The sequence below is a fragment of the Pseudomonas sp. NCHU5216 genome (genome assembly GCF_052156495.1).
In the GTDB taxonomy this organism is placed as follows: domain Bacteria; phylum Pseudomonadota; class Gammaproteobacteria; order Pseudomonadales; family Pseudomonadaceae; genus Aquipseudomonas.
Window position 1 is genome coordinate 1 of sequence record NZ_JBQLIX010000035.1, and the last position, 57671, is coordinate 57671.

Here is a 57671-nt window from a genome sequence, read left to right on the forward strand (position 1 = left end):
AATCCGATACCAGAAGCCTGGCATCGGATTTTCGTGGAAGCCCCGCGGGGGCTCAAATGCTTAAGTGAACAGCATTAGCCTCATCGAGGCGGTTTTTTTCGTTGACGGCTTACAGCCCGTTCTTGGCCTTGAACTCGCGACGACGACGATGCAGCACTGGCTCGGTGTAGCCATTGGGCTGCTTGGTGCCCTCGATCACCAGCTCCAGCGCGGCCTGGAAGGCGACGTTGTTGTCGAAGTCCGGGGCCATCGGGCGGTACAGCGGGTCATTGGCGTTCTGCCGATCCACCACCGGCGCCATGCGCTTGAGGCTCTCGACCACCTGCGCTTCGGTAACGATGCCGTGGCGCAGCCAGTTGGCCAGCAGTTGGCTGGAAATACGCAGGGTGGCACGGTCTTCCATCAGGCCGACGTCGTTGATGTCCGGCACCTTGGAGCAGCCCACACCCTGGTCGATCCAGCGCACCACGTAACCGAGGATGCCCTGAGCGTTGTTGTCCAGCTCGTTGCGGATTTCGTCCTGGCTCCAGTTGGTGTCCTTGGCCAGCGGGATGGTCAGAATGTCGTCCACCGAGGCCGGGGTGCGCTTGGCCAGTTCGGCCTGACGGGCGAACACGTCGACCTTGTGGTAGTGCAGCGCGTGCAGGGTGGCAGCAGTCGGCGACGGCACCCAGGCGGTGTTGGCACCGGACAACGGGTGGGCGATCTTCTGCTCGAGCATGGCGGCCATCAGATCCGGCATGGCCCACATGCCCTTGCCGATCTGCGCGCGGCCCTGCAGGCCGGTGGCCAGGCCGACGTCGACGTTGTTGTTCTCGTAGGCGCCAATCCAGGTCTCGCTCTTCATGGCCGCCTTGCGCACCACCGCGCCGGCTTCCATGGAGGTGTGGATCTCGTCGCCGGTGCGGTCGAGGAAGCCGGTGTTGATGAACACCACACGCTCGCTGGCAGCCTTGATGCAGGCCTTGAGGTTGACCGTGGTGCGGCGCTCCTCGTCCATGATGCCGACCTTCAGGGTGTTGCGCGGCAGGCCCAACACCTCTTCGACGCGGGTGAAGATCTCGCTGGTGAAGGCGACTTCTTCCGGGCCGTGCATCTTCGGTTTGACGATGTACACGCTGCCGGTGCGGGTGTTCTTGCGCGTGGTGTTGCCATTGAGGTTGTGAATGGCGATCAGGCTGGTGAACAGCGCGTCCTGAATGCCTTCCGGAATCTCGTTGCCAGCGGCGTCGAGAATGGCCGGGTTGGTCATCAGGTGGCCGACGTTACGCACGAACAGCAGCGAGCGGCCGTGCAGGGTCAGCTCGGAGCCGTCCGGTTTGGTGTAGACGCGATCCGGGTTCATGGTGCGGGTGAAGGTCTGGCCGCCCTTGGACACTTCCTCGGCCAGGTCGCCCTTCATCAGGCCCAACCAGTTGCGGTAGACCACCACCTTGTCATCGGCATCGACGGCGGCGACGGAGTCTTCGCAGTCCATGATGGTGGTCAGCGCAGCTTCCATCAGCACGTCTTTCACGCCGGCGGCGTCGGTGCTGCCGATGGGGCTGTTGGCGTCGATCTGGATCTCGAAGTGCAGGCCGTTGTGCTTGAGCAGCACGGCGATCGGCGCGCTGGCTTCGCCCTGGAAGCCAACCAGTTGCGCGTCGTCGCGCAGACCACTGTTGCTGCCACCCTTGAGGGAAACCACCAGCTTGCCGCCTTCGATGCGATAGCCGGTAGCGTCGGCATGGGAGCCAGCGCCCAGCGGCGCCGCCTCGTCGAGGAAGGCACGGGCGAAGGCGATAACCTTGTCGCCACGCACCTTGTTATAGCCCTTGCCCTTCTCGGCACCGCCTTCTTCGCTGATCACGTCGGTGCCGTAGAGGGCATCGTACAGCGAGCCCCAGCGGGCGTTGGAGGCGTTCAGGGCGAAGCGCGCATTCATCACCGGCACCACCAGTTGCGGGCCGGCGAGCTGGGCGATCTCTTCATCGACATTGGTGGTGCTGGCCTGGAAGTCGGCTGGCTCCGGCAGCAGGTAGCCGATTTCCTGGAGGAAGGCCTTGTAGGCAGCCGCGTCGTGGGCCTGGCCCTTGCGCGCCTGGTGCCAGGCGTCGATCTGCGCCTGCAGCTCGTCGCGTTTGTCCAGCAGAGCGCGGTTCTTCGGTGCCAGCTCGCCGATCACCGCGGCGGCACCGGCCCAGAACTTGTCGGCAGCGAGGCCGGTGCCAGGAATGGCTTCGTTGTTCACGAAGTCGTACAGGGCTTTGGCGACCTGCAGGCCACCGACTTGAACGCGTTCAGTCATCACTTGCCTCACTCTCTAGAGCTTTACGATAGCCGCATCGGAGACGGTCTGGCCGTCTTGTAGTCCTTGGCGCGGCATACTACATCAAGATTTCTGGAAAATGCACCGGAAGGGCGTCAGTCCGCGACCAAAGTTCTAATTTCAGTCACATGCAAAATCCTGAAGCCAGCAGTCCAAGGCATTGCAGCATACAAACCTGTTTTTTGTATACAGGATTACTGACTATTGAGAACAATGCCCTGAGCGCCTGCCCGCCTATACTGCAACGACCCCGTTGGAGAATGCCATGCTCGTTACCGCCGCAAGCCCATCCGACCTGAGCGACCTCGTCCCGCTGTTCGCGGCCTACCTGCGCTTCTATGAAGTGCCGCGCAGCGCTGAGGACATCCGTGCCTTCCTCGGTGCACGGCTGGCTCAGGGCGATGCGCAACTGTTGATCGCCCGCGATGAGGGTGGCCGAGCGCAAGGCTTCGTCCAGCTCTACCCCTTCCACTCATCCCTGGCGCTGCGCCCGGCTTGGTTGCTCAGCGATCTGTACGTCGAAGAGCACGCGCGCCGTGCCGGTGTTGGCGAAGCGCTGATGAATGCTGCTCGTGCCCATGCCGAAGCGCATGGCGCCTGTGGCCTGCAACTGGAAACGGCCAAGACCAACCTTGCCGGGCAGCGCCTGTACGAGCGCCTGGGTTACATTCGGGACGAGCAGTTCTTCACCTACTGGCTGGCGCTTGGCGATCAGTCCACTGGAACCCTGTGAATTAGAGAGGCTGTAGATGGATCATCTGGTATTGACAGTGATTGCCGAAGATCAACCGGGCCTGGTCGAGCGCCTGTCCGGCTGCGTCGCCGCCCACGGTGGCAACTGGCTGGAAAGTCGCATGGCGCGCATGGCCGGGCAGTTCGCCGGGATCGTGCGGGTGGAACTGCCGGCCGAGGCACATGGCGGCCTGATCAAGGATCTCGAGGCCATGAGCGCACAGGGCATCCGTGTGCAACTGGCGGCCAGCGGTAGCGAGCCGGGTGGGCGTTTCAGCTCGATCCGCCTGGAGCTGGTGGGCAATGACCGCCCCGGCATCGTGCGCGACATCACCCGCGTGCTGGCCGAACAGGGGATCAACCTGGAAAGCCTGCTCACCGAGGTCGCCCCGGCGCCGATGAGCGGCGAGTTGCTGTTCACCGCCGAAGCTCTGCTGGCGGTGCCCGAAACCTTGCCACTGGAGCAATTGCAGGCGCGCCTGGAAACCCTGGCCGACGATCTGATGGTGGAGCTGAACCTGCGCCAGGAGGAATGAAGCCAGGGCGGATGCAACGCCCAGCTATCCACGGCTTGCGTGGATCAAGCTGTGGATAAGCTGGGGAGCCTCGACGCCCTGACTAGTGCGCCGGGGCTTTCCGCTGAGCGAACAAAAAACGAGCAGGATCAATGACTTGTGCTGGCTCACAGGGGCAGGCGTAACACCGCTTGCCCGGCACGTGCCTTCCACGCACCGATTTGGTTCAGGGCACGCCTCTTGCTTGCCCACTCGGTCAACTACCCGTGGAATCCCTGCCCTGCCATGAATCTGCCTGCCACCCTGTTCACGCCGAGCTGGCCCGCCGAGCTGGAGCTGGCCTACGCGCGGCATGGCGAACGCACCACTCCAGTGCAGAGGCGCCATCTTGGCCCACTTAGAGTGCAAAAGCATCTGTATGCAGAAGGGCCAGAGGTCTGCCAGCACATCATCGTCCACCCGCCTGGCGGCATCGCCGGGGGTGACCGCCTGGATATCTCGGCCCATGCCGGCGAAGGCACCTGGGTACAGCTCACCAGTCCCGGGGCAGCCAAGTGGTATCGCGCCGCTGGCGTCGCCCATCAGGATCTACGCCTGCGCGTGGAAGCTGGCGCCACCCTGGAATGGCTGCCGCAGGAAACCATCATCTACGCCGGCGCCCAGGCCGAACTGCACACGCAGATCGACCTGCACGGCGACGCCCGCCTGCTGTACTGGGACATCATCGCCTTGGGCCGCCCGGCTGCCGACGAACGTTTCACCAGCGGCCATTTCCAGGCCGCGCTGGATATCCGCCGCGACGGCAAGCTGCTCTGGCACGAACGCCAGCGCATGGCAGGCGGCGACGGCCTGCTGGATTCACCCATCGGCCTCGACGGCCAGCCAGTATTCGCCACCCTGCTGGTAAGTGGCGAGGTGGACGCCGACCTGCTGGAGCGCTGCCGTGAACTGAAGATCGACGGCGTGCGCGGCGACCTCAGCCAGCTTTCCGGCCTGCTGGTCGCCCGTTGCCTGGCCAGCGAAGCGCTCAAGGCGCGGGCCTGGCTGATCGCCCTGTGGCGCCTGCTACGCCCGGCGCTGCTGGGGCGCGAGGCAGTGCCACCAAGAATCTGGAGCACATGACGGCGAACGTAAAAAGCGACATCCGCCCTACCACCACAGGCATTCCGGCGATGCCTGGCATACGCCCCAAGGGAGTAACACGATGGATCTGAGTCCACGCGAGAAAGACAAGCTGCTGATCTTCACCGCCGGCCTGGTGGCCGAGCGCCGCCTGGCCCGTGGGGTGAAGCTGAACTACCCGGAGGCCATGGCCTATATCTCCGCCGCCCTGCTCGAAGGCGCCCGCGACGGCCAGACCGTGGCCGAGCTGATGCACTTCGGCACCACCCTGCTGGCTCGCGATCAGGTGATGGAGGGCGTACCGGAGATGATCCCGGAAATCCAGATCGAAGCCACCTTTCCCGACGGCACCAAGTTGGTGACCGTCCACCAACCGATCGCCTGAACCATGGCCCACTCGATCACGGATGCCGGTGAAGCCGATCTGCCCGGCATCCTGGCCATCTACAACGACGCGGTGGAGTTCACCACGGCGATCTGGAACGAGACGCTGGTGGATCTCGCCAACCGCCGCACCTGGCTGGCCGAGCGCACGGCAGCGGGCTTTCCCGTGCTGGTGGCGCGCGATGCAACCGGCGAGGTGCTCGGCTATGCCAGCTATGGCGCCTGGCGCCCGCACGATGGCTACAAGCACACCGTCGAGCACTCGGTCTACGTGCGTGCCGACCAACGCGGAAAAGGCCTGGGGCCGGTGCTGATGCAGGCGCTGATCGAACGGGCCAGAGCGGCCAAGCTGCATGTCATGGTGGGGGCCATCGAATCGGAAAATACCGCCTCGATCCGCCTGCACCAGCGCCTCGGTTTCGTCACCAGCGGGCAGATGCCCCAGGTCGGCCGCAAGTTCGACCGCTGGCTGGATCTGACCTTTATGCAACTGATCCTCGGTGAGTGACCCCATGGACGTGACACTGCACATGCTCACCTCCGACGACTTCGCCGCTTACCGCCAGGGCCTGATCGCCCTGCTGCTCGATGCGGTCGAGCACGGTGCTTCGGTGGGGTTTCTCGCTGACCTCGACGCCCAGGGCGCCCATGCCTATTTCGCTCAGGTAGAGGCGGCGCTACTGGAGGGTTCGTTGCTGCTCTGGATCGCACACGAACGCGGCGAGGTATTGGGCAGCGTGCAACTCAGCCTGTGCCAGAAGCCCAATGGCCTGAACCGCGCGGAAATCCAGAAGCTGCTGGTGCTGAGCGAAGCGCGCCGACGCGGTATCGCCCGCCTGTTGATGCAGGCCGTCGAACAGGAAGCGGCGAGCCGCAAGCGCGGCCTGCTGTACCTCGATACCGAAGCGGGCAGCGACGCGGAACAGCTCTATCGCCACCTCGGCTACCAGTGCATCGGTGGCCTACCCGATTACGCCTGCGGCCCGGACGGCACCTACCGGGCCAATGCCATCTACTACAAGACGCTTGCGAGGCCTTCACCATGATTCCTGGCGAATACCAGATTGCCGACGGCGAGATCGAGCTCAATGCCGGTCGCCGCACCTTGACCCTGTCCGTGGCCAATAGCGGCGACCGACCGATCCAGGTCGGCTCGCACTACCACTTCTTCGAGACCAACGACGCCCTGCTGTTCGACCGCGCCGCCGCACGCGGCATGCGCCTGAACATCCCCGCCGGCACCGCCGTGCGCTTCGAGCCGGGGCAGAGCCGCGAGGTGGAGCTGGTCGACCTGGCCGGCGCGCGCCGCGTGTTCGGCTTCGCCGGGCGGATCATGGGCGATCTATAACCCGTAGGGTGCGCTGCGCGCACCAGACACAACACCGATAGCCGTGGTGCGCGTAGCGCACCCTACGAGGGCATTCAATGAAGATTTCCCGCCAAGCCTACGCCGATATGTTCGGCCCCACCGTCGGCGACAAGGTGCGCCTGGCCGATACCGACCTGTGGATCGAAGTCGAGAAGGATTTCACCACCTACGGCGAAGAAGTGAAGTTCGGCGGCGGCAAGGTGATCCGCGACGGCATGGGCCAGGGTCAACTCTGCGCCGCCGAGGTGGTCGACACCCTGATCACCAACGCGCTGATCATCGACCACTGGGGCATCGTCAAGGCCGACGTCGGCCTCAAGGACGGGCGCATCGCCGCCATCGGCAAGGCCGGTAACCCGGATATCCAGCCGGACGTGACCATCGCCATCGGCGCCGGCACCGAGGTGATCGCTGGCGAAGGCATGATCCTCACCGCTGGCGGCATCGACACCCATATCCACTTCATCTGCCCGCAGCAGATCGAAGAGGCGTTGATGAGCGGCGTGACCACCATGATCGGCGGCGGCACCGGCCCGGCCACCGGCACCAACGCCACCACCTGCACCTCCGGGCCGTGGCACATGGCGCGCATGCTGCAGGCCGCCGACGCCTTCCCGATGAACCTGGGCTTTACCGGCAAGGGCAATGCCTCGCTGCCCGAGCCCTTGATCGAGCAGGTCAAGGCCGGCGCCATCGGCCTCAAGCTGCACGAGGACTGGGGCACTACTCCGGCCGCCATCGACAACTGCCTGAGCGTGGCCGACCAGTACGACGTGCAGGTGGCGATCCACACCGACACGCTGAACGAATCCGGCTTCGTCGAAACCACCCTTGGCGCCTTCAAGGGCCGCACCATCCACACCTATCACACCGAGGGTGCCGGTGGCGGCCATGCGCCGGATATCATCAAGGCGTGTGGGTTCTCGAATGTGCTGCCCAGCTCGACCAACCCGACCCGGCCCTTCACCAAGAACACCATCGACGAGCATCTGGACATGCTCATGGTCTGCCACCACCTCGACCCGAGCATCGCCGAGGACGTGGCCTTCGCCGAGAGCCGTATCCGCCGCGAAACCATCGCCGCCGAAGACATCCTCCACGACCTCGGCGCCTTCTCCATGATCAGCTCCGACAGCCAGGCCATGGGCCGCGTCGGCGAGGTGATCACCCGCACCTGGCAGACCGCCGACAAGATGAAGAAGCAGCGCGGCGCACTGCCCGAAGACGCGCCGGGCAACGACAACTTCCGCGTCAAGCGCTACATCGCCAAATACAGCATCAACCCCGCCATCACCCATGGCATCAGCCATGAAGTGGGCTCCATCGAAGTGGGCAAGTGGGCCGACCTGGTGCTCTGGCGCCCGGCCTTCTTCGGCGTGAAGCCGACGCTGATCCTCAAGGGTGGGGCGATTGCTGCGAGCCTGATGGGCGACGCCAACGCCTCGATCCCGACGCCGCAACCGGTGCACTACCGACCGATGTTCGCCAGCTACGCCGGCAGCCGCCATGCCACCAGCATCACCTTCATCAGCCAGGCGGCATTCGACGCCGGCGTGCCGCAGCAGCTCGGTTTGCAGAAGCAGATCGGCGTGGTCAAAGGCTGCCGCGAGGTGCAGAAGACCGACCTGATCCACAACGGCTACCTGCCCAATATCGAGGTGGATGCGCAGAACTATCAGGTCAAGGCCGATGGCCAGTTGCTCTGGTGCGAACCGGCCGAGGTGCTGCCGATGGCGCAGCGATATTTCCTGTTCTGATCATGGCGGCTCGCCTGCACGGCAGGCGAGCCGGGGTTTGCGCAGCTTATCGGTTGGCACCGGACTGGTTAGTTTGTGTGTTGGCTCGTTGAGTGTTTTGGACGCCGCCTCGGTGTTTTCAGAGATTCCGGGGTTCGCCCCCTCGGGCGACTGAGCGAGTGGGCATTCCATAGGTTGCTCAGCGTGTTCTAGTGTCTGTGAAATCGCATATGGGTCGTCGAGTTAAACCAAAACTTTCATTCGTGCGGCTGCTCTTCGGTCAGCCCCTAGGCTGACCTTAAATTCAAGCGACAGAGTCCCAAAGAGTTACCGGAGGTTCAGGCGCGTGCAGAGCCCGCCCAGGAGGGCGAACGCAATCGCCGTGGAAGAGGTTGAGCGGCATGGATGCCGCGAAAGCCACGATGGGCCATGGATGGCCCACCGTGGCGGGCCTCTGGAGCGGCGATGGAGTGAGCGAACCCTCGCGAAGCGAGGGCCGGATGATCGGGCGGAAGGTTTTGGTTACTTTGCCCGCAAAGTGACTCGCCCGGGAGGGCGAAACCAAAAACATCAACAAAAACGCGGCAATTCGGAACAGGCGCAAGAACATCCAACACACAAATTTGTCAGTCCGCTCTCAATCCCCCCAAAAACTCACACCACCACACGCCGGCGCGAATTGATCCAGATATCCAGGCTATAGACCACCAACCCCGCCCAGATGCAGGCGAAGGCCATCAGCTTGGCGGGGTCGAAATGCTCGCCGAATAGCAGCACCGCCTGCAGCATCACCAGAGTCGGGGCGATGTACTGCAGAAAGCCCAGAGTGGTGTATGGCAGATGCCGCGCAGCGGCGTTGAAACACACCAACGGGATCAGGGTGATGGGGCCGGCCAGGGCCAGCAACAGCACCTCGCCGCTGCTCCAGAACTCGCCCTGGCTGCTCATCGCCGCCGGGTGCAGAGCCAGCCAGATCAGCGCCACCGGCAGCAACAGCCAGGTTTCCACCACCAACCCAGGCAGCGCCGCCACCGGCGCCTGCTTGCGAATCAGGCCATAGAAACCGAAGCTCAGCGCCAATGCCAGGGATACCCAGGGCAAGCTGCCCACCTGCCACACCTGCTGCAGCACGCCGAGGGCCGCCAGGCCCACGGCCAGCCACTGCAGACGGCGCAGACGCTCGCCGAGGATGAGCAAGCCAAGCAGCACGTTCACCAACGGGTTGATGTAGTAGCCCAGGCTGGCTTCGAGCATGCGGTCGTTGTTCACCGCCCACACGTAGATCAGCCAATTGCTGGCGATCAGCAGGCCACAGCCGGCCAGCACCAACAGGCGTTTGGGATGCTCACGCAATTCGCGCCACCAGCCTGGGTGCTTCCACACGGCCAGCAGCAAAGCCCCGAACAGCGCCGACCAGAGCGCGCGATGCACGATGATTTCCAGCGCCGGTACGGCCTGAAGCGCTTTGAAGTAGATGGGAAACAGGCCCCAGATGATGTATGCGGTCAGGCCCAGCAGATACCCGCGTTGCGGGTTGGCGGTGGTCATCAGGGCTCCTTGCGATGAATGACGAGCGCCGAATTCTAGTCGCCTAGCCCCCTTCTTGTCTGTCGATGACCTGCTAGCAGAGCGTTGAAAAGCTACCTGCTAGAGGTCACGCAACAGCAGCGCATACGCCAGATCGACGGCGGCTGGCAACGGCAGGAATACCCGGTGGCCGTCCCCCGGCGCCACGCTGATACGCTCGCCGTGACGGTTTTCCAGGTGCTCCAGAGTGAAGCGCAGATTGCCCTGCGGGGTCATCAGTTCGAGCGTATCGCCCAGCTCGAAGCGGTTCTTCACCTGCACCTCGGCCAGTTCGCCACGGCGTTCGCCGGTCAGTTCGCCGACGAACTGCTGGCGCTCGGCAAGGGAGTTGCCGCGCTGGTAGTTCTGGTATTCATCATGCACGTGGCGGCGCAGGAAACCTTCGGTATAGCCACGGTTGGCCAGCGCATCGAGGTCATGCATCAGAGCGATGTCGAAGGACCTACCGGCCAGCGCGTCGTCGATGGCGCGTCGGTAGGCCTGGGCCGTGCGTGCGCAGTAGAAGTGACTCTTGGTGCGGCCCTCGATCTTCAACGAGTGCACGCCCATGGCCAGCAGCCTTGGCACGTGCTGCAGTGCGCGCAGATCCTTGGAGTTCATGATGTAGGTGCCGTGCTCGTCCTCGAAGGCGGCCATCTGCTCGCCGGGGCGGCTCGCCTCCTCCAGCAGGAAGGCCTGGGTGGTCGGCGCGCCTTGGCCGAGGGTGGGTTCGACCAGCTGCACGATATCGCCGGTTTCGTTCTCTCCGGCTGGCGTGGCCTGGTACTGCCAGCGGCAAGCGTTGGTGCAGGTGCCCTGGTTGGGGTCGCGGCGGTTGATGTAGCCCGACAGCAGGCAGCGCCCGGAATAGGCCATGCACAGCGCGCCATGGACGAACACCTCCAGCTCGATGTCGGGCACCGCCTGGCGGATCTCCTCGATCTCTTCCAGCGCCAGCTCGCGGGAGAGGATCACCCGGCTCAGGCCCTGGCGCCGCCAGAACTCGACGCTGGCCCAGTTCACCGCATTGGCCTGCACGGAGAGATGGATCGGCATATGCGGGAAATGCTCGCGCACCAGCATGATCAGCCCGGGGTCGGACATGATCAGCGCATCGGGCGCCATCGCCACCACCGGTTCCAGATCCTTGAGAAAGGTCTTCAGCTTGGCGTTGTGCGGGGCGATGTTGACCACCACATAGAACTGCTTGCCCTGAGCGTGCGCCTCGGCAATGCCGATGGCCAGGTTGGCGTGGTCGAACTCGTTGTTGCGTACCCGCAGGCTGTAGCGCGGTTGCCCGGCATACACCGCGTCGGCGCCATAGGCGAAGGCATAGCGCATGTTCTTGAGGCTGCCGGCCGGCGACAGCAGTTCGGGAAAACGGGGCATGACCGCAAGCTCGGGAATCTGGGGGCTGGCGATTCTAGAGAACGGCACGACGCCGGCATTGATCTGGGTCTATCGATGCGCGGAAAAGCGCCCGAGTGAACGCCGTGGTGGTGCGCACAGCGCACCCTAAGCAATATCCGGCGTAAAAGGCACCCGTAGGGTGCGCCGTGCGCACCGATGCCGCCACGCTCAGCGCAAGGGCCCGCTAGCGACAAACCTGACGATAGAGCACCTCGTCCTTGTCGATACGCTTGAGCTGCGCCATCACGGGTTGCTGCTGGGCATCGAGCGGCAGCAGCTCGCCGGTCTGGCAGTTGAGCAGATGCGCCTGGTGCGAAACGTGATCGATGTGCTGCTTCTCGAAGCGATACAGCATGAACTCGGCCACCTGCGCATCGCCCACCTGGCGGCGCACGATGCTCTTGCTGTCGAGTACGGTGAAGGCCGTGGTAATCGGCAGGAAGTAGCTCCACGGGCGCCAGAACACATGGCCGGCCTCACTGGCCACCACTACAGACTCGGGCGGCTGCCGCTCGAGCTGGTGGTCGAACCAGGAATACTCGTAGACGATCTGGTAGCCCAGCATGCCGAGGCCGCCGAACAGCGGAACGATCCATTTCGGCAATCGATTGCCGGTGAGTTTGCGCAGCAACAGGGCTACGCCGGCAGCGCCGAGCCCCGCTACCACGATGGCGAGCAAAGTCCACAACATGGGGGATTCCTGAAATAGCACGGGCCTCCAATGGAGGCCCGCCTGTTAGACCCTGGCCACGCGATAGTGGCGTCAGGCCGGGATTATGCTCAGTGACCCAGAGCCGCGCCAGCACCTTTGGGGGTACGCACGCTTTCCACCAGATCCTGGATTTCCTGCGGCGGTGCGGCAGTGACGCGCGACACCGCGAACGCCACGGCGAAGTTGATCAGCGCACCGACGGAGCCGAAGGAAGCCGGGGAGATGCCCATGAACCACTGATCCGGGGTGTTCGGCAGGCTGTTGGTGCCCGGTATGAAGAACCAGCCCAGGTAGGTGAAGATGTACAGCAGCGTCACCACCAGGCCGACCACCATGCCGCAGATGGCGCCCTTGTCGTTCATGCGCTTGGAGAAGATCCCCATCATCAGCACCGGGAACAGGGTCGCCGCGGCTATCCCGAAGGCCAAGGCCACCACCTGTGCGGCGAAGCCCGGCGGATTGAGGCCCAGATAGGTGGCCAGCAGAATCGCGCACGCCATCGATATCCGCGCCGCGATCATCTCGTTCTTCTCACTGATCCTCGGGTTGATCAGGGTCTTGATCAGGTCATGACTGATCGCCGAGGAAATCGCCAGCAACAACCCGGCTGCGGTGGACAACGCCGCCGCGATGGCACCCGCTGCGATCAGGCCGACCACCCAACCTGGCAGGTTGGCGATCTCGGGGTTGGCCAGTACCAGGATGTCGTTGTTGACGGTCAGCTCGTTGCCGTTCCAGCCGCGCTCCTGAGCGGTGGCGGTGAAGGCCGGGGCGGCGTCGTTGTACATCTGGATGCGACCGTCGCCGTTCTTGTCTTGCCACTGGATCAGGCCGGTCTGCTCCCAGGTCTTGATCCACTGCGGACGCTCGGCATAGGTCAGCGCCGGGGCAGAAGTACCTTCCGGATAGATGGTGGTGACCAGGTTCAGACGCGCCATGGAGGCCACGGCCGGTGCGGTGAGGTACAGCAGGGCGATGAAGATCAGCGTCCAACCGGCGGACCAACGGGCATCAGCCACGCGCGGTACGGTGAAGAAGCGGATGATCACGTGCGGCAGGCCGGCGGTACCGATCATCAGCGACATGGTGAACAGCACCATGTTGAGCTTGTTGCTGACATCGGCGGTGTAGGCAGCGAAGCCCAGATCACGCACCACTTCATCGAGCTTCTGCAGCAGCGGCACGCCGGAGTCGACGTGATCACTGAACAGGCCCAGCGGCGGAATGGGGTTACCGGTCAGTTGCAGGGAGATGAAGATGGCCGGAATGGTGTAGGCGATGATCAGCACCACGTATTGCGCCACCTGGGTGTAGGTGATGCCCTTCATGCCGCCGAACACGGCATAGGCGAACACCACCGCCGCGGCGATCCAGATACCCGTGGAATTGCTCACTTCGAGGAAGCGCGAGAAGGCCACACCAGCACCGGCCATCTGCCCGATCACGTAGGTGACGGAGATGATCACCAGGCAGATCACCGCCGTCAGGCGCGCGCCACGGCTGTAGAAGCGATCACCAATGAAATCCGGCACGGTGAACTTGCCGAACTTGCGCAGGTAGGGCGCCAGCAGCATGGCCAGCAGCACGTAGCCGCCCGTCCAACCCATGAGGAAGGTGGAGTTGGCATAACCGCCGGCGGCAATCAGCCCGGCCATGGAGATGAAGGAGGCAGCGGACATCCAGTCGGCGGCGGTGGCCATGCCGTTGGTGACCGGATGCACGCCGCCACCGGCGACGTAGAACTCCTTGGTGGAACCGGCACGGGCCCAGATGGCGATACCAATGTAGAGGGCGAAGGACGCGCCCACGAACAGCATGTTGATTGCGAATTGGCTCATGACCACTACTCCTCGACGCCGAATTCTTTATCGAGTTTGTTCATTCGCCACGCGTAGTGAAAAATGAGCCCGATGAAGACGAGGATGGAGCCCTGCTGCGCGAACCAGAAGCCGAGATCGGTTCCGCCGACCACGATGCCGGTGAGCATGGGCCGCAGGATCATGGCGAATCCGTACGAAGCCAGTGCCCAGATGACCAGGCTCAGGGTGATCAGGCGGACGTTCGCCTTCCAGTACGCTGCTGCGGTTTTATCAGAAGTCATGGATGCCTCCGGTTATTGTTATTCTGATGCACCTTCAAGCTAGCAGTAGCTGAGCAAAAGCCAATAGATAGACATTGGTATTAGCTGCCCGCCCTACCCCCTCCCCCACCCCGAAAGCCTGCGCCGACGCTGAGCCAGACCGCGTTGCGACCGAGGACAACTACAATTGATAATAGTTCTCTACAACATTACTATGCGCCCCTGATTCCACCCACCCTCTCCAAGGATCTGCGAATGCGTCGCCTGGTCGTCCCGCTACTTGCTCTCCCTGCCATCACCTGTCACTCCAGTTTCGCCGCCACGGGCAGCGACGCACCGCTGGCGCTGGAAGAACTGCAGATCAATGCCGCAGGCGAGCGAGCCGACGGCCCCGTGGCCGGCTACCGCGCCACCCGCTCGGCCAGCGCGACCCGCACCGACACGCCGATCCACGACATCCCGCAGTCGATCAGCGTGGTGCCGGAGCAGGTGGTGGAAGACATTGGCGCGGTGCGCCTGGAAGATGCCCTCGACTACGCCGGTGGCGTGGAGCGCGGCAACAACTTCGGTGGCCAGGGCCTGACCGAATTCCTCATCCGCGGCTTCAACAGCCAGGAGTTCTACCGCAACGGTTTCGCCGTCAACCGCGGCTACCCCAACATGCCCGACGCCAATACCATCGAGCGCATCGAAGTGCTGCGTGGCCCGGCGGCCATGCTCTATGGTCGTAGCGACCCCGGCGGTACCTTCAACATCGTCACCAAGCAACCGCAGGCCGAGCGCCGTACCGTACTGGGCAGCCAGGTCAATACCCAGGGCCTGCGTCGTGGCACCCTGGACACCACCGGCGCGCTGGACGAGCAGGCCGCCTTCACCTATCGCCTGAACCTGGCAGCCGAAGGCGCAGACAGCTTCCGCGACGACGTCGAGAGCGAGCGCTACAGCGTCGCCCCGGTGCTGCGCTGGCAGCTCAACGATGACACCGCCATCACCCTCGAAGGTGATTACCTGCACAACCGCCACCCGCTCGACCGTGGCGTCACCCGCTACTCCAATCAGGACGGCAAACTGCCGCGTGATCGCTTCCTCGGCGAGAAAGCCGCCGGCAAGCTGACCAACGAGAACGCCACCACGCAACTGCGCATCGAGCACCTGCTCAACGATAGCTGGACGCTGCGCGGCGGCGTGCAGTACCTCGATGGCGAGATCTACGGCGGTGCCGTGGAGAACAACAGCAACGCCTATACCGGCCTGGTAGCAGGCAGCAGCACCGTCGGGCGCAACTACAACGAGCGCTGGCTGAACTGGAACGACGTCAACGTCCAGGCCAATGCCGAAGGCAACTTCGACCTCGCCGGCTTCGCCCACACCCTGCTGGCGGGCGTGGAGTACGACAAGTTCAACTACAACTCGCTGATCATCCGTTCGGCGGGCGGCGGCGCTTATCCCATCGACCTGTACAACCCGGTACACGGCCAGCCGCTACCCGGGTTAGTTTCCGATCCGACCACCCACGACGCCGAGACGCTGAAGTCCTACGCCTTCTATCTGCAAGACCAGATCGCCCTCACCGAGCGCCTCAAAGCCCAGGTAGGCGCGCGTATCGAGCGCTTCGAGCAGAGCTACGTGGACAAGCGGCCCAATGTCAACGGAGACTGGGATCAGGCACATAACTCCGTGACCCCGCGCTTTGGCCTGATCTATGACCTGACCGACGAGCTGGCGGTATTCGCCAATACCTCGCGCTCGTTCAAGCCCAATCGTGGCGCGGATCGCTCCGGTAATGCCTTCGACCCGGAAAAAGGCATCGCTCATGAAGTCGGCATCAAGTACGACATGTTCGACCGCGACTTCAGCCTCACCGCGGCCCTGTTCCATATCGTCAAGGAAAACGTGCTGACCGACGATCCGCTGGATACCACTCGCAAAATCGCCGCTGGCGAAGTGCGCAGCCGTGGCTTCGATATCAACCTGGCCGGCAACATCACCCCGCAGTGGCGGGTGATCGGCGGCTATGCCTACGTCGACGCCGAAGTCACCGAAAGCACCAGCGCCACCATGCCGGTGGGCTCGCGCCTGGGTAACGTGCCGCGGCACAGCTTCAACCTGCTCGACACCTATGAGTTCGACAGTGGCCGCCTGGCAGGCCTGGGCTTGGGTGTTGGCCTCAAGTACGTCAGTGAGCGTCAGGGCCAGACCAGCAACAACACCTTCGACATGGACGGCTACGGCCTGGTCGACCTGCTGGCCTACTACCCGCTGACCGAGAACGTGCGCATCAACCTCAACCTGAACAACGTGTTCGACAAGCACTACGAAGAGCGCGCCTGGAACGTCTGGGCCTACCCCGGCGAGCCGCGCACGCTGCAGGCGGGAATTTCGGTCAGCCTGTAATCACGAACGCCAGGTGGGCGACGCTCACCTGGCGTATGGCGTGTAGCCCGGATGCAATCCGGGATGATCTGGCGCATGGCCCCGGATTGCATCCGGGCCATGAGCCTTAGAGCGGGTCGGAGGCCAGCTCGATTGGTGACAGATAGCGTTCGTCGCCGTACTCAATACGAAACTGATCGCGGCGGGGATCATCCTCGAGCGTCTGGCATTCGCCATCGGCTGCCACCATGCGTCTGCCAGTATGAGTTCGCTTGAAAATCAGATCGCGGTATCCATCGCGGCCGACCTTGCCCGTGACGATGAGAATGCCTTTGGCCTCGCCGAATGACGCGGTGCAATCGTCGTCTCGTTCACCACCAAAGCTCTCCACCACCAGCGCCCCCATCAACGAGCGCAACCCTTTCTCTTTCAACTCGTAGAGTGTTAGCTCGGTTTCACTGAAGGGATTCATGCGCGACCAGTTGCGGCGACTGATGCGAACACCAAAGGCCAATTCATCACCACGCAGGCGATAAGGCGCGGTATCGAAGGTCATCTCATCGATGAAGATCGCATCCCAATCCAACTTATCAGGCTCGACCAGACGCGCCACGAAGCGCTTCTGGTGGTTATCGAGCACCAGCACTTCCAGATCCGTCTCCCCATAGCCATCATGCTCTGCGCGAATCAGCGGCAGCGCCACCAGCGTGAGATGCGGGCGCGCCGGCCATACCTTGCAGATGCTCCGTTCGGCATCCACCCGGTAGCGCCCACGTTCATCCTTCAGAGCCTGGCCAGCCCCATGACCCGGATGGGCCATTTCGATCCAGGTCGGCAACTGTTGCCGACAGTCATCGGCCTGCGCCAGGCTTGCCAGCAGCAGACCACCAAGGGCGAGGGTCAGTCTCTTGTTCATCCTTGAAGCACTCCCGTTCAATGTGCCGCGAGTCTACGCCGCCAACCGACCACTGCCCATGACGGGCATCGCGAAACAAACAAGCAATCCGCCGCGCCAGCAGGTGCCCGGCACGTGCCTCCTCACGCAAGCCGATATGCCCGCTCATGGCCGATACCACAACCGCATGAAGCCCAGCGCCAGCAGCAGGCCGACCTGACCCAGCGCCGCGCACAGCTCCAGGAAGGAATGCAAGGTGCTGTTGTTGGCGGCGTCGTGCAGGCCGGTCAGGCCGTTCCAGAAACCTTCCGGCAACACCGTCAGGCTCAGACTGGCCAGCGGCTTGCCGGTCAGCAGCAGGCCATCGATCAGGCTGAACCAGCCGAAGAACATCAGGCCAATCAGGATCATCACCGCCACCACCAGGCCAAGGCCCAGGCACGCGGAAAACTGCATGAGAAGTCGCATGGGATCACCTCCGGAAATGGGGCGCGGCCCTTGCCGCGCCCTTGCTCATCAAGCGCTGCGGCCAACGCCATACCAGTCCAGCCTGCGCGTCAGCACCATCACGCTGCCGAGCACACCGAACACCAGCAGCGAGCCCATCAGCAGGGCGTAGTCCTCGGCGCTGAGCAGGCCGAAGAGCATCCCGTACAGTGCTGCCAGCAGTGCGGCGAAACCGAGGCCGCGCTGCCAGCTATGCAGCACGAAGCTGACGTAGAAACCGATCAGCCCGACGCAGGCCCCCGCCGACAAGCCATAGGCCAGGGCGAACGGCAGGTGCTCGGAGAGCGACAACAGCAGCAGGTAGAACAGCGCCAGCGACAGGCCGACCAGGGCGTATTGCACCGGGTGTACGGCCAGGCGCTTGAGCACCTCGAAGAGAAAGAAGGTGGCGAAGGTCAGGGCGATGAACAGCAGCGCGTATTTGATCGCGCGATCGGTCTTCAGGTACTGATCCACCGGGTCGACAAAGCTCACCCCGAAGCTGCGGCCGAACAGGCCCTGGCACTGGTTCTCGCCAGCACAACTGCGCAACGCCTCTTCCAGATTGGTGGCGAAGAAGCTGGTCTGCCACTCGGCGGAAAAGCCCTCGGAGGTGATCTCGCGGCGGCTCGGCAGGTACTCGCCGACGAAGCTCGGGTGCGGCCAATCCGACTTCAGGCTGACGCGACTGTCACGCCCCGCCGGCACCACGTCGAGCTGCTCGGTGCCCTGCAGCTTGAGATCGAAGGCAAAGTCCAGCACTTGCCCGCCCTGGCTGTCCAGCGCCGGCAGCGGTACGTGCACGCCATCGCCGAAGCGGCTGTCATGGGTGCCTGGGGCGAAGCTCAGGGTCTGGCCATTGAGGCGCAGTTTGAGGTCATTGTTGATGCCACGGATATCGCTGATGCCCACCGCCAGGAAAGGCGTCCCGAAGCTGTAGAAGCCCAGGTCATCGCCCAGGCCGAAACGCGCTGGCAGGCGGAACTGACCACGGATCTGGCTATCACTGTGGTACAGGCGCGCCTCGTAGATGCCACGGGCGCGCAGCTCGGTACTGACCTGGCCGTCGAGCTCGAAGCGCTCCGGCAGGAAGTAGAGTTTGCCTTGCTGCTGGCGCTCCTCGGTATAGCGCTCGCCGGTCTGCTCGCGGGTCTTCCAGACATGGGTGGTCTTGACGTAAGGCAGCACCAGGATCGGCCCGGTGATCTGCTGGCGGTAGCTGGAGCTGCGGGCGATGTCCTGCAGCACCTGATGGCGCAGGCCCTGGCGCTCGTCCACCAGGCCATCGATCATCAGCAAAGGGATCAGCAATAACAGCATCAGCAGGGCGATGGCGCCCAGTTTGAAACCCAGGGTACGGCTCATGGCACGGCTCTCCGTAGCGATTTAAGGTACGGCAGAGTCTGGGCAGCGACGGTGGGAGACGTATGGGACGAGCGTGGAGATTGTGTGGAGAGTGCGTGAACGAGAAAGGGCGCCGGTTCAGGGCGCCCTTTCTAACTGCAGTGCGGCATAAGACTGCTCCCGCGTGATGGAGAACCGGATCAGCTAATGCGGCCAGCACCCACACGGTCTGCGCCATCTTCAGCTACGCGGTTCGCACCGACGCGATCGGCTCCATCTTCGGCGACACGGTTGATGCCTACACGGTCGGCGCCATCGGCAGCGACACGGTTCGGGCCAACGCGATCTGCACCGTCTTCAGCTACGCGAAAGCGCTCCAGGGTACGTTCGGCACCGCCCTCGGCGACACGATTGACACCTACACGGTCAGCGCCATCGGCAGCTACGCGGTTCGGGCCAACGCGATCAGCACCGTCTTCGGCAACACGAAAGCGCTCCAGGGTACGTTCGGCACCGCCTTCGGCGACACGATTGACACCTACGCGGTCAGCGCCATCGGCGGCTACGCGGTTCGGGCCGACGCGATCAGCACCATCTTCGGCCACGACGGGAGCGCTGGACTGCTCGACGGTGATCTGCGGCAGGGCGAAAGCACTGGCGGACAAGCTGGCAATGAAGAGGCTGGCGAGGATTTGCTTTTTCATGGTGGTTCTCCTTGAGAGGGGGTGGGTAACTGGCTACGGGGCTCATGTTCCTGCACGCCTCGAAACGGCAAAAGGGACAGAACGGGATAGTGAAAATCGACGCCATCGATAACTGGAAAAGCCCTTTCCGCTCAGCTAGATAACTACCGACGGCGAGGTTCTGGCCGCACCCGTGCCCTTCGCCCCGCGCGCATTGCAGCCGCCCAGCGGCGCTGGAATCTGTATAAAAAACCAGTAACATTCCGCCCCATGCTCGCCCTCGACGCCCCCGAACTCTATTACCTGGCCAACTTCCGCAAGGCCCTCGCCTGGCTCGACGCCCATCACCGCGACCTGATGGACGACGCCGAGCGCGCCTTCCTCGCGGATTTCCCCCAGCTCCCCCTGCCCACCCAGGCGCTGCTGGTGCGCCTGGTGATGCGCAAAGGCGTGCACTTTCGCGTCAGCAAGCTGCGCTACGCCGAGATCGGCGATATCCCGACCGCGGCAGCGCCATTGCTGGAACTGGGCTGGCTGATCGACTGCGCTGCACTGAGCTTCGACGAGCTGGGCACGCTGTTGCTCAAGGACGAGCTGGCCACGCATTTCGCCAGTGAGCTGCCAGGCGGCAACCTGAAGAAGAGCGAACTGCTCGACCACCTGCGCGAGCTGCACAGCGAACCGCGCAGCCTGGCCGACTGGTGCCCGCAACTGGACGAGTGCCTGCTGAGCCTGGCCATCGGCCCGCTGTGCGACCGCCTGCGCCTGATGTTCTTCGGCAACCTGGCGCAGGACTGGTCGGAGTTCGTGCTCGCCGACCTGGGGATATTCCGCTACGAGCAGGTGCCCATCACCCCTGGCTCGCGCGGTTTCCGCCACCGCCAGGATGTGGATGACTACCTGCACCTGCGCACCTGCCGCGAGGCCTTCGAGGCCGGCATGGCGGTCACCGAGGTGCTGCAACAGCTCGGCGATTTCAGCAGCGACAGCGCCCATATCGGCGAACGCCACCAGCGCCTGCTGCTGAAACTGGCGCAGCATCTGGAACGCGCCGGCGAGCTGGACTCGGCGCTGGCGCTGTACCGCGACACCCGCGCGGTGGGCTCACGGCAACGGCAGATCCGCGTGCTGGAGCGCCTGGGCCAGGATGCCGAAGCGCTGACCCTGGCCGAACAGGTAATCGCGGCACCGCACAATGCCGAAGAGGCGCAACTGGCCGAACGCGCATGCACCCGCTTGCGCAAACGCCTCGGCCTGCCACCTGCGGCCAAGGCGGCGAAGCTGATCGAAGATCGCCTCGACCTGCGCCTGCCGCGCGCCGCCAGCGTCGAGCTGGCTGTGGCCGCGCATCTGGCCGAGCCGGACGCACCGGTGCACTACGTGGAGAACACGCTGATCTGCGGGCTGTTCGGCCTGCTCTGCTGGGAGGCGATCTTCGCCCCGCTGCCCGGTGCCTTCTTCCACCCCTTCCACACCGGCCCGGTGGATCTGCACCGCGCCGACTTCCATACCCGCCGCGCTCCACTGTTCGCCGCCTGTCTGGCCCGTCTGGACGACGGCAGCTATATCGAGGCCATACGCCGCACCCATGCCGAGAAGTTCGGCATCCAGTCGCCATTCGTGTTCTGGGAGCTGCTAGACACCGAGCGCCTGGAACAGGCCCTGATCTGCCTGCCGCCCGCGCACCTGAGTGCCTGGTTCCGCCGCCTGCTGGCCGATATCCGCGAGAACCGCGCCGGCATGCCCGACCTGATCCAATTCTGGCCCAGCGAGGGGCGCTACCGGATGATCGAGGTGAAAGGCCCGGGCGACCGCCTGCAGGACAACCAGAAACGCTGGCTGGCCTTCTGCGCCGAGCACGGCATGCCGGTCAGCGTCTGTTACGTGGAGTGGAGCGATTGAACCTGCGCGTCGCCGTGCGCGAGCTGTGCGAGTTCACCGCCAAGGAGGGTGATCTCGACCTGCGCTTTACCCCCTCGCCCACCGCCCAGGAGGGCATGGCCGGGCACGCCACGGTGGTGGCCCGGCGCGGCCCGGATTACGTAGCCGAACTGCCGCTGATCGGCCAGTTCGAGGGGCTGACCGTCAGTGGCCGCGCCGATGGTTTCGACCCCGAGTTCCGCCTGCTGGAAGAGATCAAGACCCATCGCGGCGACATCTCGCGCATCCCTGCCAACCACCGCCTGCTGCACTGGGCGCAGGTGAAGATCTACGGCTGGCTGCTGTGCCAGGAGCTGGGCTGCGAGGAACTGGATCTGGCGGTGGTCTATTTCAACGTCATCACCCAGCAGGAGACGGTGTTCCGCGAGCGCCACAGCGCCGAATCGCTGGGCGAGTTCTTCGCCCTGCACTGCCGCCGCTATATCGACTGGGCGCGGCAGGAACAGGCGCACCAGCAGGCGCGCAACCAGGCGCTGGAGAGCTTGAGCTTCCCCTACGGCGAATTTCGCCATGGCCAACGCCAGTTGGCCGAGGCGGTGTACCGCGCCGCGCGCGACGGCCATTACCTGCTGGCGCAGGCCACCACCGGCATCGGCAAGACCCTCGGCACCCTGTTTCCGCAACTCAAGGCCATGCCCGGCCAGCAGCTCGACCGCCTGTTCTTCCTCAGCGCCAAGACGCCCGGCCGACGCCTGGCGCTGGATGCCCTGCGACGCCTGCGCGAACCGGACACACCGCTGCGCGTGCTGGAACACGTTGCCCGCGACAAGGCCTGCGAACACCCGAGCAAGGCCTGCCATGGCGACTCCTGCCCGTTGGCCAAGGGATTCTACGACCGCCTGCCGGCAGCACGCAGCGCGGCGCTGAAGGAACGCTGGTTGGATCAGCAGGCGGTGCGCAATATCGCCATCGCCCATGGCGTCTGCCCCTATTACCTGAGCCAGGAGCTGTGCCGCTGGAGCGACGTGGTGGTGTGCGACTACAACTACTACTTCGACCTCGGCGCCCTGCTGCACAGCCTCACCCTGATCAACCAGTGGCGCGTCTGCCTGCTGGTAGACGAGGCGCACAACCTGGTGGAACGCGGGCGCGGCATGTACAGCGCCGAACTGGACCAGGCGCGCTTCAAGGCCATGTGCCGCGATGCGCCGAAGCGCCTGAAAAGCGTGCTGGAACGGATCGACCGCCACTGGGATCAACTGCACCGCGAGCAAGAGGTGCCCTATCAGGTCTACCCGCTGGCGCCGGACTTGCTGCTGGCCGCCCTGGGCAAGGCGGTCAGCGCCATCACCGATCTGCTCACCGATCAACCCGAAGGCAACGCTGGCGAGCTGCTCAGCTTCTATCTCGACGCCATGCTGTTCTGCCGCCTGGCCGAAAGCTTCGGCCCGCACTCGCTGTTCGACATCAACCGCCTCGATGCCGGCAACGGGCGCAGCTATTCCACACTGTGCATCCGCAATATCCTCCCGGCGCCCTTCCTCGGCCCGCGTTTCGAGGACGCCCACAGCGCCACGCTGTTCTCCGCCACCCTCAGCCCCAGCCACTACTACCTCGACCTGCTCGGCCTGCCGGAAGAGACCCAGTGCCTGGACGTGGCCTCGCCGTTCAGCGCCGAACAACTGCACGTACAGGTGGTGCGCAACCTGTCGACCCGCTACCAGCACCGCGACGCCTCGCTGGCGCCGATCTGCCAGTTGATGGCGCGCCAATACGCCGAGCGCCCCGGCAACTACCTGGCCTTCTTCAGCAGCTATCAGTATCTGGAACAGGTGCTGCAGGAGCTACGCCGCGAGCATCCGCAGATTCCGGTGTGGACGCAATCCCGGCAGATGGACGAAGCGGCGCGCCAGGGCTTTATCGAACGCTTCCAGATCGGCGGGCGCGGCATCGGCTTCGCCGTGCTCGGTGGCGTATTCGGTGAGGGAGTCGACCTGCCCGGCGAACGCCTGATCGGCGCCTTCGTCACCACCCTCGGCCTGGCCCAGCTCAACCCGATCAACGAAGAAATCCGCCAACGCATGGACAGCCTGTTCGGCAATGGCTACGACTACACCTACCTCTACCCCGGCCTGCAGAAGGTGGTGCAGGCTGCTGGCCGGGTGATCCGCACACCGGAAGACCAAGGCGTGCTCTACCTGATCGACGACCGCTTCGCCCGCCCCGAAGTGCGCCGTCTGTTGCCGAGCTGGTGGCAGGTGGAGCTGCTGCGCTTGCCGCACAAAGCCCCCACGCCCGAGCCGCAGCCTGACCTGTAGGATCGGCTGGGCGGCACTCCGTTTTATCCGCGATCATTGCGGCCTGAAAGCCGTAGCCTGGGTAGAGCGCAGCGATATCTGAGAGGATCAAGAGCACCTGTAAGACTCGCCTGAATGAGACTTACCAGCGGTGATCCGACATGGTGTATAACCTGCCAAACACCCCACCGCTTCGCTGCAGGCCGCGAGATAGAGAAGGATTTCGAAAATGACTAGTAAGGTTATTCACCAAAACAGTCCGCAGGTTATACACCATTTGGTGTGTATTTATAGTTAGAGCATCCCACAAATGATCCCCGCCCCAGTTATTGAACATGCTGTAACGGTCACATTAAAAGACTATGACGATATGGAGATAATTTTGCTCAAAGGGCACTTGATCCTTGAGCAGATGCTGAATCAAATACTTATGGCTCACGGCCTGGACATCAAGCGCATTGAAAATATGAGGCTAATGTACGGAAAAACACTTGAGTTAGTTTCAGCGTTAAACGGCCAATACCTTAAAAGTGAATACCAACATCTAAAGAAAATCAACCAAATAAGGAATAGCATTGCCCACAAGCTATTTCCTGAAAATTACGACGTAGACTTAAAAGAATGGTCGTGCTCAGTTCTCGGGCAAACGCCAAAAACCATAAACACAAAAAGAACATATAAAAAGCACGTTATTAAAGCATTTTCATTTTTAGTGGGTAAGCTACAAGGAATGGCAGACGGCATAGAACCCGCGAAGCTCTAACAATGTTCACGCCGTTCGCTTCGCTCACTCGGGACGGGCTAAGGCCCGCCCCTTAACCAAACACCAGATGCACAAAGGGTCGAAACTATGCAGGACATAAAGTACCAGCCTTGCCCACTCTGCCACACTGACGCGAAGTTTTATTTCGTAGACTACGAAAACAGGAAGTATTTCGACTGTGAAAACTGCAAGCGTTATCAAGTATCCATTGGTGCCGAGCGCTATTTAACTACTGTAGGCAGTGAGATTCTTCTAGAGATTTCAAAATTCTCCTCACAGTCAGAAGACGATGAAGCTGCAGTAATACTGCTTTCATCAGCCGCGTCTACCGAATACCCGCAAGAGAAAATATCTATAACGCGAGCAAAGAAATCAAAACTCAAGCTCTAGCGCATCTAACAATAGGCTCAAATCGCTCGCTTCGCTCACGGGGACGGCGTGCCGCCGCCCCTTAGCTTAATCATTAGACGTAGGAGCAAGTAGCCTGGGTAGAGCGCAGCGAAACCCGGGAATTCACAGATGATGGGTTTCGCTGCGCTCTACCCATCCTACGCGACTTTTTCGTCCTCAAACGATATAAAACACCACCTCACTCAGGCGAAAGCCCGCGCCAGTACGGACACAACCATGAATGGACGCCCTCTCTCACTCGCCCTGATCCTCACCTCCACCATAGTCTTTGCCGCCGAGGAAAACGCCGATCCCTGCAATGCTCAAGGCGGAGGCGTTATGGCGGGCTATGCCTGCGTTGCCCAGCAATACAAGGTCGCTGACGACCAACTCAACGCCGAGTACAAGAAAGCCATTCAGCGCACGGAGGACGAGCAAACGGCATTGCGCAAGTACTGGCCGAATATGGAACTGGTCAGCTTGCTACGCTCCGCACAGCGGGCATGGCTGAAGTTCAGGGATGCCGAGTGTCAATTCACGGGGATGTCCTCGACACCCTCGCCTTGGCAGGGCGTCCAGATCGAGGAGTGCAAACTGCAAATGACCATCGAGCGGACGGAATACCTGAAAAATGTTCACTCAGGCTGAAGCGAAGTACCGCACGGCCGCGCCGACATGAAGATTGCCACTCAGGCTGTGGGAGGCGCTTCAGCGGCGAGTCGCGGCTAAAGGCAGCCGGTGCGCGCAGCGCACCCTACGTGGGTAGCAAGCAGCCTGGGTAATCACTCCCAACGGTGGATGAAAAAGCGTCATCCACCCTACGAGGGAATCATGGCGTAGGGTGGACAATGCGAAGCTTGTCCACCATGCCTGGATAGAGCACAGCGAAACCCGGAAACTGATAGATGATGGGTTTCGCGTTGCTCTACCCATCCTACGCAGCTCGATGCGCTTTGCGGCTGAGGCCCCACACAAAGCGCCGGTGCGCGCAGCGCACCCTACGAGGGGAGTGTCAGCCGCACTTCCGCGCCGCCGTCGACATTGCCGATATGTAGCTCGCCACCATGCAGCTCGGCCACCTCCTGTACGAAGTTCAGGCCCAGGCCGGTGCTTTTGCGGCCGCCGTTGGGGCGTGGCAGGGAGTAGAAGCGTTCGGTCAGGCGACCCAGCGCGTAGTCGGGGATGGCTTCGCCCTGGTTGAACAGGCGCAGCTCAATGCGCTCGCCCTGGCGTTCGGCGGTAATACGGATGCGCCCGCCGTGTGGGGTGAAGTCCAGGGCGTTGTCCAGCAGGTTGGCCAGGGCCTGGCGCAGCAGGAAGCGTTCGCCGCGCAGGCTGAGGCCGGGCGGTAATGCCTGTTCGATCTGCAGGTTGGCGGCGGTGATACGTGCCTGCTGCGCTTGCAGCAGTTCGTCCAGCAGTGATGCCAGGGGCACGCTCACGCGCTCTTCCAGGCCCTGGCGTTGTTCTACCTGGGCCAGGTGCAGCAGGCGTTCGATCAGGTTCTGCAGGCGCGCGCTTTCCTGCTGGATATTGGCCACGAAGCGCTGGCGTTGCTCGGCCGGCATATCGCCGTCGAGCAGTTCGGCGGCGCCGCGGATGGCGGCCAGGGGGCTTTTCAGTTCGTGGGTCAGGGTGTGCACGTAGCGCTCGACGTAGGCCTTGCCCTCCAGCTCGGTGCGCATGCGCTCGACCGCCTGGGCCAGTTGCGCGAGTTCGCCGCCGCGCACCTTCGGCGCCTCGGCGCGCTGGCCTTCGCTGACCGCCTGGGCGTAGCGGGTGAGCTTGCCCAGGGCGGCGCTGAGCCACCAGGACAGCGCCGCGCCAATCAGCAGGCCCAGGCCGATCAGCCCGGCGCCGAGCCAGCTCAGGCGGTTCTGCGAGCGCTCGATATAGGGCAGCAGGGTGCGGTTGGGCTTGGCCACCGAGACCACGCCGATGATGCGCTCGCCGTCCTTGATTGGCGCCGCTACGTACATCACCGAGGAGTCCGGGTCGTTCGGGTCTTCGCGGGTCGAGCGCGCGCCGTATTGGCCGCGCAGGGTCAGCAATACGTCATTCCAGCGCGAGTAGTCCTGGCCGACCGCCTGGCCGGTGGAGTCGAGCAGAACGATGCCCTTGTCGTCGGTGACATAGATGCGGTGGTTGACCTCGGCCTTGGTCAGGCCCCAGATGGTCGCCTGCGGCTGGCGCCGGCCATAGGCTTCCAGCGCGTCGTTCAGGCGCCCCTGCCCCAGCGTGCCGGCCTTGACCTGGTCACGCAGAATCTCGGCCAACAGGTTGGCGGTGTCGACCAGGGTTTCCTCGGTGCTCTGGCGCACGCCGGGGCGGATCTCGTCCATCACCGTGCTGAGCACGAACCAGCCGGCCAGGCCGACGAAGAGGAAGTAGACGAGGAAGATGCGTACGCCCAGCGGCATGGCTCTAGGCCTCCGGTTCGTAGCTGTAGCCCAGGCCGCGATGGGTCTGGATCGGCTCTTCGCTCGGGGCGATGGCGCGCAGCTTGGCGCGCAGGCTCTTGATATGGCTGTCGATATTGCGCTCGTAGCCGGCTTCGCTGGCCACGCCGAGGGCATCGAGCAACTGCTCGCGGGAATAGACCCGGCGCGGCTGGCCGAGCAAGGTGCGCAGCAGGCGAAATTCGTGGCGGGTCAGGCTCAGCGCCTGGCCGTGGTAGTGGATGCGAAAGGCCGCGTCGTCGATCTGGAAGGCGCTCGGCGCAGTGGCTTGCGGCGTCTCACGCGGGGCGATGCGCTTGAGGATGACCTTGACCCGTGCCGCCACCTCGCGCGGGCTGAAGGGTTTGACCACGTAGTCGTCGGCGCCGATTTCCAGGCCCACCACACGGTCGATCTCTTCACTGCGCGCAGTGAGAAAGATCACCGGTACTTCGGAGAAACGGCGCAGACGCTTGCACAGCTCGAAGCCGCTGATATCCGGCAGACCGACGTCGAGAATGGCCAGGTCGAAGGCGCCGTTTTCCAGCAGGCTCAGCGCTTCGCCGCCCAGGCTCGACCAATGGGTGAGGAAGCCTTCGGCCTGCAGGGCATAGACCAGCGTATCGGCAATCGCGGCTTCGTCTTCGACTATGAGTATCTGCGGCATCGGGCGTCCTGCACCTGGGGGTGACGGCAGGAGCCTGCCGGGGGCGGTTGCGGGCGTCAAGGTTCGGGCGTGAGGGCGCCCGCGCATAGGCCCCGGATTGCATCCGGGCTACGTCGATGGTTTGCCGTGATCGACGCCTCGGCGCCAGCCCCTACCGCGGATAAATCCGCTCCTACCGATCGTGCGCCCGGGCAGCTACTCAGTGCTCGCCGCGGATGTACTGTTCGAGCTGGCGGATCAGGTCGGCCTGTTCGGCGATGGTTTCTTTCACCAGGTCACCGATGGACAGCAGGCCGATGAGTTCGCCTTCGGCCAGCACCGGCAGGTGGCGCAGGCGGCGTTCGGTCATCAGCTCCATGCAGTGTTGCAGGCTGTCGCGCGGGCCGACGCTGATCACGTCGCGGGTCATGATTTCGCTGACCTTGGCGTTCAGCATGGAGCGTTCGGCAAGGGCCACCTTGCGCACGTAGTCACGCTCGCTGACGATGCCCACCAGGCGGCCAGCGGACATTACCACCAGGGCGCCAATGCTCTTTTCCGCCATGATGCGCAGGCCGTCGAGCAGGGAGTCGTCGGCGTCGATGCTGTAAAGAAGGCCGGTGGGCTTGGTTCTGAGGACTTCGGCGACGGTTTTCATGCTGGGGCTCCTTGTTGTGTGCTGTGTTTTTAGCAGAGTTGCCCCGCCACAGCCAGGCTGGCTGCGGCATCAATCGAGGCGAAAGCGCCCGGTGTTGCGCGTCAATTCGTCGCTGCCACGGCGCAACTGCTCGGCAGCCTGGCTGACGGTCTGGGCGCCATCGAGCAATTGCCCGGAGGCTTGATCCACTTGCTGGATATTGCCACTGACCTCATCGGCGGTGGCAGCTTGCTGTTCGGCGGCGGTGGCGATCTGCGCCAGACGGTCGCTGACGCCCTGCACCGAGGCGACGATGCGCTGCAGCTCCTCGCCCATGGCCAACACGTTGCCGATGTCGCCATCGGCCTGGCTGCTGGCCTCCTCCATCAGGCTCACCGCCTGAGCGACCACGCGTTGCAAGCCGTCGACGGTCTGCACGATTTCCTGGGTCGAATCCTGAGTGCGTTGCGACAGCGAGCGTACTTCGTCGGCTACCACGGCGAAGCCTCGGCCCGCATCGCCGGCACGTGCGGCCTCGATGGCGGCATTGAGCGCCAGCAGATTGGTCTGGTCGGCGATCCCCTGGATCACGTCCACCACGCGGTTGATCTGCTGGGTCTGCTCGCGCAGTTGCTGCAAGGCCTCGGCACTGCTGCGCAGGCGCGTGCTGAGCTGACGCATGCTGGCGCTGGTGCGCTCGCTGCGCTGGTTGCCACTGAGCGCCACTTCGCGAGTCTGCCGAGCCTCTACGGCGGCCTGCTCGCAGCTCTGCGCCACGCTCTGCGCGGTGGCGGCCATCTGCGTGGCGGCGGTGGCGATCTGGCTCATCTGCGTCTGTTGCTGCTCCACCGCGCCCAGCGCTTCATGGGCCTGGCCGCTGAGCCGCTGCACGGTGCCATCGAGCTGATGACTCTCACGGTTGACCCCCTGCAAGGACTCACGCAGTTGCTCGACCGCCGTGTTCAGCGCCTGGGCGATGGCGGCCAGCTCATCGCGCCCCGCGACCTGCATGCTCACGCGCAAGTCGCCGTCACGCAAGCCGCGCGCCGCCTCGATGATGCTGCGGGTACCCTGGCGAATCGAGGCATTCAGGCACAACAGCACGTAGAGGGCGAGCAAGGTGAGCACGCTGAAGGCACTGATCACTTCGATCATCGCGCCCAGTGCACGGTCGCGGTAATCCCCAAGGCTGGTAGCGAACTGTTGGTAGAGCGTCTGCTGCAGGTCTTGCAACAGACTTTCCAGACTCGCCACGCGCTGGATGAACTGCTCCGGCGTGAGCGTCATCGGGCTGTTGTCGAACATATCGCGGTCGATCTGCGCGAGGAAATCGTCGAAGCCCTTGAGCGACGCCTCGAACGGCCCACTCAACTGCCGCATGGCTTGTGGCGCCTCACGGGCCAGGGTGGTCTGCGCCTTGATCAGTTGCACGCGCTGTTCCTCCAGGCCGCGCCGCAGATCGCGCATCAACACCCGGCTCTGCAGGGTGAAATGCTGCGCCACCACCGCCCCATGCCCCTGTGCGGCAAAGGTGCCGAGCTGATCGAGCAGGCGCGGCATCACGTAGGTGATCTGCTCCATCATCAGGTAGGTGTCGAGGTAAGGATCGAGGATCAGGGTGCTGTCGGTGGCCACCTGCTCGCGCAGGGCGATCAGATATTGCAGGGCCTTCTGATAACGCTGCAGGGCATCGGGTAGTGCCATCCTGCCCAAAGCGTCGGCACGCAGGCCTTCGCGCTCCCCCTGCAAGGCCTGGAAATGCTGGCGCGCCTCAGCGCTGATCAGCGCACTCTGCAGGGGCTCGCCCGCCCCTTGCAGGGCTTCGTCGAGTCGCGCTTCACGTTGTTTCAGCGATTCGGCAGCGCCCTGCTCGTTGCCCTTCCAACGTGCCAGCAAGGTGCGCTGGGCGATCAGCTCCTGCTGCAACCCGGCCATGCGCTCGAGCGCCCGCGCGCCTTCGAGCTCCTTGTCGATCGAGTCGATGCCGGCCATGTAGCCCCCGGTAACGGCCCACAGGGCGTAACCAAGCGGTAACACGAAGAGCAGGAAGAGCAGTTGGAATTTCTGAGCAAAACTGAAACGCTGCAGCAGCCAGACACCCGGCCCGAGCAATCCCGACATCTTTGCACCCCTGTAATCATGGGCCGGAAGGCCTGGCAGACGATTGCATTTAGCAAAAAGCAGGCCCGCGACGCATCGACTACGGAAGCAGGATGGTGGCGGTGCACTCGCGGCGAGTGTACTGGCCAATGAGCATCAGCATTGTTTCTGAATGCGACAATTAACTCAGCATTGCGGACGCTCGCGGGTGTAACGCTCGGCGGGATTGACCGCCGCCCCCATGTCGCGCATGGCGCTGGCACCGATCAGCAGCGGATAGCTGAAGGTGCTGCGGTCGGTGAGGTTGACCTCGATGGTGCGCTTTTCCTCGCCCAGGCAGATCGGCATTTCGATCACCGGGCGTTGCGAATAGGTGGCCTCTTGAGCGTCATCGTCGCCCTCTTCGGCGCGGTTCTTGATCTCGGCAACGCGGATCAGGGGATGTTCGTAGAGGGTGTCATCGGCGCCATCGACGGCCAGACGGAAGCGCACCCAGTCCTCGCCGTCACGTTTGAAGGATTCGATGTCCTTGGCCGACAGCGATGCCGTCATGGCGCCAGTGTCCATCTTGGCTTTCAGCGTCTTGCCCAGGGCAGGCAGCTTGATCAATTCGTAGCGACCGTACAGATCCGGTTGTTCATCGGCCAGCGCCGGCAGGCTGATGGCGCTGGCCAGCAGAAGCGCAAGGTATTTCAAGGTTCGGCCCTCTCGTGGTGATTGACCGAAACTCCGACCGAGCAAGCCTGAGCAATGTTCCTGTACGAAGCGTTACAACATGCTGCTAGCAGGCCGTTGAAAAACGTAGGCGACGACTGCATGGATGCAGGAGGTAGAGCGAAGCAGGAAGCCCGAGCCGAGGCAGCCAGTGCAATACCGATGGCGGCCCCGCAAAAACAGGCGAAAAAAGCACTGGGCCCGCACTCGGGTTTACGAGTTGTAAATGAGCATTTTGATCGGACTCGCGCACGAGACTGTTTTTAACGCAGCAATGGCAACGCACGACTGCATGGATGCAGGAGGTAGAGCGACGCAGGAAGCCAAAGCCGAGGTAGTTTTTCAACAGCCTGCTAACGCCCGCGCCCATTCAGCTCCATCCCCGCCCATAGCTCGTCGAGACGCTCGAAGCCCCATTCCTCCGCCGACTCACGGCCGACGATGCGATCCTGATCGCCGATCTTGCTCAGGTCGACCACGGTCTGCGCCAACGGCAGGCGCGACTTGGCCGAGAAGAACACCTTGACCTTGGGCGCCAGCAGCGCCTTGGGATTCTGCTCCATGACCACGGCCAACCGCCCACTCTGCAGCCGCACCAGAGCACCAACCGGGTAGATGCCGACGGTCTTGACGAAGGCCTGGAAGACCACCTCGTCGAAGTGCCCCTTCCATTCGGCCATCTTGCGGATCGACTCGGCAGGATCCCAGCCGGGCTTGTAGGGCCGATTGGAGGTGATGGCATCGTACACGTCACACACCGCGCCCATTTTCGCCAACAGGCTGATCTGCTCGCTCTGCAGGCGGTGGGGATAGCCGCTGCCGTCGACCTTCTCGTGGTGATGCAGGCACACGTCCAGCACCAGGGCACTGACCTGCTTGCATTTGATGAGGATGCTGCCGCCCTCCTCCGGATGACGACGGACGATGGCGAATTCTTCGTCACTGAGCTTGCCAGGCTTGTCCAGCAGTTCAGGCGGTACGGCCATCTTGCCGATATCGTGCAGCAATCCGGCCAGGCCAGCTTCACGCACCGCCGCCGTCGGCAGGCCGAGTTGCAGCCCCAGGGCGATCATCAAGGCGCAGACCGCCACCGAGTGCATGTAGGTGTATTCGTTGACGTGCTTGAGCCTGGCCAGGCTGATGAATGCGTTGGGGTGGCGCATCACCGACTGGGAGATGTCCTCCACCAGGGTTTCGGCCTGCTCGAACTGCAGCGCCTGGCCCATGCGTGCGTCATTGAACATGTCCATCACCGCCTGCTTGGAGCGCGCGCACAGCTTCACCGCCTGCTCCAGCTCCTGATCCAGCGACACGGGTTTGACCTTGGGCGGCTCGATGGCGGCCAGCAGCCGGGCCTGGGCTTCGCATTCGGCTTCGGCCCTGCTGGCAGCCTTCACCCCAGGGGCAACGTCGCTGCCCTTGCCGACGTCGATCCACAGTTCGCTGATGGCGCTGTCACGAATACGGGCAAGGTCTTTCTCGGAGTCGAGGAGGAACTTGGATTTCCAGAAAGGGTGATCCATCCAGGATCCGCAGAACTCCTGGATATACATACCGAGGCGTAGATCAGCCACCGCAATGCGCTTCAACATCAAGATCATCCAGAGCAGATTGACAGGATTGTCCTGGCAGACACTCCATCCAGTGTCGAACAATCCAGGGCATTTTCCAGTGACCAGCATCAAGCAAGCCGCTGAAACATCGCAATTGGCCATTAGCCGTAATTTGGAGGGCCGTTGCGCATGTGCTTAGATGTCCGCTCGTGCCCGCCAAGGAGTCGATATGCGCCCACTGCTGACTGGCATTGCCACCATCCTGCTGCTGCTCGTCAACACCCTCGTTCTGATCGGCCCGTTGCTGCTGATCGCCCTCGCCAAGTTCGTTCTGCCTGGACAGAGTGCCCGCGACACCTGCTCGCGCGGGGTGATGTGGGTGGCCGAATTCTGGGCCGAGAACTGCAAGCGCATCTTCGCCCTGCTCACACCGACGCACTGGGACATTCGCGGCAACGCCGAGCTGCGCCGTGACGGCTCCTACCTGGTGATCAGCAACCACCAGTCCTGGGTCGACATTCCCGCGCTGGTACAGGCCTTCAACCGCAAGACGCCCTACTTCAAGTTCTTCCTCAAGCAGGAGCTGATCTGGGTGCCCTTTCTCGGCCTGGCCTTCTGGGCGCTCGACTACCCCTTCATGAAGCGCTATTCCAAGGCCTTTCTGGAAAAGAACCCGCACATGCAGGGCAAGGATCTGGAGATCACCCGAGCCGCCTGCGAGAAGTTCAAGCGCCTGCCGGTCACCGTGGTCAACTACCTGGAGGGCACCCGCTTCACCCCGGCCAAGCAGGCCCAGCAGCAATCGCCCTACCGCTACCTGCTCAAGCCCAAGGCGGGCGGCGTGGCCTTCGTGCTCGCGACCCTGGGTGAGCAGATCGACGCCGTGCTCGACGTCACCCTGGTCTACCCCGAGGGCAAGGCGCCGGGCTTCTGGGCATTGCTCAGTGGCCAGGTGGACAAGGTGATCGTCGATATCCAGACCCGCAACCTGGCTCCTGAGCTGTGGCAGGGCGATTACCAGAATGACCCGGTATTCCGCCAGTACATGCAGGACTGGGTGACTCAACTCTGGCAGGAGAAGGACGCGCGCATCGCGCAGATTCGCGCCGAGTCCGAGCGATAGCGGGCTTGGTTGATACCGGACCGGGCGGAGGGTTTTGGTTACTTTGCCCGCAAAGTGACTCGCCCGGGGGGGCGAAACCAGAAACATCCGCAAAAACGCGGCAATCTGGAACAGACACAAGAACAACCAACACCTTATTGCCAGTCCGGCATCAACCTTCCCGAGACTCCGCGAAGCACCAAAGAAAAGGGAGCCCGAGGGCTCCCAAAGAAAGGCGCGGACCAATGCGCCTGGCCGTGAACAAGTCTTGAACAGGCCCGGAGCGGATCCGAGCCGGGGCATCATCAGGCCGCGCTGAAGGTCTTGTGCGGGTCGATGACGAATTTCTTCGGCACGCCGGCATCGAACTCGCCGTAACCACGCGGTGCGTCGTCCAGGCTGATGACCTCTACGCCGACGATGTCAGCGATGTTCAGGCGATCCCACATGATGGCTTGCATCAGTTGGCGGTTGTACTTCATCACTGGAGTCTGACCGGTGTGGAAGCTGTGCGACTTGGCCCAGCCGAGGCCGAAGCGGATGCTCAGGCTGCCGATCTTGGCGGCGGCATCCACCGCGCCCGGGTCTTCGGTGACGTACAGGCCGGGAATGCCGATCTTGCCGGCAACGCGGGTGATCTGCATCAGCGAGTTGAGCACGGTGGCCGGAGCCTCGTGCTTGGCGCCTTCGTGACCATGACCACGGGCCTCGAAGCCCACGCAGTCGATGGCGCAGTCCACTTCCGGCTCGCCCAGCAGCGCAGCAACCTGCTCGTGCAGCGGGGTGTCCAGCGACAGATCGGCGATCTCGAAGCCCTGAGCCTTGGCGTGGGCCAGACGCGCCGGGTTGAGGTCACCAACGATGACCACGGCAGCGCCAAGCAGGCGGGCCGAGGCGGCAGCGGCCAGACCGACAGGGCCGGCACCCGCGACGTAGACGGTGCTGCCCGGGCCAACGCCAGCGGTAACGGCGCCGTGGTAGCCGGTGGGCAGGATGTCGGACAGGCAGGTCAGGTCACGGATTTTCTCCATGGCCTTGTCGCGATCCGGCAGCTTGAGCAGGTTGAAGTCGGCGTAAGGCACCAGCACGTATTCGGCCTGGCCACCGGTCCAGTCGCCCATGTCGACGTAGCCGTAGGCACCGCCGGCACGCGCCGGGTTGACGGTCAGGCACACGCCAGTGTGCTGTTCCTTGCAGGAGCGGCAACGGCCGCAGGCGACGTTGAAGGGAACGGAAACCAGATCACCGATCTGCAGACGCTCGACGTCACGACCCTTCTCGACCACCTCGCCGGTGATCTCATGGCCCAGCACCAGGCCGACCTGAGCGGTGGTACGACCGCGCACCATGTGCTGGTCGGAGCCGCAGATGTTGGTGGAAACGACTTTCAGAACGACACCGTGCTCGATCTTCTTGCCGCGCGGATCCTGCATTTTCGGGTAGTCGATCTTCTGCACTTCGACCTTGCCCGCGCCGAGGTAAACCACACCACGATTACCAGACATATCTAACTCTCCTTTCTTTTTGTGGACACAAGACGCGGCTGACAGCCGCGCGGCCTTGCACTGGAGCTGCTTTCGTCTGTTGCCGGAAACCGCCGTTGAAACCTGGCAGGGCGGATTTCCGTAGGGTGCGCTATGCGCACCGATGTTCTTGCGTTGCCTCCCGGTGCGCGCAGCGCACCCTACCGATTGCCCTCAGGCGTTGAGCACCACCGTGCGGTTGGCGTTGAGGAACACGCGGCGGTCGATGTGGTAACCCACCGCCCGCGCCAGGGTCAGGCATTCGATGTCACGGCCCTTGGCGATCAGATCTTCAGGGTAGTGCGCGTGATCCACCGCTTCCACGCCCTGGGCGATGATCGGCCCTTCGTCGAGGTGGTCGTTGACGTAGTGAGCCGTGGCACCGACCAGCTTGACGCCCTTCTGATAAGCCTGGTGATAGGGCTTGGCGCCCTTGAAACCGGGCAACAGCGAGTGGTGAATGTTGATCGCCCAGCCATCCAGCTTGCGGCACAGCTCGGGCGACAGCACCTGCATGTAACGGGCGAGCACCACAAGTTCCGCGCCGCAGTCCTCGATCACCCGCAATACACGGCGCTCCTGCGCCGGCTTGTCGGTCGGGTCGAGCGGGAAATGGTGATAGGGAATGCCATGCCAGCGCGCCAGCGGCTCCAGATCCGGGTGGTTGGACACCACCGCGACCACGTCCATGGACAACTGGCCGATGCGCTGGCGATAGAGCAGGTCGTTCAAGCAGTGATCGGCCTTGGACACCATCAGCACCACCTTGGCGCGATACCCCGGCGGCGTCAGCTCCACCTGCATGCCGAAAGGCGCCAGGCGCTCGTCCAGACCGGCGCGGAACGCTGCCTCGTCGAAACCATCCGGCTGGCGGAACTCGACGCGGATGAAGAAGCGCGACGACAGCCGATCATCGAAGCTGCGGTGCTCGGTGACGTAGCAGCGCTGCTCGAACAGAAAGCGCGTCACCGCATCCACGGTGCCGAGCACGCTCGGGCAGTGGGCGGTGAGGATCCAGGTGTCGGGGGTGCGGCTCATAATAGACTCCGATGATTTTCACCCCTCTCCCGCTTGCGGGAGAGGGGCCGGGGGAGAGGGCCGACGGTACAACGCGATCCGCCCGCTACCTCTCCCCAACCCTCTCCCCATAGGGGAGAGGGAGCCGTTCGTGCCAGCCTCAGGCCTCGACCGCCAACCCGTACTCGGCGCTGGCATCCTGCAGCCACAGCCAGAAGTAGTCGGAGAAGCTACGGCGGATCAGCAGTTCCCAGGTGTCTTCGCCGGTGTGACGAATCACCAGTTGCGACTTGGCGAACACCGTGCCGACCGCCTTGCCCACCGGGAAGTTCTTCGGATGTACGTCATAGCTGCTGGACTTCATCAGCAGTTCGCGCACCTTCGGCCCGGACAGCTCCAGCAGGGTCTGACCGCCGCTGACGTTGACCACCGAAATATGCTGACCGGCCAGGGCCTCACGCAGCTTGCCTTCCACCTCGAACTCGCTGCCACCGGGCACGATCAGCAGCCACTCGTCCGGGCCCAGCCACTGCAGCGAGGTGTCGCCGTTGGCCACCAGGGTCAGCGCCCCCGGCAGCTCCAGGCCCAGGGCCTTGTGCACGCCACCGGCGAAGTTGGTGTCGTCGGCGTCGCCACGCAGGATCAGATGACCCAGCAGCTTCTTCTCGCGCAGCGTGACTCCGGCCCCCTTGCGGCCCTTGCCGGCCAGCTCGTGCAGGCCAGCATGGTGCAGGGAGGATTGCCCTTCGATGTTGTCGGGGCGTTGCTGAAAAACATTGGCGTTAGACATTCTGGCGATCCCCTTTCGGGTCATAGAACACGGGGCTGACGATTTCGGCTTCGATCACGCTGCCATCGACCAGCGGCGCGAAGACGCGCTCGCCGATGCGCTTGAGACCACCGCGCACCAGAGCCATGGCGAAGGAATGGCCCATCGCGGCACTCATGTAGCTGGAGGTGACGTGGCCAACCATGGTCATCGGAATCGACTGCTTGGGATCGAACACCAGTTGCGCACCTTCCGGCAGCACCTTGTTCGGATCCAGCGGTTTGAGGCCGACCAGTTGCTTGCGGTTCTCCTTGAGGCAGTCCTCGCGGTTCATGCCGCGCCAGCCGATCCAGGAGAACGGCTTGGTACGGCCAACGCACCAGCCCATGCCGAGGTCGTCCGGGGTGACCGAACCATCGGTGTCCTGACCGACGATGATGAAACCCTTCTCGGCGCGCAGCACGTGCATGGTCTCGGTGCCATAAGGCGTCAGACCATACTTCTCGCCTGCGGCGATGATCTTCTCCCAAACGCCCAGGGCATAGTTGGCCTGCACGTTGACTTCGTAGCTCAGCTCACCGGTGAAGGAGATACGGAACACCCGCGCCGGTACGCCGCCTACGTTGCCTTCCTTCCAGCTCATGAAGGGGAAGGCGTCCTTGTCCAGGTCGATGTCGGTGACTTCGGCCAGCAGCTTGCGGCTGTTGGGGCCGGACAGGGTCATGGTCGCCCAGTGGTCGGTGACCGAGGTGAAATACACCTTCAGCTCCGGCCATTCGGTCTGGTGGTAGATTTCCAGCCATTCCATCACCCGTGCGGCGCCGCCGGTGGTGGTGGTCATGACGAAGTGGTTGTCAGCCAGGCAGGCGGTCACACCGTCGTCGAAGACCATGCCGTCTTCCTTGCACATCAGGCCGTAGCGGGCCTTGCCCACGTCCAGCTTGGTCCAGGCGTTGGTGTACACACGGTTGAGGAACTCGCGCGCATCCGGGCCCTGAATGTCGATCTTGCCCAGGGTGGAGGCGTCGAGGATACCCACGGCGTTGCGCACGGCCAGGCACTCGCGCGCCACGGCGGCATGCAGGTCTTCACCGTTTTTCGGGAAGTACCAGGGACGCTTCCACTGGCCAACGTCCTCGAACTCGGCGCCGTTCTCCAGGTGCCATTTCTGCATGGCGGTGTAGCGCTTGGGCTCGAACAGCTCACCGCAATGACGGCCGGCGATGGCGCCGAAGGTCACCGGGGTGTAGTTCGGGCGGAACATGGTGGTGCCCATCTCGGCGATGCTGATGCCGATGGAACGGGCGGCGATGGCCAGACCGTTGATGTTGCCCAGCTTGCCCTGATCGGTACCGAAGCCCAGCGCGGTGTAGCGCTTGACGTGCTCGACCGACTCGAAGCCTTCGCGGGTGGCCAGTTCGATACCGGCAGCGGTGACGTCGTTCTGCTGGTCGACGAACTGCTTGGGCGCACGCGAGGTGCCCTTGTCGTGCGGCACCTGGAACAGCGCAACGGTGGCTTCCTCGATGCGCTTCTCAGCCTTCGGCAGGGTGCCGGTCACGGCGTTGAAGCCCACTTCGGCAGCCGCCTTGGCGCCGGCCTCGAAACCATCGGCCAGAGCGTCGCCCAGACCGAACACGCCGTTGACCGCACCGGCGCAATGACGCTTCTGGAAGCCTTCACCCGGCACGAAGGCCAGGATGTCTTCGCGCCAGACCGGGCGACCACCGAGGTGCGAAGCCAGGTGCACCACCGGGCTGTAGCCGCCGGAGCTGACGATCAGATCGCAGTCGACCACTTCACCCGGGCTGGTGACCTTGTGCTTGGCCAGATCGATGGCGCAGATGCGCGCACCGGTCACGCGCTTGCTGCCACGCGCTTCGACCACGGCACTGCCGGTGAGTACGCGCACGCCACGCCGACGCGCTTCTTCGACCCAGCTACCGCGCGGGTTGCTGCGCGCGTCGGCCACGGCCACCACCTGGCGACCGGCGTCGAGCCAGTCGAGCACCACGCGGTAGGCGTAATCGTTGTTGGTCGACAGCACCAGCTTCTGACCGGGCGCTACGCCGTAACGGCGCACGTAGGTCGACACGGCATCGGCCAGCATGTTGCCGGGCACGTCGTTGTTGGCGTACACCAGCGGACGCTCGTGAGCACCGGTGGCCAGTACCACGCGACCGGCACGCACGCGGTGCAGGCGCTGACGCGGCTGGCCCATCGGCGCGACTTCGCCGAGGTGATCGGTGAGGCGCTGGTGGATGGTGAGGAAGTTGTGGTCGTGATAGCCGTTGACCGTGGCACGCGGCAGCAGGGTCACTTCCGGCATCTTTTGCAGCTCGGCGATGGCATTGGCGGCCCAGTCGGCGGCCGGCTTGTCGTCGAGCATCTCGCGGGTGGACAGCAGGCTGCCACCGAATTCTTCCTGCTCGTCGGCGAGGATCACCCGCGCGCCGCTACGACCGGCAGCCAGGGCCGCGGCCAGACCGGCAGGGCCGGCACCGACCACCAGCACGTCGCAGTGCTGGTTCATGTAATCGTAGATGTCCGGGTCGTTTTCCTTCGGCGAGCGACCGAGACCGGCGGCCTTACGAATGTACTTCTCGTAGGTCAGCCACAGGTTCTGCGGGTACATGAAGGTCTTGTAGTAGAAACCGGGCGGCATCATGCCACCGCCGACCTTGCCGAGAATGCCCATCAGGTCGGTGTTGACGCTCGGCCAGCCGTTGGTGCTGGCAGCCGTCAGGCCCTGGTACAGCGCCTGCTGGGTGGCACGCACGTTGGGGATCTGCGCCGCTTCGGTGGAGCCGATCTGCAGCACGGCATTGGGCTCTTCGGCACCGGCGGCGACGATGCCGCGCGGACGCGAGTACTTGAAGCTGCGGCCGATCACGTCGACGCCGTTGGCCAGCAGTGCAGCGGCCAGGGTGTCGCCGGCATAACCCTGGTAGGTCTGGCCGTTGAAACTGAAGGTCAGGGGCTGGCTGCGGTCGATACGGCCACCCTGGGAAAGACGATTGACCTGGCTCATGCCGTTACTCCTTGGTCAGCGGCCTTTTTCGCAGCGACAGTGGCTTCAGTCACGCTGGGGCTCTCACCGATCTTGTAGGTTTCGAGAATCTCGTAGCTCACCGTGTGGCGAGTGACGTTGAAGTACTGACGGCAGCCCGCCGCATGGATCCACAGCTCGTGGTGGATACCGCGCGGGTTGTCGCGGAAGAACAGGTACTCGCCCCACTCCTCGTCGGTGCAGGCGTTGGGATCCAGCGGGCGGGCGATGTGCGCCTGGCCGCCAGCGTGGAATTCTTCTTCGGAACGCAGTTCGCCACAGTGAGGGCAGAAGATATGCAACATGCTCGGTACCTCCAGAAAACCATCGTCCCTCTCTCAGCGAGAGAGGGCGCCATAATCAGTGCGCCACACCGGCTGCGCCGTGCTCGTCGATCAGCGCACCGTTGTGGAAGCGCTCGATGGAGAAGGCCTTGGCCAGTGGATGCATCTCGCCCTTGGCCAGGCTGGCAGCGAACACGTTGCCCGAGCCCGGAGTGGCCTTGAAGCCGCCGGTACCCCAGCCGCAGTTGATGAAGAGGTTCTTCACCGGCGTCTTGGCGATGATCGGGCAGGCGTCCGGCGTGGTGTCGACGATGCCGCCCCACTGACGGTTCATGCGCACGCGCGAGAGCACCGGGAACATCTCGACGATGGCCTGCAGGGTGTGTTCGATGGTCGGGTAGGAACCACGTTGGCCGTAGCCGTTGTAGCCGTCGATACCGGCGCCGATGACCAGGTCGCCCTTGTCCGACTGGCTGATGTAGCCGTGTACGGCGTTGGACATGATCACTGTGTCGATGATCGGCTTGATCGGCTCGGATACCAGGGCTTGCAGCGGGTGCGATTCCAGCGGCAGGCGAAAGCCAGCCAGCTTGGCCAGGTGCCCGGAGTTACCGGCAGCGACCAGGCCGACGCGCTTGGCGCCAATGAAGCCCTTGGTGGTTTCCACGCCGATCACCGCGCCGTTTTCCTTGCGGAAACCGATCACTTCGGTCTGCTGGATCAGGTCGACACCCAGGGCGTCGGCGGCACGGGCGAAGCCCCAGGCCACGGCGTCGTGACGGGCCACGCCACCACGGCGCTGCAGCGAGGCACCGAGAATCGGGTAACGGGTGTTCTTCGAGCAATCCAGGTAGGGGATCATCTCCGCCACCTGCTTGGCGTCCACCACCTCACCGTCGATACCGTTGAGACGGTTGGCGCTGACGCGGCGCTCGATGTCGCGCATGTCCTGCAGGGTGTGACCGAGGTTGAACACGCCACGCTGGGAGAACATGACGTTGTAGTTGAGGTCTTGCGACAGACCTTCCCACAGCTTCATCGCGTGCTCGTACAGGTGCGCGGACTCGTCCCACAGGTAGTTGGAACGGACGATGGTGGTGTTACGCGCGGTGTTGCCACCGCCAAGCCAGCCCTTCTCCACCACGGCGACGTTTTTCACGCCGAATTCCTTGGCCAGGTAGTAAGCCGTGGCCAGGCCGTGACCGCCACCACCGACGATGACCACGTCATAAACCGGCTTGGGCGTTGGATTACGCCACATGCGCTGCCAGTTCTCATGATGGCTGAACGAGTGCTTGAACAGGCCGAAGCCGGAATAACGTTGCATGGGCATGCTCCAGGGTTCTACTGCCCTCTCGCGACTGCGCGAGAGGGGCTGAGAGAGAAGGTTGGCTTAGCGATAGACCGGGTAATCCGCGCACAGCCCGGCGACCAGCTTGGCCACCTGCGCCTCGACATCGGCATCACCGAGGTGGTCGAGGATGTCGCAGATCCAGCCGGCCAGGCTCTGGCACTGGGCGACCTTGAAGCCACGGGTGGTGACCGCCGGGGTACCGATGCGGATACCCGAGGTGACGAACGGCGACTGCGGGTCGTTCGGCACAGCGTTCTTGTTCACGGTGATGCCGGCACGGCCCAGGGCGGCGTCGGCGTCTTTGCCGGTCAGGCCCTGCTTGATCAGGCTGAGCAGGAACAGGTGGTTGTCGGTACCGCCGGACACCACTTCGTAGCCGCGCTCGACGAACACCTTGGCCATGGCCTGGGCGTTATCGATGACCTGCTGCTGGTAAGCCTTGAACTCAGGCTCCATGGCTTCCTTGAAGCACACCGCCTTGGCGGCGATCACGTGCATCAGCGGGCCGCCCTGGGCACCCGGGAACACGGCGGAGTTGAGCTTCTTCTCGATCTCTTCGTTGGCCTTGGCCAGGATCAGGCCGCCACGCGGACCACGCAGGGTCTTGTGGGTGGTGGTGGTGACCACATCGGCGAACGGAATCGGGTTCGGGTACAGACCGGCAGCAACCAAGCCAGCAACGTGGGCCATGTCGACGAACAACAGGGCACCGACCTTGTCGGCGATGGCGCGGAAGCGCGGGAAGTCCAGAGTCTTGGAGTAGGCGGAGAAGCCGGCGACGATGATCTTCGGCTTGTGCTCGACAGCCAGGCGCTCGACTTCGTCGTAGTCGATCAGGCCGGTGGCCGGATTCAGGCCGTACTGAACAGCGTTGTAAAGCTTGCCCGAGGAGGAAACCTTGGAGCCGTGGGTCAGGTGGCCGCCATGGGCCAGGCTCATGCCGAGGATGGTGTCACCGGCATTGAGCAGCGCCAGGTAGACGGCGCTGTTGGCCGAGGAGCCGGAGTGCGGCTGGACGTTGGCGTAATCAGCACCGAACAAGGCCTTGGCACGATCGATGGCCAGTTGCTCGACCTTGTCGACGTATTCGCAGCCACCGTAGTAGCGCTTGCCCGGGTAGCCTTCGGCGTACTTGTTGGTCAGGCCGCTGCCTTGCGCTTCCATCACGCGCTGGCTGCAATAGTTTTCCGAGGCGATCAGCTCGATGTGCTCTTCCTGGCGACGCTCTTCCTGGTCGATGGCGGCGAGCAATTCATCGTCGTAACCCTGGATCTTGTCCTGTTTGCTGAACATCTCGGTCTCCCGGCAACCCGTCAGGGTCGCATCTGTGTTGGTGAGGCTCCCGTCGCAGCGGCTCACGGAGCCACCGACAAGGCGTCTGTTGGAGGCGATTGTGCGAAATAGCCTGGGGGGTCATTTGCCTAATTACGACTTCAAAATGCTCAAACTGACCTGCCCCGAATCACGCGATGAGCGGTAATGGCGCTGGCTGGCGGCGCTTCGCCTGGTATGTCGTATAGAGACAGGTTGCGACACCCGTCACGGCGCCGGACAGCCAGCGAATGAGGGTAAGATCGAGCCTGCCCCGCCTGGCTGGCGCGTAGCGCCATCCCGACGCCCGCACTGGCAACTAACGGACAGGAGCCGCCCATGAAGCATGCCGAGCCTCAATACCTGCAATTACCTGATTGCGACAGGTTGAAGACCTTCGGTTTCCTGCTCATCCCCAACTTCACCACCATCGGCTTCGCCTCGGCCATCGAGCCTCTGCGCATCGCTGGCCTGGCCGCTGGAAGGCCGCTGTATCGCAGCGTACTGATCTCCAGCGACAACCAGCCGGTAGCGGCCAGCAACGGCGTGCGCGTGATGACCGACAGCAGCCCCGAACAGGCGCCAGCTCTGGACGCCCTGTTCGTCGTCGGCGCCAACCCGATCCCGGAGAAATACGACCGTGCCCTGCTCGCCTGGCTGCGTCGCCTGGCCGAACAGGGCGTGCCCCTGGGCGGCATCTGCACCGGCAGCCACCTGCTGGCCAGCGCCGGCCTGCTCGAAGGCTATCGCTGCACCCTGCACTGGGAGAACATCGAACAGATCAAGGAACGGTTTCCACGCATCATCGTCTCCCACCAACTCTACGAACTGGATCGCGATCGCTATACCTGTTCGGGCGGCACCGCAGCGCTGGACATGACCTTGCAACTGATCAGCCGCGAACCCGATGGCGCCGAGATCGCCAGCCGCGCCGCCGAACTGCTGCTGTGCGAGCGGGTACGCAACGCCCGCGACCCACAGCGCATCCCCTTGCGCCAGAAGATCGGCAACACCCAGCCCAAGCTGAGCCAGATCGTGGCGATCATGGAAGCGAACCTGGAAGAGCCCCTGGAGCTGGAAGAGCTGGCACGCCTCAACGAGGTGTCGGTACGCCAACTGGAGCGGCTGTTTCACAAGTACCTGGCGCGCACGCCCAGCCAGTACTACCTGGAGCTGCGCCTGCAGCGGGCGCGCGAGCTGTTGCTAAGCAGTGAAGCCCCGGTGGGTGAGATCGCCCTGACCTGCGGCTTCTCGTCAGCGGCGCATTTTTCCAAGAGCTACAGCCGCCAGTTCGGCCTGTCGCCACGCCGCGAACGCCAGCACAGCGGCATGGCCGTGCCGGCGCGCTCTTAGCGCCATTGCCATAGCAGCGGCACGGCAGCTCGCTATCGAGCGATGATGTTGTGCTCCGGGCCATAGGGGAAGCGGGTGATATTTTCGGCGCCGCTCTCGTGGACGATGAGGATGTCGTGTTCGCGATAGCCGCCGGCGCCTGGCAGCCCCTCCGGCAGCATGATCATGGGCTCCATGGACAGCACCATGCCCGGCTCCAGCAGGGTCTCGACATCCTCGCGCAGCTCCAGCCCCGTCTCACGCCCGTAGTAATGATTGAGGACACCGAACGAGTGGCCGTAGCCGAAGGTGCGGTACTGCAGCAGATCATGACTGAGGTAGATCTCGTTGAGTGCATGGGCGATATCGCAACAACGCACGCCTGGCCTGATCAGGGCAAGCCCGGCCTCGTGCACTTCGACGTTGGCCTGCCAGAGGCGCAGATGCGCGTCGCTGCAGTGATCGAGGAACAGGGTGCGCTCCAGAGCCGTGTAGTAGCCGGCGATCATGGGGAAACAGTTGAGGCTGAGGATGTCGCCTGCGTTGACCTCGCGCGTGGTCAAGGGGTTGTGCGCACCGTCGGTGTTGATGCCGGACTGGAACCAGGCCCAGGTATCCATCAGCTCCACCTCCTCGAAGGTGGTGGCGATGGCGCGCACCATGGCCTGGGTGGCATGCAGGGCCACTTCGTACTCCGGCACCTGATCGCGCAGCGCTTCCAGCGCCGCCGCACCGCCGATATCGGCAATACGAGCACCCTGGCGGATCAGCGCATGTTCCTCCGCGGACTTGATCATGCGCAGGCGCATGCAGGGAGCGGCGACATCCACCAGTTCGGCATTCGGATAGCGTGCTGCCAGCCGTTCACGGTGCTGCAGGGTCAGGTGATCGAACTCGACGCCGATGCGGCCGGCCTTCGGCAGCGCCTGCTCGATAGCGACGAGGTCGTTGTCACGCTGCCAGTCGCTGTAGACGATATTGTCGGTAGCGACGGCGCGCCGCCACGGCCTGCCGCCGTCGATCTTGGCGCTGATGCTGACGATGGCGTCCTGGGTCACCACCAGCGCATAGCAACGGCCAAAGGCGCAGTAGAGGAAGTCACTGTAGTAATTGATGTTGTGATACGAGGTAAAGATCGCCGCATCGATGTTCTCGCTCGCCAGGTGCGCGCGCAGCCTGGCGTGACGATTGGCGTACTCCTTGGCAGAGAAGGTCGATCTGACCTTTTCACCGTTTTCAATCCGAAGCGTTTGCGGCATCTGCATGGCATCGATCCCCTTGCTGGTGACGCGGCCCATCGGACTGATGAGCCGTTGCAATGGATTGCAGCAGAAGCACCCCAGACTTTTTTGTACGCCTGCGACCCGAAGTTGGCCGGATCTGCTTTGCCACTGCCAGCCCATTCATTCGCGATCGTGGCGCACATGGCGCCACCATGAATTCGCCCCTGCGCCTCTGTGGCGGCGCTCAGTGCAGCACCTGACCGGGGGGCGGCAACGGCTCGAATGCCAGCCCGTCACTGATCGCCCTGATCAGCATTCGGCCATGGCGGCCGCCGATCATTTGCAGCATCGGCTCCAGGCCGGGCGCGCCGAGAAACACGCCGGCTCGTGCCAGGTCGCACAACTGGCATTCCAGCTCGGGCCTGTGCGCCTGCGCCTCGTCATCGCCACGACAGTGGATCAGGCCATGCAGCTTATCCACTGCGCCCAGGGCGCGATCCGGCGTGACCCACATGCCATTGTTGGCACGCCGGGCTCGCCCATCCAGACTGAGCGTCTGCCAGCGGTAGAGCGTGCACCCAGCCAACTGGTTGGCCATGCGCAGCGGTTCCAGCGCAGCAGCCAACGCCATCAGACTGAAGCCTTCGTCCAGCAGGAAACCGATGGACTCCACGGCGGCATCCGCCACCTTCTGCGCTGCGCTCATGCCGCAAGGCCTTGCACGAGGCCGAGGGCAGACACATCGGCTCGCCACAGAGGCGAGGGTGAGACTGCGAATTTGCTCGGGTGGAAAACGCAGATGACCACGACAGGGCTCCTTGGCGGCGACGCGCTGCAGGACGTAATGCTGCGATTGTCACGGCCAGCCAAGTTGACCTGTTGCTCAGAATCGACGCCAAGGTGCTAAGCGCCGCCCGGCCTTATCCACGACTCAGGTGGATCAAGCTGTGGATAAGCCGTGCACACAGCGCGCACCGCCAGGCTTCACGCCGGCTCCGGCCAATCGTTCGTTTCCTGATCGATATCAAGCAGTTAGCAACGGTCATTGATGCACAGAAAGCGTGGATCATCCTGTGGAAAAGCTGTATACAGATCGCCGCAGGCCCCGTGAAAGCTGAGGTTTATGCCGCTGCTCGCGATCCATACACCCACCGCAGCGCGCCGGCTTATCCACCTGTTGCGGATGCCAGCAAGGAACGACGCCTGGGGATATGCACAGAAGCTGTGGATGAATCTGTGCGCAGCTTGTTCGAGGAGTGCCTCAGGCCAGGCAAACCAAGGCCTGCCGACGCTCGATCAAAAATCGAACAAGATCAATGAGATAGAGATCGGTTGTGCACAAATACCCTGGACTTGTCTGTGCATCGCCTGTGGATACCCGACGCCAGGCCAGAGCCCATGGGGCTCCGGCGCAAGCGCCCGTTATTTGCTCAGCGGGCGGTCAGGGCTTGAGTTCACCACTGCAACTGCTGGAGGCATTCACCAGGCGCTGCTGCATGGCCTGATCGGGTGGCGATTGGCGGCTCATGGCCTCAAGTTCCTCTTCGCTGAACTCCTGGCTGACCTTGGTCGCTGCACAGTCGCAATAGGCCCGCAGTTGCGGCTCCTCGTAGCCCGCCGGGGCGCCGTTGATGCACTGCTGCACGAAGTCGTTCTTGGCCTTGTCCGACCATTCGGCAGCACTGACGGGCAGCGCCAGAACCAGGGGCAGAGCGGCGGCAAGCAGGTGACGATAAGTCATGGGAAACTCCTTCTCTGGATGGGAGGAAAGCGGAGCGAATGCCGCTTTCTGGTAGTTGTGAACCCAACAGCCATTGTCGAGTTCCCGATCCTGGCCGAACGGTCATCATCGCCTACCACACGCACTGCGCATCAGCGCAACAACTCGTCGCCGCAACGGACGCCGCCTGCGAGGCGCGGGCAGTATAGTGAGCATTTGCCGGCACCCTTGCCGGCTGCTTTTCAGAAGGAACGCGCCAATGCCCGACAATGCCCAGCAATTTGCCAGTGACAACTATTCCGGCATCTGTCCCGAAGCCTGGGCCGCCATGGCCGAGGCCAACCAGGGCCACCAACGCGCCTACGGTGACGACGAATGGACGGCGCGCGCCGCCGACCACTTCCGCAGCCTGCTCGATACCGACTGCGAGGTGTTCTTCGCCTTCAACGGCACCGCCGCCAACTCCCTGGCCCTGGCCTCGCTGTGCCAGAGCTACCACAGCGTGATCTGCGCGGAGACCGCCCACGTCGAAACCGACGAGTGCGGTGCGCCGGAGTTCTTCTCCAACGGCTCCAAGCTGCTGCTGGCCAGCACCGAGAACGGCAAGCTGACGCCCCAGGCGATCCGCGAGATCGCCCTCAAACGCCAGGATATCCACTACCCGAAACCGCGCGTGGTCACCCTCACCCAGGCCACCGAAGTCGGTACCGTGTACCGCCCGGAGGAAGTCCGCGCCATCAGCCAGACCTGCAAGGAACTGGGCCTACACCTGCACATGGACGGCGCGCGCTTCTCCAACGCCTGCGCCTTCCTCGGCTGCAGCCCGGCCGAGCTGACCTGGAAAGCCGGGGTCGACGTGCTCTGCTTCGGCGGCACCAAGAACGGTATGGCGGTGGGCGAGGCCATCGTCTTCTTCGACAAGGCGCTGGCCGAGGACTTCGACTACCGCTGCAAGCAGGCCGGCCAGCTTGCCTCGAAAATGCGCTATCTGTCGGCGCCCTGGGTGGGCATCCTGCAGGACGGTGCCTGGCTGCGTTACGCCCAGCACGCCAACCACTGCGCTCAGTTGCTGGCCTCGCTGGTCGCAGACATCCCCGGCGTCAGCCTGATGTTCCCGGTGGAAGCCAACGGCGTGTTCCTGCAGCTCTCGGAGCCGGCCATCGCCGCCCTCACCGCCCGCGGCTGGCGTTTCTACACTTTCATCGGTGCCGGTGGCGCGCGCTTCATGTGTAGCTGGGATAGCGACGAAGCCCGCGTGCGCCAGCTCGCTGCCGACATCCGTGAAGTGATGAGCGCCTGAAAACGCCAGAGGCCCCGCAAGCGGAGCCTCTGATCATGTCGCTGGGTGGCGCGGATGCAATCCGGGGAAACGGATCGATCGTCCCGGATTTCATCCGGGCTACAGCCCGTAGGGTGCGCTGCGCGCACCAGCCTCCCCAGAACCAACCTGTCGATCAGTAATCGATCGCCACGTCGCCTTTTGGCACGCTGCAGCAAGACAGGATGTAACCTTCGGCCACGTCCTCGTCGGTGATACCGCCGTTGTGCTCCATGTCCACCTCGCCGGAGGTTTTCATCACCTTGCAGGTGCCGCAAATGCCCATGCCGCAGGCCTTGGGAATGTGCAGACCGAGCTTGGCAGCGGCAGCGTGGACGGTCTCGCCGGGGGCGACGCGGATGCTCTTGCCGGTGCTGATGAATTCCACCTGATTGAGCTCGCCCACCGGCACTTCCGGGGCATCGGCAGCTTCGGCGGCCAGCTCCTTGACCTCGGCACTGATCTCCGGCGGCGTGGGGCCGAAGGCCTCCTCGTGGTAGCGGCTCATGTCGTAGCCAGACGCCTCGAGCAGACGCTTGACCGCGCTCATGTAGGGCGTCGGGCCGCAGCAGAAGATCTCGCGCTCGAGGAAGTCCGGCGCGATCAGCTCCAGCATCGGCTTGTTCAGGTAACCACGATAGCCGGCCCAGGCCTCACCCAGGCCATGCTTCTCGCAGATCACATGCACGCTGAAGTTGTTGATTCGCGCCGCCATGTGCTCCAGCTCACGCTGGTAAATGATGTCCTTGGGCGAACGTGCGCTGTGCACGAAGACCATGTCGACGTTGGCATTGGTGTCGTAGAACCAGCGCGCCATGGACATCACCGGCGTGATGCCGACACCACCGGACAGATACAGCACCTTGTCGGATGGGAAGTCGATGGCGTTGAACAGCCCAACAGGGCCATGCACCGGCACCTCGTCACCTTCCTTGAGATTGTCGTGCAGCCAGTTCGAGACCTTGCCGCCCGGCACGCGCTTGATGGTGATGGAGAAGCTGTAGGGCACCGAGGGCGAGCTGGAAATGGTGTACGAACGCATGATCGGCTGGCCGTCGATCTCCAGCTCCAGGGTGACGAACTGCCCCGGCTTGAAGAAGAACAGCACCGGTTGATCGGCCATGAAGCAGAACGTACGGACATCCCAGGTTTCCTGAATGACCTTGACGCAGCGCACCAGGTGGCGGCCATTGGTCCAGGTCTGCGTGGTAACCGGGTTGAGGAAGGAGTTGGTAGTGGTCATGAACAGCTCTCCACGTGGCCGGATATCGGCCTATATGCGGCGGATTGTGCGAAAGGCCGAGAGTCGTCATTTATCTACCAGCGACATCCACATACTTATCGCGACCTGCCCCATGACACGGGGCCTGGCGCGTCGGAAACGCATCCGGCCATGTCGCCCATGGACAAGGTTTCCCCTTTGCCCGGCTCCACACTCCGCCTCACCAAGCATGCACGCCCATCGCAGGCAGCAGCGATTGACGAACACCTTGCGGCATTTACCGTAACAGCCACTTTTACCGGCCGGCGCGACGCGTCGACCAATTGAGGAGCCATTCATGGACTGCACCCAAAACCTGAGCCTGGGCGACCCACTAGAGCCCGTCCGCAAGGCCACCGCCGAGATGCTGCACGAGCGCGATCACACCTTCTCGCTGCCGCAACCCTTCTATTGCGACGAGCGCCTGTTCCAGGTCGACATGCAGGAGATCTTCCACAAGGAATGGTTGATCGCCGGCATGGTCAGCGAGATTCCGGCCAAGGGCAACTTCCTCACCGTGCAGATCGGCGACAACCCGATTCTGGTCATCCGCGGTGCCGAAGGTCAGATCCATGCCTTCCACAACGTCTGCCGCCACCGCGGCTCGCGCCTGTGCGTGTCGGACAAGGGCAAGGTCGCCAAGCTGGTCTGCCCCTACCACCAGTGGACCTACGAGCTGGATGGTCGCCTGCTGTTCGCCGGCACCGAAATGGGCGCCGACTTCAAGCTGTCCGACTACAACCTCAAGCCGGTTCACTGCAAGACCGCTGGCGGCTTCATCTTCATCAGCCTGGCGGACAACCCGCCGGCCATCGACGAATTCCTCGCGACCCTGGCTCACTACATGGAGCCGTACGACATGGAGAACACCAAGGTCGCGGTGCAGAGCACCATGCGCGAGCAAGCCAACTGGAAGCTGGTGATCGAGAACAACCGCGAGTGCTACCACTGCAACGGTTCGCACCCGGAACTGCTCAACACCCTGCTGGAATGGGACGACGTCACCGACCCGCGCGCCAGCCAGGCGTTCAAGGATCAGGTCGCCGAGTGCACCACCCGCTGGGAGAAGGACAACATCCCTTACGCCCATGCCAGCTTCGGCCTGCGTAACCGCATCGTGCGCATGCCGCTGCTCAAGGGCACCGTGTCCATGACCCTGGACGGCAAGCAAGGCTGCAAGAAGCTGATGGGCCGCATCACCGACCCGGATCTGGGCTCCATGCGCATCCTGCACCTGCCGCATTCGTGGAACCACTGCATGGGCGACCACATGATCAACTTCACCGTGTGGCCGGTCAGCGCCCAGGAGTCGATCGTGATCACCAAGTGGCTGGTGCACAAGGACGCGGTGGAAGGTGTCGACTACGACGTGGCTCGCCTGCGCGAAGTCTGGGATGCCACCAACGACCAGGATCGTCGCCTGGGCGAAGAAAACCAGCGCGGCATCAACTCCACCGCCTACCAGCCCGGCCCGTACTCCAAGACCTACGAGTTCGGCGTGATCAACTTCCTGGACTGGTACAGCGAGCGCATGCTCAACAACCTCGACGACACCCCGGCGCAGAACCTGCGTCAGGTGGCAGGCGAGTAAGATGCTCTGCCTGCTGCTGTTGATCGGGTTGACGGCTTACGGGCTGCTGGCCTGTAGACCGCAACGAGGCTGACGCAGAAAAGCCCCGGTGTTCTTACGGACACCGGGGCTTTTTTATGGGCATCGCATTTTCAGGGGAATGCCTGATTGACACTGGACTGGCAAGTTCGTGTGAGTGCTTGTTCGGGCGCCTGTTCCGGATTGCCTCGTTTTTGCTGATGTTTCTGGTTTCGCCCTCCCGGGCGAGTCACTTTTGCCCCGGATGGCCGGCCCGACAAAAGTAACCAAAACCCTCCGCCCGATCATCCGGCCCTCGCTTCGCGAGGGTTCGCTCACTCCATCGCCGTTCCAGAGGCCCGCCGCGGTGGGCCATCCCTGGCCCATCGCGGCTCTCGCGACATCCATGTCGCTCGACCTCTTCCACGACGATTCCGTTCGCCCTCCTGGGCGGACTCTGTACGCGCCTGAACCTGCGGTAACCTAGAATTAGCATGGAGTGTTCTGGCAAGAGCCACAGCGAACGATGTGGCTGTCGAGTGAAACCAATACTTTCAGGCGCGCAAATGCCCCCTTCAGGAGGCCGAACGTAGGCACTGCGCAGGGGGCGAGCGGCATGGATGCCGCGAGAGGCTTAAAGGGCCAGGGACGGCCCTTGTAAGCCGACCCCGGAGCGGTGCCGGAGTGAGGGAAGTCGAGCGAAGCGAGACCCGGATGGCGGGGGTGCGTTTCTTTTGCTTACTTTTCTTTGCGCAGTTCAAAGAAAAGTGAGTCGCCCGAGGGGGCGAAACAAGGAGTTTCCGAACACACCGAAGCGGCGTCCAGAACACCAAATAACACACGAACTTGCCAGTCCAGTATCAAGCCCGACTTCCCCATGATTCCGCGATGAGCCTTTTTATGCGCTAGCGAAAGATATCCACAGGCCCCCATGCTCCACATGGATCACCCCGAAAATCTCTGCCCTCAAACAGCCTCCAAGCTTCGCCCCGTAACACGGCTCGCCCGCTCGCGACGCTTCTTGTTGGCCAGGCTCAACCTGCGCATCAGATGCCTTACCCGCCAGATCAGGGGCTTGTCGATAGCGGCCAGCAACAACGGAACCTCCTCGGCGAAGTCGACATCATCCGTTTCATCGTGAATATCCACGAAGAGCCGACGCTCGATGGCCTTGCGATCAGCCAATGGCAAGCCCGCCATCAAGCGATAGAACGACCAGAAACTCTGGTTTCCCGTGTCCTGGTAGAACCTGATGGCACGCTCCAGCGCAGCGCGCGCACGGCCACGATCAGCCTCGGCGATACGCACCGCGAACAGTTCGCCATAGTCCTTGAAGGTGTAGGCGCTACGCCCGTCGCGCCCGTAGAAGCGAGTTTCCGAGCATGCAAGGATGGTGTCGATGGCCGCCTCGGAGTAATACACGTCGCTGTAGAGCACCAGCAAATCCCCAGCCCCCACCACGGCTTCAGCCGCGAGCAGGCTGTGAGCCTTGGTTTCTCGCCGCAGCGGGCACCAGCTCGGCACTGGATAACTCGCCAACGCCTCGCTGGCAGTCAGCAACCAGGGCGCCTTCACGCCGCGCTCTGCGAGCAGGCGCAACGTGCGTGCGAGAAGGGTTTCACCACGCACCTGGATCAACTGCTTGGGAGCAGTCGGCTCAGCCCAACGCGTCTGTTTTACACCGCTCTCCGCAGCCAGAATCAGCACTGCCAGACCATTCATTGGTTTACATCTCCCTGGACGCCGTAATACAGGCACCGAACCGAAGCAATCGACGCCAGCCCCAATGATACCAATTCGCCATCCTCGATCGTGAATAAAGATCCTGCGGACAACTTCACAAATCCAAGGCTGGATATGAAAAGCAAAGGCCCCGCCAGATCACTCCGGCGGGGCCTTGCTCTTCACTTGTCGCTTGCAGCTTGAAGCTTGCAGCCGCTCTTAGACCTTGGCGCGCTCGAAGCGCTTGCGGTCGTTCTCGTTGAGGAACTTCTTACGCAGGCGGATCGACTTCGGCGTCACTTCCACCAGCTCGTCGTCGGCGATGAATTCCAGCGCCTGCTCGAGGGTGAACTTGATCGGCGGTACCAGGGCGATGACTTCATCCTTGCCGGAAGCGCGCATGTTGTCGAGCTTCTTGCCCTTGGTGGGGTTGATCACCAGGTCGTTGTCACGGCTGTTGATGCCGCACAGCTGGCCTTCGTAGATCTCCTGGCCCGGCTCGAGGAACAGCTTGCCGCGTGCCTGCAGGGTTTCCAGCGAGTAGGTCAGCGCGGTGCCGGTGGCCATGGAGACCAGTACGCCGTTCTGACGGTTGCTGACTTCACCGGCCTTGATCGCGCCGTAATGGCTGAAGGTCGAGGTCAGGATGCCGCTACCCGAAGTCAGGGTCAGGAAGTTGTTACGGAAGCCGATCAGACCGCGCGCCGGGATGGTGTATTCCAGGCGGATACGACCCTTGCCATCGGGCACCATGTTGGTCAGATCGCCCTTGCGCAGCCCCATCTGTTCCATCACCGAACCCTGGTGCTGTTCTTCGATATCGATGGTGACGTTCTCGTACGGCTCTTGCTTCTCGCCGGCTTCGTTCTCGATGATCACCACTTCCGGGCGGCCTACGGCCAGCTCGAAGCCTTCACGGCGCATGGTTTCGATCAGTACCGACAGGTGCAGCTCGCCACGGCCGGAGACCTTGAACTTCTCCGGGGTGTCACCCGGCTCGACGCGCAGGGCGACGTTGTGCAGCAGTTCCTTCTCCAGACGGTCCTTGATGTTGCGGCTGGTGACGAACTTGCCTTCCTTGCCAGCGAACGGCGAGTCGTTGACCTGGAAGGTCATGCTCACGGTCGGCTGGTCGACGGTCAGCGGCGGCAGGGCCTCGACGTTGTTCTGGTCGCACAGGGTGTCGGAGATGTACAGCTCGTCCATGCCCGATACGCAGACGATGTCACCGGCAGTGGCTTCCTGCACTTCGACGCGCTGCAGGCCGGAGTGGCCCATGATCTTGAGGATACGGCCGGTGCGCTTCTTGCCGTCGGCGCCGATGGCGGTCACCGGGCTGTTGGCCTTGATGGTGCCGCGAGCGATGCGGCCGATGCCGATCACGCCGAGGAAGCTGTTGTAGTCCAGCTGGGAAATCTGCATCTGGAACGGACCGTTGACATCGACGACCGGCGCCGGTACGTGGTCGACGATGGCCTGGAACAGGGCATCCATGTTGTCGTCCATCTTCTCATGATCCATGCCGGCGATGCCGTTCAGGGCCGAGGCGTAGACGATGGGGAAGTCCAGTTGCTCGTCGGTGGCGCCGAGGTTGTCGAACAGATCGAAGATCTGATCGATGACCCAGTCAGGACGCGCGCCCGGACGGTCGATCTTGTTGACCACGACGATCGGACGCAGGCCGGCCTTGAACGCTTTCTGGGTCACGAAACGGGTCTGCGGCATCGGGCCGTCCTGGGCGTCGACCACCAGCAGCACGGAGTCGACCATGCTCATCACGCGCTCCACTTCACCGCCGAAGTCGGCGTGCCCGGGGGTGTCGACGATGTTGATGTTGTAGTCGCCCCACTTCAGCGCCGTGTTCTTGGCCAGAATGGTAATGCCGCGCTCTTTCTCCTGGTCGTTGGAGTCCATCACGCGCTCGTTTTCCGCTTCTTTACGGTCGAGGGTGCCGGACAGACGCAGCAGTTTGTCGACGAGGGTGGTCTTGCCATGGTCGACGTGGGCGATGATGGCGATGTTGCGCAGTTTTTCGATCACAATTTTTTCCTAGAAAGAGAGCCGCAAGCCGCAAGCGACAAGCTGCAAGGTAAAAGCCAAAGAAAAGCCTAAAAACATGACGGATTCAGGTACAGCAGTCGGGAGGATGCCTGCGGCGCCGCGCGCTGCGTCTGATATGTCCCTTCATCATGACTGCACGCGCCCCTCTTGCGGCTTGTGGCTTAAATCTTGTAGCTGCCCGGAGGGCCGGTAAACGCGCACATTGGCGTGCCCCTCGCTCAGCAGGTGATGGGCGTGCAGACGACTCATCACACCCTTGTCGCAATACAGCAGGTACTGGCGGTTCTCATCCAGTTCCTTGAATTTGTTGTTCAGCGCGTAGAACGGCAGCGCCTGCACTTCTACGCCCGGCACCTGCAGCGGCTCGTCCTCGGCGGCATCGGGGTGGCGAATGTCGATGACGATCTGCCCGGCCAACGCCTCACGCACTTCCTCGACCTGCACGTCCTTGCCCAGCTCGTCGATCACGCGGTCGATGGGTAGCTGGGTGGCGCGCTCCAGGGCGCGGTCGAGGATAGCCATGTCGAACTGCGCCTCCTCCTTCTCCACGCGGTAGCCACGGGCCTTGGTGGTCGGGTTGACCGAGATCACGCCGCAGTACTCAGGCATGTTCTTGGCGAACTCGGCGGTGCCGATCTGCGTGGCGGTGTCGATGATGTCCTGCTTGTGGCTGGCGATCAGTGGGCGCATCACCAGCATGTCGGTGGCCGAGTCGATCACCGCCAGGTTGGTCAGGGTCTGGCTCGATACCTGGCTGATTGCCTCGCCGGTGACCAGCGCTTCGATCTGCAGCTTCTCGGCGATGCGAGTCGCGGCGCGCAGCATCATGCGCTTGAGGATCACGCCCATCTGGCTGTTGTCGACCTTGCCGAGAATCTCGCCGACCACTTCCTCGAACGGCACGCTGATGAACAGCACGCGCTGCGAGCGGCCGAACTTCTGCCAAATATGGTGCGCCACTTCCATCACGCCCAATTCGTGGGCACGGCCCCCTAGATTGAAGAAGCAGAAGTGGCTGACCAGGCCGCGACGCATCATTTGATAGGCCGCCACAGTGGAGTCGAAGCCGCCGCTCATCAGCACCAGGGTCTGCTCCAGCGAGCCCAATGGGTAGCCGCCCAAGCCTTCGTGACGGTTGTGCACCACGAAGAGGCGCTGATCGCGAATCTCCATGCGCACTTCGACTTCCGGCTTCTTCAGGTCGATGCCCGCCGCATCGCATTCGCGGCGCAAGCGCGAACCCACGTGTCGCTCGACATCGATGGAGCTGAAGGCATGCTTGCCACCGCGCTTGCAACGCACGGCGAAGATCTTGCCCGGCAACTGCTCGGCGTAGTGGCGCTTGCAGTGTTCGGTGATGTCATCGAGGTCGCCCAGCGGGTATTCGTTGACCTCGAGGAACAGGCCGATGCCCGGCGTATTGCGCAGGCGCTCGGTCATCTCGGCGAGCAGCTTGGGATCGTCCAGGTCGGTTTCCACCTCCAGGTTGTCCCATACACCCGTCACCCGCAGGGCGGGATCAAGATCGCGCAGCACGGCGCGGATGTTCTTCCCCAACTGGCGGATGAACTGCTTGCGCACCGGGCGGCTCTTGATGGTGATTTCTGGGAAAACTTTGACGATCAGCTTCATGAAATAAGCGCCCGAACAGGCAGCGGAAAAACAGGGGCGCGGATTATAGCGGAAATTGTTCAAGCTTTGACCAAAAATACTGCACCACGAAGACAGCGCACCAAAATTGCACACTCAAGGAATTTGCAGCCCTTAAATGGTGCAAAACTGCTGACGCAAATACCGCGCAAGCGGCACGGCGCCTGAGTTCCGCGGCCTCTGCCCAATAAAGGGCACTGGCATGCAATTTGCTCCCTTGTGAGGCAGGTCGCTCTGACGGACTATCCCGCCG

The 57671-nt window shown here is 63.1% G+C and carries 48 protein-coding genes; 18 read left to right on the top strand and 30 right to left on the bottom strand.

Features of this window, described 5'->3' with window-relative positions; all coding sequences use genetic code 11:
* Nucleotides 1-109: 109 nt before the first annotated feature.
* Nucleotides 110-2287 carry a malate synthase G gene (locus tag ACSVIK_RS20235; RefSeq protein ID WP_442446009.1) on the bottom strand — a complete coding sequence of 726 codons (2178 nt, stop codon included), beginning with the start codon at nucleotides 2285-2287 and terminating at the stop codon, nucleotides 110-112.
* A gap of 286 nt (nucleotides 2288-2573) precedes the next feature.
* Here ACSVIK_RS20235 and ACSVIK_RS20240 point away from each other — a divergent pair, with 286 nt between their 5' ends.
* From ACSVIK_RS20240 to ureC, 8 genes are all read left to right on the top strand, one after another.
* Nucleotides 2574-3041, top strand: coding sequence for a GNAT family N-acetyltransferase (locus ACSVIK_RS20240; RefSeq protein WP_442446010.1), 468 nt, complete (start codon nucleotides 2574-2576; stop codon nucleotides 3039-3041).
* Between the two features lie 16 nt (nucleotides 3042-3057).
* Nucleotides 3058-3576, top strand: a complete 519-nt coding sequence (locus tag ACSVIK_RS20245; protein WP_442446011.1) for a glycine cleavage system protein R — start codon at nucleotides 3058-3060, stop codon at nucleotides 3574-3576.
* A 264-nt stretch (nucleotides 3577-3840) separates the two neighbouring features.
* Entirely contained in the window at nucleotides 3841-4677 is an 837-nt protein-coding gene (locus tag ACSVIK_RS20250) for an urease accessory protein UreD (protein WP_442446012.1), read from the top strand.
* A gap of 82 nt (nucleotides 4678-4759) precedes the next feature.
* Entirely contained in the window at nucleotides 4760-5062 is a 303-nt protein-coding gene (ureA, locus tag ACSVIK_RS20255) for an urease subunit gamma (RefSeq protein ID WP_004425162.1), read from the top strand.
* Between the two features lie 3 nt (nucleotides 5063-5065).
* Entirely contained in the window at nucleotides 5066-5569 is a 504-nt protein-coding gene (locus ACSVIK_RS20260) for a GNAT family N-acetyltransferase (protein ID WP_442446013.1), read from the top strand.
* Between the two features lie 4 nt (nucleotides 5570-5573).
* Nucleotides 5574-6107 carry a GNAT family N-acetyltransferase gene (locus tag ACSVIK_RS20265; protein WP_442446014.1) on the top strand — a complete coding sequence of 178 codons (534 nt, stop codon included), beginning with the start codon at nucleotides 5574-5576 and terminating at the stop codon, nucleotides 6105-6107.
* On the top strand, nucleotides 6104-6409 hold the full coding sequence (locus tag ACSVIK_RS20270) for an urease subunit beta (protein WP_442446015.1): 306 nt from the start codon (nucleotides 6104-6106) through the stop codon (nucleotides 6407-6409). The genes ACSVIK_RS20265 and ACSVIK_RS20270 overlap by 4 nt, the downstream gene beginning before the upstream one ends.
* Nucleotides 6410-6486: 77 nt before the next feature.
* Nucleotides 6487-8187 carry an urease subunit alpha gene (ureC, locus tag ACSVIK_RS20275; RefSeq protein WP_442446016.1) on the top strand — a complete coding sequence of 567 codons (1701 nt, stop codon included), beginning with the start codon at nucleotides 6487-6489 and terminating at the stop codon, nucleotides 8185-8187.
* 633 nt (nucleotides 8188-8820) lie between these two features.
* Here the strand turns inward: ureC and rarD are convergent.
* From rarD to ACSVIK_RS20300, 5 genes are all read right to left on the bottom strand, one after another.
* The gene (rarD, locus tag ACSVIK_RS20280) at nucleotides 8821-9714 is read right to left on the bottom strand and encodes an EamA family transporter RarD (RefSeq protein ID WP_442446017.1); all 894 of its coding nucleotides are present in this window, start codon (nucleotides 9712-9714) and stop codon (nucleotides 8821-8823) included.
* 99 nt (nucleotides 9715-9813) lie between these two features.
* Nucleotides 9814-11121, bottom strand: a complete 1308-nt coding sequence (gene trhP / locus ACSVIK_RS20285) for a prephenate-dependent tRNA uridine(34) hydroxylase TrhP (protein ID WP_442446018.1) — start codon at nucleotides 11119-11121, stop codon at nucleotides 9814-9816.
* Between the two features lie 205 nt (nucleotides 11122-11326).
* Nucleotides 11327-11833 (bottom strand): hypothetical protein, encoded by a 507-nt coding sequence (locus ACSVIK_RS20290; RefSeq protein ID WP_442446019.1) that lies wholly within the window; start codon nucleotides 11831-11833, stop codon nucleotides 11327-11329.
* A gap of 89 nt (nucleotides 11834-11922) precedes the next feature.
* Nucleotides 11923-13692: a sodium:solute symporter family protein gene (locus tag ACSVIK_RS20295; protein WP_442446020.1), complete on the bottom strand. Its 1770-nt coding sequence runs from the start codon at nucleotides 13690-13692 to the stop codon at nucleotides 11923-11925.
* A 5-nt stretch (nucleotides 13693-13697) separates the two neighbouring features.
* Entirely contained in the window at nucleotides 13698-13955 is a 258-nt protein-coding gene (locus ACSVIK_RS20300; RefSeq protein WP_442446021.1) for a DUF4212 domain-containing protein, read from the bottom strand.
* A 234-nt stretch (nucleotides 13956-14189) separates the two neighbouring features.
* On the opposite strand from ACSVIK_RS20300, the gene ACSVIK_RS20305 reads away from it, so the two are divergent.
* Nucleotides 14190-16328: a TonB-dependent siderophore receptor gene (locus ACSVIK_RS20305; RefSeq protein WP_442446022.1), complete on the top strand. Its 2139-nt coding sequence runs from the start codon at nucleotides 14190-14192 to the stop codon at nucleotides 16326-16328.
* A 106-nt stretch (nucleotides 16329-16434) separates the two neighbouring features.
* Here the strand turns inward: ACSVIK_RS20305 and ACSVIK_RS20310 are convergent, their stop codons facing one another.
* The 4 genes from ACSVIK_RS20310 to ACSVIK_RS20325 all read right to left on the bottom strand — a co-directional run bounded on the left by ACSVIK_RS20310 (nucleotide 16435) and on the right by ACSVIK_RS20325 (nucleotide 19736).
* Nucleotides 16435-17223 (bottom strand): hypothetical protein, encoded by a 789-nt coding sequence (locus ACSVIK_RS20310; protein ID WP_442446023.1) that lies wholly within the window; start codon nucleotides 17221-17223, stop codon nucleotides 16435-16437.
* 144 nt (nucleotides 17224-17367) lie between these two features.
* A complete protein-coding gene (locus ACSVIK_RS20315) occupies nucleotides 17368-17670 on the bottom strand; it encodes a hypothetical protein (protein ID WP_442446024.1) in 303 nt (100 codons plus the stop codon).
* Nucleotides 17671-17718: 48 nt separating this feature from the next.
* Nucleotides 17719-19053 (bottom strand): cell envelope integrity protein CreD, encoded by a 1335-nt coding sequence (gene creD / locus ACSVIK_RS20320; protein WP_442446025.1) that lies wholly within the window; start codon nucleotides 19051-19053, stop codon nucleotides 17719-17721.
* 179 nt (nucleotides 19054-19232) lie between these two features.
* Nucleotides 19233-19736, bottom strand: coding sequence for a phage infection protein (locus tag ACSVIK_RS20325; RefSeq protein ID WP_442446026.1), 504 nt, complete (start codon nucleotides 19734-19736; stop codon nucleotides 19233-19235).
* 249 nt (nucleotides 19737-19985) lie between these two features.
* On the opposite strand from ACSVIK_RS20325, the gene ACSVIK_RS20330 reads away from it, so the two are divergent.
* From ACSVIK_RS20330 to ACSVIK_RS20345, 4 genes are all read left to right on the top strand, one after another.
* The gene (locus ACSVIK_RS20330) at nucleotides 19986-21617 is read left to right on the top strand and encodes a VRR-NUC domain-containing protein (RefSeq protein ID WP_442446027.1); all 1632 of its coding nucleotides are present in this window, start codon (nucleotides 19986-19988) and stop codon (nucleotides 21615-21617) included.
* Nucleotides 21614-23914, top strand: a complete 2301-nt coding sequence (locus tag ACSVIK_RS20335; protein ID WP_442446028.1) for an ATP-dependent DNA helicase — start codon at nucleotides 21614-21616, stop codon at nucleotides 23912-23914. Before ACSVIK_RS20330 ends, ACSVIK_RS20335 begins: the two co-directional genes overlap by 4 nt.
* A gap of 289 nt (nucleotides 23915-24203) precedes the next feature.
* On the top strand, nucleotides 24204-24656 hold the full coding sequence (locus ACSVIK_RS20340; protein ID WP_442446029.1) for a hypothetical protein: 453 nt from the start codon (nucleotides 24204-24206) through the stop codon (nucleotides 24654-24656).
* A 519-nt stretch (nucleotides 24657-25175) separates the two neighbouring features.
* Nucleotides 25176-25694 carry a lysozyme inhibitor LprI family protein gene (locus ACSVIK_RS20345; RefSeq protein WP_442446030.1) on the top strand — a complete coding sequence of 173 codons (519 nt, stop codon included), beginning with the start codon at nucleotides 25176-25178 and terminating at the stop codon, nucleotides 25692-25694.
* A 350-nt stretch (nucleotides 25695-26044) separates the two neighbouring features.
* Here the strand turns inward: ACSVIK_RS20345 and creC are convergent, their stop codons facing one another.
* The 6 genes from creC to ACSVIK_RS20375 form a co-directional block, all read right to left on the bottom strand.
* Complete coding sequence (gene creC, locus ACSVIK_RS20350) at nucleotides 26045-27466, bottom strand: two-component system sensor histidine kinase CreC (RefSeq protein WP_442446031.1); 1422 nt, start codon at nucleotides 27464-27466, stop codon at nucleotides 26045-26047.
* A gap of 4 nt (nucleotides 27467-27470) precedes the next feature.
* Entirely contained in the window at nucleotides 27471-28151 is a 681-nt protein-coding gene (creB, locus tag ACSVIK_RS20355) for a two-component system response regulator CreB (RefSeq protein ID WP_442446032.1), read from the bottom strand.
* Between the two features lie 199 nt (nucleotides 28152-28350).
* On the bottom strand, nucleotides 28351-28788 hold the full coding sequence (locus tag ACSVIK_RS20360) for a CBS domain-containing protein (RefSeq protein WP_268179285.1): 438 nt from the start codon (nucleotides 28786-28788) through the stop codon (nucleotides 28351-28353).
* 69 nt (nucleotides 28789-28857) lie between these two features.
* The gene (locus tag ACSVIK_RS20365) at nucleotides 28858-30888 is read right to left on the bottom strand and encodes a methyl-accepting chemotaxis protein (protein WP_442446033.1); all 2031 of its coding nucleotides are present in this window, start codon (nucleotides 30886-30888) and stop codon (nucleotides 28858-28860) included.
* Nucleotides 30889-31053: 165 nt separating this feature from the next.
* Nucleotides 31054-31563, bottom strand: a complete 510-nt coding sequence (rloA2, locus tag ACSVIK_RS20370) for a retropepsin-like aspartic peptidase RloA2 (RefSeq protein ID WP_268179287.1) — start codon at nucleotides 31561-31563, stop codon at nucleotides 31054-31056.
* Nucleotides 31564-31934: 371 nt separating this feature from the next.
* Entirely contained in the window at nucleotides 31935-33173 is a 1239-nt protein-coding gene (locus ACSVIK_RS20375; protein WP_442446034.1) for an HD-GYP domain-containing protein, read from the bottom strand.
* 190 nt (nucleotides 33174-33363) lie between these two features.
* On the opposite strand from ACSVIK_RS20375, the gene ACSVIK_RS20380 reads away from it, so the two are divergent.
* Nucleotides 33364-34257: an acyltransferase gene (locus tag ACSVIK_RS20380; RefSeq protein WP_442446035.1), complete on the top strand. Its 894-nt coding sequence runs from the start codon at nucleotides 33364-33366 to the stop codon at nucleotides 34255-34257.
* A 284-nt stretch (nucleotides 34258-34541) separates the two neighbouring features.
* Here ACSVIK_RS20380 and fdhA read toward each other — a convergent pair whose 3' ends face one another.
* The 7 genes from fdhA to glyA all read right to left on the bottom strand — a co-directional run bounded on the left by fdhA (nucleotide 34542) and on the right by glyA (nucleotide 43525).
* Nucleotides 34542-35741 (bottom strand): formaldehyde dehydrogenase, glutathione-independent, encoded by a 1200-nt coding sequence (gene fdhA / locus ACSVIK_RS20385; protein WP_442446036.1) that lies wholly within the window; start codon nucleotides 35739-35741, stop codon nucleotides 34542-34544.
* Nucleotides 35742-35933: 192 nt separating this feature from the next.
* Entirely contained in the window at nucleotides 35934-36797 is an 864-nt protein-coding gene (purU, locus tag ACSVIK_RS20390) for a formyltetrahydrofolate deformylase (protein ID WP_442446037.1), read from the bottom strand.
* A gap of 139 nt (nucleotides 36798-36936) precedes the next feature.
* Nucleotides 36937-37566 carry a sarcosine oxidase subunit gamma gene (locus ACSVIK_RS20395; protein WP_442446038.1) on the bottom strand — a complete coding sequence of 210 codons (630 nt, stop codon included), beginning with the start codon at nucleotides 37564-37566 and terminating at the stop codon, nucleotides 36937-36939.
* Nucleotides 37559-40576, bottom strand: coding sequence for a sarcosine oxidase subunit alpha (locus ACSVIK_RS20400; RefSeq protein WP_442446039.1), 3018 nt, complete (start codon nucleotides 40574-40576; stop codon nucleotides 37559-37561). The genes ACSVIK_RS20395 and ACSVIK_RS20400 overlap by 8 nt, the downstream gene beginning before the upstream one ends.
* Nucleotides 40573-40899, bottom strand: a complete 327-nt coding sequence (locus tag ACSVIK_RS20405) for a sarcosine oxidase subunit delta (RefSeq protein ID WP_442446040.1) — start codon at nucleotides 40897-40899, stop codon at nucleotides 40573-40575. The genes ACSVIK_RS20400 and ACSVIK_RS20405 overlap by 4 nt, the downstream gene beginning before the upstream one ends.
* 55 nt (nucleotides 40900-40954) lie before the next feature.
* Nucleotides 40955-42205, bottom strand: coding sequence for a sarcosine oxidase subunit beta family protein (locus ACSVIK_RS20410; protein WP_442446041.1), 1251 nt, complete (start codon nucleotides 42203-42205; stop codon nucleotides 40955-40957).
* Between the two features lie 66 nt (nucleotides 42206-42271).
* Nucleotides 42272-43525 (bottom strand): serine hydroxymethyltransferase, encoded by a 1254-nt coding sequence (gene glyA, locus ACSVIK_RS20415; protein WP_442446042.1) that lies wholly within the window; start codon nucleotides 43523-43525, stop codon nucleotides 42272-42274.
* A 357-nt stretch (nucleotides 43526-43882) separates the two neighbouring features.
* Here glyA and ACSVIK_RS20420 point away from each other — a divergent pair, with 357 nt between their 5' ends.
* A complete protein-coding gene (locus ACSVIK_RS20420; RefSeq protein ID WP_442446043.1) occupies nucleotides 43883-44896 on the top strand; it encodes a GlxA family transcriptional regulator in 1014 nt (337 codons plus the stop codon).
* A 32-nt stretch (nucleotides 44897-44928) separates the two neighbouring features.
* Here the strand turns inward: ACSVIK_RS20420 and ACSVIK_RS20425 are convergent, their stop codons facing one another.
* Entirely contained in the window at nucleotides 44929-46140 is a 1212-nt protein-coding gene (locus ACSVIK_RS20425) for a M24 family metallopeptidase (protein WP_442446044.1), read from the bottom strand.
* A 202-nt stretch (nucleotides 46141-46342) separates the two neighbouring features.
* Nucleotides 46343-46804 carry a hypothetical protein gene (locus ACSVIK_RS20430; RefSeq protein ID WP_442446045.1) on the bottom strand — a complete coding sequence of 154 codons (462 nt, stop codon included), beginning with the start codon at nucleotides 46802-46804 and terminating at the stop codon, nucleotides 46343-46345.
* A 173-nt stretch (nucleotides 46805-46977) separates the two neighbouring features.
* On the opposite strand from ACSVIK_RS20430, the gene ACSVIK_RS20435 reads away from it, so the two are divergent.
* Entirely contained in the window at nucleotides 46978-47418 is a 441-nt protein-coding gene (locus tag ACSVIK_RS20435; RefSeq protein ID WP_442446046.1) for a hypothetical protein, read from the top strand.
* A gap of 121 nt (nucleotides 47419-47539) precedes the next feature.
* On the opposite strand, the gene ACSVIK_RS20440 is transcribed toward ACSVIK_RS20435, so the two are convergent.
* Entirely contained in the window at nucleotides 47540-47839 is a 300-nt protein-coding gene (locus tag ACSVIK_RS20440) for a hypothetical protein (RefSeq protein WP_442446047.1), read from the bottom strand.
* Nucleotides 47840-48077: 238 nt separating this feature from the next.
* Here ACSVIK_RS20440 and ACSVIK_RS20445 point away from each other — a divergent pair, with 238 nt between their 5' ends.
* On the top strand, nucleotides 48078-49118 hold the full coding sequence (locus tag ACSVIK_RS20445) for a threonine aldolase family protein (protein ID WP_442446048.1): 1041 nt from the start codon (nucleotides 48078-48080) through the stop codon (nucleotides 49116-49118).
* A 154-nt stretch (nucleotides 49119-49272) separates the two neighbouring features.
* Here ACSVIK_RS20445 and gbcB read toward each other — a convergent pair whose 3' ends face one another.
* A complete protein-coding gene (gene gbcB, locus ACSVIK_RS20450) occupies nucleotides 49273-50379 on the bottom strand; it encodes a glycine-betaine demethylase subunit GbcB (protein WP_442446049.1) in 1107 nt (368 codons plus the stop codon).
* 316 nt (nucleotides 50380-50695) lie between these two features.
* On the opposite strand from gbcB, the gene gbcA reads away from it, so the two are divergent.
* On the top strand, nucleotides 50696-51988 hold the full coding sequence (gbcA, locus tag ACSVIK_RS20455; protein ID WP_442446050.1) for a glycine-betaine demethylase subunit GbcA: 1293 nt from the start codon (nucleotides 50696-50698) through the stop codon (nucleotides 51986-51988).
* A gap of 963 nt (nucleotides 51989-52951) precedes the next feature.
* On the opposite strand, the gene ACSVIK_RS20460 is transcribed toward gbcA, so the two are convergent.
* From ACSVIK_RS20460 to thiI, 3 genes are all read right to left on the bottom strand, one after another.
* On the bottom strand, nucleotides 52952-53692 hold the full coding sequence (locus tag ACSVIK_RS20460; RefSeq protein WP_442446051.1) for a hypothetical protein: 741 nt from the start codon (nucleotides 53690-53692) through the stop codon (nucleotides 52952-52954).
* A 234-nt stretch (nucleotides 53693-53926) separates the two neighbouring features.
* Nucleotides 53927-55747, bottom strand: a complete 1821-nt coding sequence (gene typA, locus ACSVIK_RS20465) for a translational GTPase TypA (protein ID WP_442446052.1) — start codon at nucleotides 55745-55747, stop codon at nucleotides 53927-53929.
* Between the two features lie 147 nt (nucleotides 55748-55894).
* Complete coding sequence (gene thiI / locus ACSVIK_RS20470; protein WP_442446053.1) at nucleotides 55895-57400, bottom strand: tRNA uracil 4-sulfurtransferase ThiI; 1506 nt, start codon at nucleotides 57398-57400, stop codon at nucleotides 55895-55897.
* Nucleotides 57401-57671: the final 271 nt, after the last annotated feature.

Excerpts from the sequence above, each read along its gene's own strand:
- ACSVIK_RS20290 (WP_442446019.1), bottom strand. The coding sequence starts at position 11,833 with ATGTTGTGGACTTTGCTCGCCATCGTGGTAGCGGGGCTCGGCGCTGCC.
- ACSVIK_RS20360 (WP_268179285.1), bottom strand. The coding sequence starts at position 28,788 with ATGAAAACCGTCGCCGAAGTCCTCAGAACCAAGCCCACCGGCCTTCTT.
- creC (WP_442446031.1), bottom strand. The coding sequence starts at position 27,466 with ATGCCGCTGGGCGTACGCATCTTCCTCGTCTACTTCCTCTTCGTCGGC.
- ureC (WP_442446016.1), top strand. The coding sequence starts at position 6,487 with ATGAAGATTTCCCGCCAAGCCTACGCCGATATGTTCGGCCCCACCGTC.
- ACSVIK_RS20270 (WP_442446015.1), top strand. The coding sequence starts at position 6,104 with ATGATTCCTGGCGAATACCAGATTGCCGACGGCGAGATCGAGCTCAAT.
- gbcA (WP_442446050.1), top strand. The coding sequence starts at position 50,696 with ATGGACTGCACCCAAAACCTGAGCCTGGGCGACCCACTAGAGCCCGTC.
- ACSVIK_RS20245 (WP_442446011.1), top strand. The coding sequence starts at position 3,058 with ATGGATCATCTGGTATTGACAGTGATTGCCGAAGATCAACCGGGCCTG.
- ACSVIK_RS20345 (WP_442446030.1), top strand. The coding sequence starts at position 25,176 with ATGATGGGTTTCGCTGCGCTCTACCCATCCTACGCGACTTTTTCGTCC.
- ACSVIK_RS20405 (WP_442446040.1), bottom strand. The coding sequence starts at position 40,899 with ATGTTGCATATCTTCTGCCCTCACTGTGGCGAACTGCGTTCCGAAGAA.
- purU (WP_442446037.1), bottom strand. The coding sequence starts at position 36,797 with ATGAGCCGCACCCCCGACACCTGGATCCTCACCGCCCACTGCCCGAGC.
- creD (WP_442446025.1), bottom strand. The coding sequence starts at position 19,053 with ATGAGCCGTACCCTGGGTTTCAAACTGGGCGCCATCGCCCTGCTGATG.
- ACSVIK_RS20395 (WP_442446038.1), bottom strand. The coding sequence starts at position 37,566 with ATGTCTAACGCCAATGTTTTTCAGCAACGCCCCGACAACATCGAAGGG.
- ACSVIK_RS20330 (WP_442446027.1), top strand. The coding sequence starts at position 19,986 with ATGCTCGCCCTCGACGCCCCCGAACTCTATTACCTGGCCAACTTCCGC.
- ACSVIK_RS20310 (WP_442446023.1), bottom strand. The coding sequence starts at position 17,223 with ATGAACAAGAGACTGACCCTCGCCCTTGGTGGTCTGCTGCTGGCAAGC.
- ACSVIK_RS20420 (WP_442446043.1), top strand. The coding sequence starts at position 43,883 with ATGAAGCATGCCGAGCCTCAATACCTGCAATTACCTGATTGCGACAGG.
- ACSVIK_RS20380 (WP_442446035.1), top strand. The coding sequence starts at position 33,364 with ATGCGCCCACTGCTGACTGGCATTGCCACCATCCTGCTGCTGCTCGTC.
- rarD (WP_442446017.1), bottom strand. The coding sequence starts at position 9,714 with ATGACCACCGCCAACCCGCAACGCGGGTATCTGCTGGGCCTGACCGCA.
- ACSVIK_RS20305 (WP_442446022.1), top strand. The coding sequence starts at position 14,190 with ATGCGTCGCCTGGTCGTCCCGCTACTTGCTCTCCCTGCCATCACCTGT.
- ACSVIK_RS20250 (WP_442446012.1), top strand. The coding sequence starts at position 3,841 with ATGAATCTGCCTGCCACCCTGTTCACGCCGAGCTGGCCCGCCGAGCTG.
- ACSVIK_RS20295 (WP_442446020.1), bottom strand. The coding sequence starts at position 13,692 with ATGAGCCAATTCGCAATCAACATGCTGTTCGTGGGCGCGTCCTTCGCC.
- ACSVIK_RS20260 (WP_442446013.1), top strand. The coding sequence starts at position 5,066 with ATGGCCCACTCGATCACGGATGCCGGTGAAGCCGATCTGCCCGGCATC.
- ACSVIK_RS20400 (WP_442446039.1), bottom strand. The coding sequence starts at position 40,576 with ATGAGCCAGGTCAATCGTCTTTCCCAGGGTGGCCGTATCGACCGCAGC.
- fdhA (WP_442446036.1), bottom strand. The coding sequence starts at position 35,741 with ATGTCTGGTAATCGTGGTGTGGTTTACCTCGGCGCGGGCAAGGTCGAA.
- thiI (WP_442446053.1), bottom strand. The coding sequence starts at position 57,400 with ATGAAGCTGATCGTCAAAGTTTTCCCAGAAATCACCATCAAGAGCCGC.
- ACSVIK_RS20315 (WP_442446024.1), bottom strand. The coding sequence starts at position 17,670 with ATGCGACTTCTCATGCAGTTTTCCGCGTGCCTGGGCCTTGGCCTGGTG.
- ACSVIK_RS20235 (WP_442446009.1), bottom strand. The coding sequence starts at position 2,287 with ATGACTGAACGCGTTCAAGTCGGTGGCCTGCAGGTCGCCAAAGCCCTG.
- trhP (WP_442446018.1), bottom strand. The coding sequence starts at position 11,121 with ATGCCCCGTTTTCCCGAACTGCTGTCGCCGGCCGGCAGCCTCAAGAAC.
- glyA (WP_442446042.1), bottom strand. The coding sequence starts at position 43,525 with ATGTTCAGCAAACAGGACAAGATCCAGGGTTACGACGATGAATTGCTC.
- ACSVIK_RS20300 (WP_442446021.1), bottom strand. The coding sequence starts at position 13,955 with ATGACTTCTGATAAAACCGCAGCAGCGTACTGGAAGGCGAACGTCCGC.
- ACSVIK_RS20445 (WP_442446048.1), top strand. The coding sequence starts at position 48,078 with ATGCCCGACAATGCCCAGCAATTTGCCAGTGACAACTATTCCGGCATC.
- ureA (WP_004425162.1), top strand. The coding sequence starts at position 4,760 with ATGGATCTGAGTCCACGCGAGAAAGACAAGCTGCTGATCTTCACCGCC.
- gbcB (WP_442446049.1), bottom strand. The coding sequence starts at position 50,379 with ATGACCACTACCAACTCCTTCCTCAACCCGGTTACCACGCAGACCTGG.
- ACSVIK_RS20265 (WP_442446014.1), top strand. The coding sequence starts at position 5,574 with ATGGACGTGACACTGCACATGCTCACCTCCGACGACTTCGCCGCTTAC.
- ACSVIK_RS20440 (WP_442446047.1), bottom strand. The coding sequence starts at position 47,839 with ATGACTTATCGTCACCTGCTTGCCGCCGCTCTGCCCCTGGTTCTGGCG.
- ACSVIK_RS20410 (WP_442446041.1), bottom strand. The coding sequence starts at position 42,205 with ATGCAACGTTATTCCGGCTTCGGCCTGTTCAAGCACTCGTTCAGCCAT.
- ACSVIK_RS20240 (WP_442446010.1), top strand. The coding sequence starts at position 2,574 with ATGCTCGTTACCGCCGCAAGCCCATCCGACCTGAGCGACCTCGTCCCG.
- ACSVIK_RS20325 (WP_442446026.1), bottom strand. The coding sequence starts at position 19,736 with ATGAAAAAGCAAATCCTCGCCAGCCTCTTCATTGCCAGCTTGTCCGCC.
- ACSVIK_RS20365 (WP_442446033.1), bottom strand. The coding sequence starts at position 30,888 with ATGTCGGGATTGCTCGGGCCGGGTGTCTGGCTGCTGCAGCGTTTCAGT.
- ACSVIK_RS20375 (WP_442446034.1), bottom strand. The coding sequence starts at position 33,173 with ATGTTGAAGCGCATTGCGGTGGCTGATCTACGCCTCGGTATGTATATC.
- ACSVIK_RS20340 (WP_442446029.1), top strand. The coding sequence starts at position 24,204 with ATGATCCCCGCCCCAGTTATTGAACATGCTGTAACGGTCACATTAAAA.
- ACSVIK_RS20430 (WP_442446045.1), bottom strand. The coding sequence starts at position 46,804 with ATGAGCGCAGCGCAGAAGGTGGCGGATGCCGCCGTGGAGTCCATCGGT.
- creB (WP_442446032.1), bottom strand. The coding sequence starts at position 28,151 with ATGCCGCAGATACTCATAGTCGAAGACGAAGCCGCGATTGCCGATACG.
- ACSVIK_RS20425 (WP_442446044.1), bottom strand. The coding sequence starts at position 46,140 with ATGCAGATGCCGCAAACGCTTCGGATTGAAAACGGTGAAAAGGTCAGA.